Here is a 56,922-nt window from a genome sequence, read left to right as displayed (position 1 = left end):
GGGGCCGCCGCGCCGGACGACGCCGCCCCTCCCCCGGCGGACGGCGCGTCGAAGGGCGGCGCCACCGCGACGGAGCCCACCGCGGCCCCGGCGGGTGCCGCGCCGCTGGCGCGACTGGTCGGGGTGGACCTCGCCCGCGCCCTCGCCGTGTTCGGCATGTTCGCCGTGCACGTCGGCCCCTTCCCCGACCCCGACGGCGGCATCGGGGACTGGTTCCTGGGGCTGGCGAGCGGCCGGGCGTCGGCCCTGTTCGCCACCCTCGCCGGGTTCTCACTGATGCTGATCGCCGGCCGCCTGGAGCCCAAGACCGGCCTGGCGGGCCGCCAGGCGAGGGCCCGCATCGTCATCCGGGCGGTGATCCTGCTGGTGGTGGGCACCGCGCTGGCGATGACCAACTTCGGCGGCGCCGGCATCCTCAACTTCTACGCCGTGTACTTCCTGCTGGCCCTGCCGCTGCTGCGGCTGCGGGCCAGGACCCTCGCGATCACCGCGGTCACCCTCGCGTTCGTCACACCGCAGCTCGCGTACGCCCTCCGCGCGCTGCTCACCGAGTCGATGGTGACCACCATCGACGCGTACGACCCGATCGCCCGGCTCTCCGGGGTGGGTGTGCTCGACTTCTTCCTCACCGGCCTCTACCCGGCGATCACCTGGATGACGTTCGTCGTCACCGGTATGGCGCTGGGCCGGCTGGACCTGTCCTCCGGCACGGTGCGGCGGCGGCTGGCCGTGGTCGGTCCCGCCCTGATCGCGTTCGGCTACGGCGTCTCCTGGCTGGTGCTCCGGCTGACCGGCGGCGACAAGGAGATCGCGGCCACGATGCCCGACATGAAGGACTTCGAGGCCCTGAAGGACGCCGGCGCCTCGGCGAGCGCCTTCGACATGCCGGTCGGCAGCGGGCTGTGGGGCCCCGACGCCTGGGGGCTGCTGGCGGCCGAGCCGCACACCGGGTCCACGTTCGACCTCATCGGCAGCCTGGGCATCGCGATCACGGTGCTGCTGTGCCTGACGGTGGCGCTGGACCGGCTGCCGGTGCTGCGCCGGCTGGCGGCGCCGGTCATCGCCGTCGGGACCATGTCCCTGACCCTCTACGTGGGCCACATCCTGGTGATCCTCGCCCTGCCCGGAGAGTCGGCCACCCCGCCGCAGTCCGCCTCGGCCGGACTGCTGCTCGCGTTCGTCCTCGGCGCCACCCTGTTCGCGGCGGCCTGGTCACGCTTCTTCCGCCGCGGCCCGCTGGAGCACCTGCTCAACAACGCCACCCGACTGGCGAACCGGGTCCGTTGACCCACGGGCGCGTCCCGGCGGGCCCGGGGCGGGGCCGCGGACCGTGGTGGCCGCGGCCCCGCTCGGGCGTCGGGAACGGGGTGGAATCAGGACGGGTCGCCGTACTGCAGACCGCGTCCGTTGGTGCCGACGTAGACCCGGCCGAAGGTGTCGGGGTCACCGGTGACGACACCGACGCCGCCGATCGCGCCCCACTGGTGGGCGTCGTCGTTGACGCGCAGCCACGTGGCGCCCTTGTCGGTGGAGCGGAAGACCCCGCTGACGTCCTTGACCGTGCCGATCAGGTACAGCGCCTGGTAGCCGGTGCCCGACTTGGCCTTGCCGAAGCCGAGGGCGGACGCGGACTGCACCGACTTGAGCGTGGTGAAGGTGCGGCCGCCGTCGGTGGAGTGCAGCAGCCCCTTGCCGCCGCCGGCGATCCAGAGGTCCCCCGCGAGGCCGGGCACGGCCATGAGCCGGCCCGAGGGCAGGCCGCCCGCGCGGGCGGTGAAGGTGGCGCCGCCGTCGGTGCTGGCGTGGAGGGTGCCGCCGGACAGCGAGTAGAACGTCCTGGCCGAGGAGCGGTCGGCGACGACCACGGCGCCGCTGCCCAGGCCGCCGACCCGCGACCAGCTCGCCCCGTTGTCGGTCGAGCGGTACGGGGCCTCACCGGCCTCGGTCCAGACGATGGTGGAGCCGTCCGCCGAGAGCGCGATGTGACCGTCCTGGGCGGAGGGCACCGGCTCCGCCTTGAAGCCGTTCCAGCTGACGCCGCCGTCGGTGGAGTACGCGCCGTCCTGCGCGCCGCCACGGCCGACGCGGACCATCATCGAGGGCTTCGACTGGGCGAAGTCGATGTCGGTGCTGTTGGTCATCATCGGGTTGTTCAGCCGCCCGGAGGGCACCTTGGTCAGGGAGTCGTGCCGGAAGCCGCCCTGGTCGCCCATGGCGGTGATGACGGCGGCGCCGCCCGGAGGGGCGATCGCGTCCATCAGCGCGGTCTCCTCCAGCCCTCGGGCACCCATGGCCCAGTGGCTGGTGCCGCCGCTGTCGGAGGCGTCGGCGTCCTTGCTGCGCAGGATGCCGTTGCCGGTGCCGTACAGCACGTGCCCGGAGTCGAAGGGGTCGATGGCCAGGGCGGTCATCCAGTGCCCGGTGTGGGTGCCGACGTAAGGGGCGGCGGAGGCGCTGCGCTTCGACTTGTCGGCCAGGGCCTTCCAGTTCGCGCCGCCGTCGGTGCTCCGGTAGATCTCGTCCTCGGGCCACCAGCGGCCGAGGGTGGTGACCATCACCGTGGACGGCTTGCGCGGGTCGACGGCCAGACCGGAGAACCCGTAGCTGCCCTGGGAGGGGGAGACGTTCTTCCACGCCCCGGTGGCGGGCGTGTACTTCCACACCGAGCCGCCGGTCACGCCGTTGGGACCGAGGGCGTTGGTGTAGGTCAGGTACAGCGAGCCGTCACCGGAGAGCACGCCGTGCTGCGGCAGCTGGCCCGTGGGCTGCCCGGACACGGCCTGCCAGGTGGCGCCGCCGTCGGTGGAGCGGTAGAGGGAGGTGGACTTGTCGTTGACGCCGACGTAGATCGTCCTGCTGCCGGCCTTGCCGTACGTCACGAAGGAGATGCCGGCGCCGCTGCCCGCCCCGTCCTTGACCGGGAACGAGGAGATCTGCTTCCAGGTCGCGCCGTGGTCGGTGCTGCGCCACAGGCCGTTCTTCCTGGTGCCCAGCAGCAGGGTGCCGTTGTCCGCGGGGTCGACCACCAGCCGTTCGCCCGCGCCGCGGCCGTCCTCGTTGCCGCCCAGCTTGAAGAGCAGCTCGGTGCGCTTGAAGGTGCGGCCCCGGTCGGTGGAGCGCAGGATCGCGCCGTTGCCCGCCCAGTCGTTGGTGTAGGTGCCCGCCCCGAGGTAGAGGCGGTCGGGGTCGACGGGGTCGGTGGCCAGCGAGTCGATGCCCAGCAGGTTCCAGTCCTTCTCGCCGATCCAGTCGGTCAGCGGGATCCACTGCTCGGCCCCGGTGTCCCAGCGGTAGGCGCCCCCCATGTCGGTGCGAGCGTACAGCAGGCCCTTCTCCTTCTGGTTGAACACCAGACCGGTGACGTAACCGCCGCCCACCACCTGGGCGTTCTTCCACACATACGGTCCGGTCTTGGCCGTGACCTGTGTGTCACCGGTCCCGGACGTCCCGGTCCCGCCGACCTTCACCAGCTTCCACTGCTGGTTGGTGCCGCCCTTGCCGGGATACTGGATGACCGCCGCGCCCTGCGCCGTGGAGCCCCCGGAGACGTCGAGGACGTGGCCGCTCCTGCGGGAGGTGAGGGTGACGGCGCCGGACGACCCGCTCACGTCGTCGATCCGCCACTCCTGGGACGTCGCGGAGCTGTCGGTCTGCTGCTCGGTGGCGGCGGACTTCGCGGTCGAGTTGCCGGCGACCCCCAGGACCTTGCCGCTGTTGCGGTTCACCAGCTCGTAGTAGCCGCCCCCGGCGGGCTTCAGCCGCCACTGCTGGTTGGCGGTGTTCTGGTCGGTCCACTGCTGGACGCGGGTGCCGGCGGCGGTGGAGAAGCCGTTGACGTCGAGCACCTTGCCACTGCGCACGGACACGAGCTTGTAGAAGGCGTCGCCGTCGATCGTCGCGGCCTGCGAGTCCTCCTGGGTGAACAGGAGGTACGGCACGACGGCGAGGGGCGCGCCGAGCAGTACGGCGGTGGCGGTCCAGCGACGGCGGTGGCGCCCGCGGCGCCCGCCGTGCGTGGGGTTCTTCATGGGGAGGCGTTCTCCTTGCGAGCCGTTCACGTAAGAAGGCGGATCCGGGCACCGGAACCGACCGGATCCGCTCCCTTGTGGTCACCGGCCTCGCGAAGGGTTGCCATGATCCACAAACTTTTTTCGAATTCATCCCATGGCTGGTGGGGTCCCCGCTCCCGGGGGAGCTGACGTCTACCGGCCGGTCGCGCCGCTCGGGGTGTGGGCGGCCGTCCCGGTCGCCGTCGCCGTCCGGCCGCGCGAGGCGGAGGACGCGGACGACTGCGGCGGCGCCCGCGTCGCCGTGGGGCCCGCGTGCCTCAACCCGGCGGCGTGGCAATGGTGTTGACGCCTCTCGCGACTGCGACGAGACCCCGCAGATGTCTTGTCGCTGCCTGTCCGTGTCCTCGACACTGTCGTGATGATCGTCTGGGTGGCATGGGCCGGTTCCGCCGCGGGGTACGCGCTCCTCGTGCTGGGGGCCCTCTCGCTCGACCAGCGCATCCACACCCGGGCGGTCGCGGAGGCCCTGGCCCGGCACCGGGTAGGGCGGCCGGAGCCCGCCGACGCCGTACCGGACGAGGACCTCCGGCTCGGGGTCGCCGCCGTCGCCGTCCTCGCCCAGGGGGACGGCAGCATCCATCGCGCGTTCTTCACGGTGATCACCGACATGGTGGCGCGCGGGGTCCTGAAGCCGGACACGGAGTACGACGGCACCCCGACCCTGGCGCTCGCGAACAGCGACCCGTGCCGGCCCGGCGCGTCCGAGGCGGAGGCGAGGCTCTGGAGCAGCGCGTTCCACCAGAACCCCGCCTCCGAGGACCCGCACAGCCTCATGCATCCCACCGCCGACCACCTCATGAACGAGGGGTACCTACGGGGCCGAGGGGTGTACATCGACTTCGAACGGCCCTGCCTCTTCTGGTCCCGGACGGTCGCCGCGCTCACTCTGCCGCTCGCCGCGCTGGAGACGTACGCGTTCCTGGACTGGCGGTACGCGCTGGTGGCGGGGTGGACGTCGATGGCGATGATCGTGGTGGCCTGGGGGCTCGCCCTGCCGGGACGCGAGAGGCCCCAGGCACTCCGGCTGCCGGTCCTCACGGAACGCGGTGAACAAGTGGTCCGTCAGGCGCGGGCCCGCCACGCGCACCTGGACCCGGCGAAGCGGCCCGCGTCGCAGGCGTACGCCCCCGACGAGGCCGCGGCCGCCTGCGCCGTCTTCGGAAGGGCGGCGTACAGCCGTTTCGCCGCGCACACCCCCGGCTTCGCCGACGCGTTCACCGCGGGCGTCGAGCGGCGCCTGGCGAGCAGGGCCGCCGAGCACCGCATGCGCCACCGGAACGACTTCATCGGGTGAGGGCGGGTCGTCACGCCGTGGTCGGGTCGGCCTTCCGGACGTGCAGCACATGCCCGTCCAGGGGCAGCGGGGAGCGGTCGACCAGCGTCAGGCCCGCGTCGGCGAACAGCCTGGCGTAGTGCTCGGCGTGCCGTTCGCGGCCACCGACGTTGCACATCATGTGGAGGTCCCAGGCGGTGGCCAGCGACACCGAGCCGTCGGAGGGCAGGACCCGTTCGACGACGAGCAGATCGGCGTGGTCGGGCATCGCACGGGCGCAGTGGCGCAGGATCTCGCGGCAGCGCTCGTCGTCCCAGTCGTGCAGGACGCGGGACAGCACATACACGTCACCGCCCGCGGGAAGGTCCGCGAAGTCGCCGGCCAGGAAGGCGCACCGCGCGCCGAGGCCCGCCCCGTCGAGCCGGGCGCGGGCGGCCTCGACGGCGTGCGGACGCTCCAGCAGGACTCCTTGGAGCCGGGGGTGCGCGGTGAGGATCCGGCCGAGCAACTCCCCGTTGCCGCCCGCGACATCGACCACCGTGGCCCCGGCGGGCGCCTCGGCGGCGGCGGTGAGCACCGGATGCGCGGGGACCGGGTCGAACATCGCGGCCCCGGCGGCCATCGACCGGTCGAAGAGTTCCGCGAGGCGGGGGTCGCGGGCGAAATGGTCGAAGTGGTTCTCGCCGAAGAGGTGCTCGAAGGCGACCTGCCCCGTGCGCACGGTGTGCCCGAGCCCGGCGAAGGAGTCGTAGAACGGGCCGCCGTACATCAGCGCCAGCGCCCGCATCGATCCCGGGGCGCCGTCGCGCAGCAGCGCGCCCGTCCCGGTGAGCCGGAAGCCGTCCCGCACCTCCGTCACCGCGCCCAGCATCGCCAGATAGCGCAGCAGTGTGGTCAGGTTCCTCGGCCGGGCGCCGATCTCCCGCGCCAGTTCCTCCACCCCGACCGCGCGGTCGCCGTCCATGGCGTCGGCCACCCTGAGCTGGGCGAACGTGCTCAGAGCCTGGGTCGTCCAGGCCCCGGTCAGCAGGCGCAGGAGCGTTTCAGCGGGCTGCCGGGCGCGATGCTCGTCGAGGTGCGCGGCGAGCAGGTCGCGGTGGTCGCCGGGCACATACAGCTCCACGCGCCGGTGGTCGGCCTTCGCCTCGGCGGGCGCGCCGAAGTAGAAGACGGTGCCGTCCTCGTGCGGGTTGTAGCCGCCGCCGTCCGGGGTGGCCCCGTAGCGCGCGAAGGTCGCGCACAGGCCGCGCAGCACCAGCGGGTCGGGGGCCACGACGTCGAAGCCGACGTGGGTCTCGTGCTGCCGCTCCCGCTCGTGCGCGGCGACGGTGCCCAGGTCCGAGCCGGGCGGCACCGTCAGCGCGAACACCTCGACCATGCGGTGCGCCCCGTCCGCGCCGACCACGGCCCGGCGCACGATGCCGACGTCCAGCTCGGCCGCCCGCCGCCGGTGCCGCGTGGCCAGCCGCTCGCGGACGACCACACTCGGCTGCCGCGGCGCGACCCCGACGAGCCCGCAGTCGGTCAGCATGGCCCCCAACTCCGCCTCGTCCGACGGGAAGACGAGCAGCGCGGCATGGGAGAAGCGGCAGTGCTCCACGAGAGCCCGCAGCTCAGGGCCGTCGAGCCCGGGCAGCAGGAGCGGCAGCAGGGTGGCGGTGTCCTGCTCCTTGACGAAGTCGACCGTCGCGAGCAGGCGGGACGTGTCGCCCGACAACGTCGTGATCATGTGCGGAGTTCCTCATTCAGATACGCGGAAGGGGAGGCGAAAGCGGTGGGAGACGGCGCAACGACCTCGTCCTCACACGCCGACGTAGTGCTCGGCGAACCAGTCCTGGTGACTGCGTGAGGTGCGCAGCGAGGCGAGGCGGGAGCGCCGCAGGGAGTTGTGGAACAGGGCGGCGCCGTCCGAGCCGGACGGGCCGTGCAACAGGCCGATCATCCAGTGGGAGAACTCCTGCGCCCGCCAGATGTACGTCAGGCACCGCGCGGAGTACGCGTCGAGCCCCTCGGTATCGCCGTGGAGGAGGTCGTCGGCGAGGGCGCGGGCGAGGAGCGAGGCCTCCAGGACGGCGAGGTTGGCGCCCTTCGCCGCGGACGGGCTGATGAGGCCGGCGGCGTCGCCCACCAGGAACAGCGCCCCGTGACGCAGCGGTTCGAGCACGTCGGACTCCAGGTCGACGACGGCCCGCCGTGTGACACGGCCCCGGTGCAGCGGCCCGTACTCCGCCGCCCGCATCCGCAGTTCCAGCTCCTCCCAGATCCGGTCCTCGGACCAGGCGTCGGCCGGGGTGCCGCGCTCGCACTGGAGGTAGTAGCGGGTGATCCCGCTCGTGCGGGCCATGTGCCCGGCGAAGCCCCGCTCGTGCACCGCGTACCCGACGGCGTCCAGGCTGGGCGGCGCCTCGGCGAGCAGACCGAGCCAGGTCACGCCGTGGTCGTGGTGGTGGCGGCGTACCGAACCCGCCGGCAGCGACCGCCGTGCGGCGCCGTGCCGTCCGTCGCACCCGGCCACGTACCGTGCTCGCCAGGTGGCGGGCCGCCCGTCCGCCTCGCGTACGGTCACCGAGGGGCGGCCGGTGTCGGCGTCGCGCACGGCCATGGCCTCGGTGGCGAACTCGACGCGCCCGCCGGAGGCCGTGAACCGCTCCAACAGATCGGTGACCAGCAGCTGTTGGGGGTAGACGGTGTGCCGCTCGCCCCGCCCGAGCCGGCCGTAGTCCAGCCGGAACCGGCCGTCCATGGTGCGGAACTCGCAGGTGCTGTGGGCCTGTCCGTGCCGGTGCAGCCCCTCGGCCAGTCCGTGCCGCTCCAGGATCCCCACGGTGCCGGCGGCCAGGAACCCGGCGCGTGCCCGTGTCCGCAGGTGCGCGGGCTCGGCACGTTCCAGGACGACGCAGTCGATGCCGCTGTCCTGGAGGAGATTGCCGAGCACGAGCCCGGCCGGACCGGCACCGAGGATGAGCACATCGGTCGCTTTCCGGATCTTCCTGTCTGTCACGAGACGGGATAGTAGATGCCGTGAAGTGCCCTACTGAACGAAAATCACCTGAATGAGGAGGGCTCCGGCAGTGACGTATGAGGGAGGACCGCTGATCCGTGCCGGAAGTGGCTGAAGTGGCTGAAGTGGCTGAAGTGATCGAAGTGGCTTGTGAAGTGGCGTGAGAAGTGATCGATCACCGCTCGGCACGGTCCGCTCCGTGGGCGGGCCCGTGACTATAGGGGTGAGGGATGTTACAAAGGCCGGATGAAGGACCGTTTTGTCCGAGTCGGCCGCATATCGCCACTGTGGTCTCTGGCGCGCAGAAACACGCGGAGTGTCGCGGGGCAGATCTTCCTCCTCCAGGTGGCGTTGGTGGTGCTGCTCGTGGCATTCGCCGTCTTCGCGCTCGTCATGCAGTCACAGCGGCACACCAGTGCCGAGGCCAAACGGAGATCCATAGCCGTGGCGCAGACGTTCGCGCACTCCCCGGGCGTGCTGTCCGCGCTCCGGTCCCCCGACCCCTCGAAGATCCTCCAGCCGCTGACCGAGGAGGGCCGCAAGTCGGCGGGCGTCGACTTCGTCGTCGTGATGGACACCGAGGGCATCCGGTACACCCACCCCATGCCGGACCGCATCGGGAAACGGTTCGTGGGAGAGATCGCACCGTCACTGGCGGGCAAGGTCTACACCGAGAGCGTGCACGGCCCCCTCGGCCACGAGGTCCAGGCGACCGTGCCCATCAAGGACGGCGGCGGCAAGGTGGTGGCCCTCGCCTCCGCCGGGCTGAAGGTGAAGAACGTGACCAGCCTGGTTGACCAGCAGGTACCGGTCATCCTGACCGCCGGGGCCGGTGCCCTCGGAGTCGCCACGGCCGCCACCGCGCTCGTCGGCAGGCGGCTGCGCCGGCAGACCCACAGCCTGGCCCCCAACGAGATGTCCCGGATGTACGAGCACCACGACACGGTGCTGCACTCCGTGCGCGAAGGGGTGCTCATCGTCAGCGAGGAGGGCCGGCTGCTGCTCGTCAACGACGAGGCCAGGCGGCTGCTGGAACTGCCCCCGGACGCGGAGGGCAGGCAGGTCGCCGACCTGCCGTCCCTCGAACCCGAGATGGCGTCGCTGCTCGGCTCCGGCCGCGAGGCCACCGACGAGGTGCACCTCGCCGGGCCACGGCTGCTGGTGGTCAACCAGCGGCCCACCGACCGCGGCGGAGGCCCCCGCGGCACTGTGGTGACGCTGCGCGACTCCACCGAACTGCGCGCCGTCTCCGGCCGGGCCGAGATCACCGGCGAGCGGCTGAAGCTGCTCTACGACGCCGGGCTGGGCATCGGCACCTCCCTGGACGTGATCCAGACCGCCGACGAACTCGCCCGGATCGCCGTGCCCCGCTTCGCCGACTTCGTCACCGTGGACCTGGCCGACGCCGTCCTGCACGGCGAGGAACCGGCGGCCACCGCGAAGGGCATGCGCCGCGTCGCCGTGTGCGGCATCCGCGACGACCAGCCCCTCTACGAGAAGGGCCGGCTGATCGACTTCCTGCCCTCCACACCGCAGGCACGCGGCTACGGCTCCGGCCGCTCCGAACTCGTCGCCGACCTGTCGACCGCGACGGGCTGGCATCTGCAGGACCCCGAGCGCACCGAGCAGATCGTGGACTACGGCATCCACTCGCTCATCGCGGCCCCCATCCAGGCCCGCGGTGTCGTCCTCGGCATGGTCAACTTCTGGCGTTCCACGGAGCACGAGCCCTTCGACCAGGAGGAGCTGTCGCTGGCGGAGGAGCTGGTGGCCCGCGCCGCCGTCAGCATCGACAACGCCCGCCGGTACACGCGCGAGCACGCCCTGGCGGTCACCCTCCAGCGCAGCCTGCTGCCGCGGGGCCTGCCCGAGCAGAGCGCCGTCGACGTCGGCTACCGGTACCTGCCGGCCCAGTCGGGTGTGAGCGGCGACTGGTTCGACGTGATCCCGCTGCCGGGCAGCCGGGTGGCGATGGTCGTCGGCGACGTCGTCGGCCACGGTCTGCACGCCGCCGCGACCATGGGACGGCTGCGGACCGCGGTGCACAACTTCTCCACGCTCGACCTGCCGCCCGACGAACTGCTGAGCCACCTCGACGACCTGGTCGGGCGCATCGACCAGGACGAGGCGTGCACGGAGAGCCCCGCCGCCGTCGTGGGCGCCACCTGCCTCTACGCCATCTACGACCCGACGACGCGCCGCTGCACCCTGGCCCGCGCCGGGCACCTGGCCCCCGCGCTGGTGCACCCCGACGGCGACGTCACCTTCCCCGACCTGCCGGCGGGTCCGCCGCTGGGCCTGGGCGGCATGCCCTTCCAGACCGCGGAGCTGGAGATCGCCGAGGGCTCCCAGCTCGTCCTCTACACCGACGGCCTCGTCGAGGACCGCAGCCGCGACCTCGACGAAGGGATGGAGCTGCTGCGCAAGGCCCTGACGGGCCACCCCGACCGCGAGCCGGAGGACAGCTGCCGGGCGGTCCTGGAGTCCCTGCTGCCCGAGCGCCCCGCCGACGACGTGGCCCTGCTCATCGCCCGCACGCACGCGCTGCCGCCGGACCGGATCGCCGAGTGGGACGTACCACCGGACCCGGCCGCCGTCGCCGGGGTGCGCGCCGCGGTGACCGCCCAGCTCGACGCGTGGGGGCTGGAGGAACTCGGCTTCAGCATGGAACTGGTGCTGAGCGAACTCGTCACCAACGCGGTCCGCTACGGCTCCGAGCCGATCCATCTGAGACTGATCCACGACCGCACCCTGATCTGCGAGGTCGCCGACGGCAGCAGCACCTCGCCCCACCTGCGGTACGCGGCGACGACCGACGAGGGCGGCCGGGGCCTGTTCCTGGTGTCGCAGCTGACGGAACGCTGGGGAACGAGATACACCCCGCAGGGCAAGGTGATCTGGGCGGAACAGAACCTGCCTGGCCGCTGAGACACCATGCGCCGCCCTCGGCCGCCGCGCGTCTCCGCCCGCACGCCCTGCACGACGTACTCCTCGGCGCCCCGGGAGCCCCGGCGCCCGCTCCCGCAGTCCCGCAGGACGGCGACCGCCGCGACACCGACACGTCCCCACGTCGCACGTCGACGTCGCCACGTCGCATGTCGCCACGTCGCATGTCGCCACGTCGCATGTCGCCATGGCGCATGTCGCCACGGCGTCCCGGTCGTCCGCCGCACGGACGACGGGGCTGTCCGGGCCGCTGACCGCCCTCACCCGGCCCGGCGGCCGTCACCGGTGGGACCCGGTCGCCTCGGGGTCGCCCCGGCCCGGCCGCGAGCCGGGATGGCAGAGGCAGGAGACCACGACCATGAAAGGCCACAGCGACTGGAAGGACGTCACGAAACGTTCGGCGACACCGGCGGCCCCGTGACCGTTCGTCTCGATCACGAACCAGACCGCTCCGGCGCCCATCACGGCGGTCGCCGCGAGCGAGGGCAGCGGACGCAGTCCCCACGGTGCCGCCCCGCTGCGATCGGCGGCCAGGACGGGCCAGACCGCCAGGAGCGCGAAGCCGACCACGGCGGCCGAACCGTGGCGCAGGGAGCCCCCACTGCTCGGCGCCGGGAGCAGAGCCACCACGAACGCCGCCACCCCGCCGCCGCCCAGCGCCACCCGTCCGGCGAGCGCGGCCGGACGCAGCCCCCAGGCGGTCAGCAGATGGCACAGCCCCAGAGCGAGCAGCGCCCCGGTCATCACCCAGAATCCCGGCGCCCCGTAGGCGGCCAGGACACTGATCGTCTGCTTGACAGGGTCGTATGCGGGCCCCTCCAGGAATGCCGCGATCGTCCAGCCGCCGATCAGCAGGACGGGTGCGCTCACCGACGGGAGCAGGGCCCACCTGGGCACAAGTCGCACCGGCTCACCGTAGGACGCTCCGGCACGCCACGCGGTGGCGCCGCGCCCACCGGGTCGGCTCGGCTCGACTTCAGGCGCTGCGACTCGGCATCAAAGACGCGTAAAGATTGCCGGAACACGGCAATGAAACCGCGTGCCCCCGCATGTGAGGATCCGGTCAGCCGGAGATCAGCGGCGGGTGAGAGGGGGACGGCACGCATGGCCTGGTTTCTCGGACTCGGCATCACGGGGGTTGTGCTGCTCGCCCTGTCGCTGGTCTTCGACGGCGTTCTCGAGGGTGTTCTTGACGGCGCGCTGGACGGTGCGTTGGACGGCGTTCTCAACGGGCTGTCGTTGCCGACCGTCGCCGGTTTCCTGGCGATGACCGGCTTCGCGGGGGCCATCGCGATGGGTGCGGCGGGCGCCGGCCCCGTGGCCGCCACGGCCGCGGGTGCCGTGTCGGGGGCGGGCACGGGCTGGCTGACGTATCGCTTCAGCCGTGTCCTGATGGACGACCGGACGGCCCTTGCCCCGACCGGGGACGACCTGGTGGGAACCTCGGGCCACGTGGTCACGGGCATCCCGGCGGACGGCTACGGCGAGGTACTGGTACGGCTCGCCGGACAGCCGGTGAAGTTCGCCGCGCGCAGCGCGGTACCCGTGGCTCTGGGCGCCGAGGTCTGGGTGGAGGCGGCGCCGTCCGCCACGTCGGTAGTGGTCCGCCAGATCGACCACTGAACTCACCTCACCTCACCTTTCCTCACCTCTCCTCTCCTCTCCTCCCTCTTTCTCCTCTTCCCTTTCTTTCTCCTTCTCCCAAGTGATTCGGGGGCACTGTGATGAGTCCTGTCGTCGTAGCCGTGGTGGGGGTCGTGGTCCTCCTCGTCCTCCTGGCACTCGTGGTGATCACCCGCTACAAGGTGGCCGGGCCGAGCGAGGCGTTCATCGTCACCGGGCGGCGGGGGAAGAAGGCCACCGATCCGGAGACCGGGCGGGTGTTCACCGACAACAGCGGGCAGAAGGTCGTGGTCGGCGGCGGTGTGTTCGTCGTGCCGTTCGTGCAGCAGAAGTTCACGCTCGACCTGTCCTCCCGGCACATCCCGGTGGCGGTGCGCGGCGCGGTCACCCTGCGCGGCGTGAAGGCGAACCTCGACGGCGTCGCCATCGTCAAGGTCGGCGGCACCGAGGACTCCATCCGGGCCGCGGCCCAGCGGTTCCTGATGCAGCAGGACGGCATCGTCGGCTTCACCCAGGAAGTGCTGTCGGGTGCGCTGCGGGCGATCGTCGGCCGGATGTCCGTGGAGGACGTCATCCGTGACCGGGCCGCCTTCGCGGGCCAGGTGGCGGAGGAGGCGGAGGCCAGCCTGTCCGGGCAGGGTCTGGTGCTGGACGCCTTCCAGATCCAGGACATCACCACCGAGGGGTCCTATCTGGAGGACCTCGGCCGGCCGGAGGCGGCGCGGGCGAGGCAGGAGGCCGACATCGCGGAGGCCGTCGCCCGGCGGGCCGCCGAGCAGGCCCGGCTGAAGGCCGAGGAGGAGATCGCGGTCGCGCAGCGGACGTTCGCGCTGAAGCAGGCCGAGATCAAGGCCGAGACCGACGAGGCCGCGGCCCGAGCGGCGGCGGCCGGCCCGCTGGCCGAGGCGGCCCGGCAGCAGGAGATCCTCACCGAGCAGGAGAAGGTCGCCGAACGGCAGGCCGCGCTGACCGACCGGCAGCTCGACACCCAGGTCCGCAAGCCCGCCGACGCCCAGCGCTACGCGGCGGAGCAGGAGGCGGAGGCCAGGCGGGTGGCTCGGGTCAAGCAGGCCGAGGCGGAGAAGTCGGCGGGCATCGCGGCCGCTCAGGCGGAGGCCGAGCGGGCCCGGCTGACCGGTGAGGGCGAGAAGCAGCGCCGTGGCGCGCTGGCCGAGGCGGAGGCGATCGAGGGTCTGAAGCAGGGTGAGGCCGAGCGGTCCCGGCGTGGGGCGATCGCGGAGGCGGTACGGCTGGAGGGCGAGGCCGACGCGGCGGCGATCGGCGCGAAGGGCGCCGCCGAGGCCGAGGCGATGCGGAAGAAGGCGGACGCGTTCGGGCAGTACGGCGACGCGGCCATCCTCCAGATGCTCGTCGAGGTGCTGCCGCAGGTCGTGGCCAAGGCGTCCGAGCCGATCGGGGCCATCGAGAAGATGACCGTCATCTCCACCGACGGCGCCGGCCGCATCCCGCGCGTGGTCGCCGACAACGTCGCCCAGGGCATGGAACTCCTCGGCGCCACCACGGGCGTGGATCTCGCCGGGCTGCTGAAGGACGTCACGCAGCGGACCCCGGCGAACGCGGACGAGCCGGCGCGGTCGAATGGGAAGGTCGAGATCACCGGCTGAGGTGACGCCGTATCGGGAAGGCCCGCTCAGATCTCCTGGGCGGGCCAGTCCAGCAGTTGCGCCCCGATGACCGCGGTCTGGAGCGTGTACCGGTGCGTCGGGTCGGCCGGGTTCGCGCCGGTCAGCTGGTGGATGCGCTCCAGCCGGTAGGTCAGGGCCCGCACACTGAGCGCGAGCCGTCGGGCCGCCTCGGCCGCGGTGCAGCCGGCCTCGAAGTACACCTGGAGCGTGCGCAACAGCGGCTCGGCACCGCCGCGGGCGCTCCGCAGCGGCCCGAGCACGCTGAGCACGAGGTCGACCATGGCCTGCCGGTCGCGGGCGAGCACGGGGTAGACGAGCAGGTCGGCGGCGCGCACCATGGGCTCGTCGAGGCCCAGCCGGGCGGCGAGTTCGAGCGTGCTGAGTGCTTCCTCGTAGGAGTGCACCACTCCGCCGGCGCCGGGCCGGGGCCGGCCGACGGCCACGCGGCCGCCGTCCGTGGCGGCGTGCGCCTGCTTGGCGAAAGAGGTGAGGACGTCGTCCTCGTCGCCGGGTGCGATGCAGACCAACTGCCCGTTCTTGGTGGCGAGCAGGATGCGCCGGTCGCCGAACCTCGCTATCAGCGCGGCCTCCACATGGCGGGTGACCGGCGCGGTGTCGTCGTACGCCTCAGGGCCCTCGGCCACGGCGACGGCGTGCGCACGGGAGAGGACGAGGCCGAACCGTTCGGCGCGTTCGGCGAGGCGCCCCAGGTCGCTGCGGCCGTAGAGCAGGTCGTCGATGAACTCCCGCCGCGCGGCCTCCTCCTCGCGAACGGCCAGCCGTTGGGCCCGCTCGTACCCTTCGGCGAAGGCGTCGACGGCCTGCTCCACGGCGGCCAGCACGCAGTCCGCCCCGTCCGGCGTGCGTGGCCAGGAGTCACGGGTGGCGGCGAGGTGTTCGCGTACGAGGCTGCGAAGGCTGTGCCCCTCCTCCGCGGCCCGCTCACCCAGGGCACGGCGTCTGTCGAGCTCGTCCCGGGTCAGCCGACGCCCCGTGGCGGCGACCTCGGCGAGGACCTGCGCGTACCCGTCGAGATAGGTCCCTGTCACTGTGCCCCGCCCCCCGTAGCCCCTTGAGCCCTTGACGACTTCGACAACTTCGACGACTTCTATGACCTCGACGACTCCGACGACCTCTTGACGTACGTACACCGGCATCCAGACCCTAATGAACTCTGCCGGAAACCGGCAATGCGCGAATCGCCTCCGACCCCGCATCATCGGTCGTGGGGAGCACGACGGAGGGTTCGGGGGCAGGGCCGACGAGGCAGGGGGACGGGGACATGAAGACCCTGCTCGTGGCCGCGGTGGCCCCGCCCACGATCCTCCTCACCACGGCCCTCGTCGTGACCGTCGGATTCTGGCTGCTGGTCGCCGTGGGTGTCACCACGGCCGACAGCTTCGACGACGACGTGGATCTCAGCCCCTGGGGGCTGGGCGGAGTCCCCGTGGCCGTGGCCCTCTCACTGCTGACGGCGACCTCCTGGGCCCTCGCCGTGGGAGCGACGAGCGCACTCGCCGCCTCCCTGCCCGCGGGGCCCGCTGCGTGGCTGCTGCGCGTGACCGCCCCGGCCGGAGGGCTGCTCGCCGCCTGGTGGCTGGTCCGTCTGTCCGTACGAGGAGTGCGCCGCCGCCGCTCCCTGCGTGAACCACCGGGGCCGGCCGGAGCTGTGCCACGCGGAGGCGGCCAGGGAAGCGGCCAGGGAAGCGGTCAGTCCGCGGGGCGGCCGTGCCCCCTTGCCGCCAGTACGGCGCACACCGCCGCCAGCGGCAGCTCCGCGCCGAGCGCCATCGCCGCCGCCGAGACCTGATCCGCGCCCGGTGCCGCCGTCATCGTGTCGAACCAGGCGTCGACCACCAGCAGCGTGGCGGCGACCGTGGCCGTGAGCGTGTGCAGGCGGTGGCCTCGTACGGACAGCAGCCCCGTGGTGATCAGAGCCACGGCCTCCGCGGCGTCCAGACCGATCCACACCGTACGCCAGTTCGAGGCGAGGGTCGCTGTGGGCAGCCAGGACGCCGCGCTGGACGAGGGGGTGCGCGCCGCGCTGGTCATCAGGCAGCAGTGGCCCGGCACGGCGGTCCTGCTGCTCTCGCAGTACGTGGAGGAGCGGTACGCGGCCGATCTGCTGTCCGCCCACACGGCGGGGATCGGCTACCTGCTCAAGCAACGCGTCGCGGACGTCGAGGAGTTCGCCGACACACTGCGGCAGGTGGCCGAGGGCGGCACCGTACTGGACCCGCAGGTCGTCTCCCAGCTGCTGGTACGCCGCCACAGCGACCCGCTGGACCGGCTCACCCCACGGGAACGCGAGGTCCTGGAGCTGATGGCGGGCGGACGGTCCAACGCCGGAATCGCCGCGCGGCTCGTGGTCAGTGAGAGCGCGGTGGCCAAGCACATCAACAGCATCCTGGCCAAGCTCGACCTGCCGAAGGCCGCCGCGGACCACCGCCGGGTACTGGCCGTCCTCCGCTTCCTCGGCGTGACCTGAGACGGACCGACCGGACCCGGACCCACGTCGACGACACGGCACAGGCGTTTCCCGGTGCCCGCCGGGCACCGGAGTCGTTCTCGCCGATGGCCGATCGGCTCGGCGTCCTCCGCCATTCGGCCAGGGCGGTCCGGAAGCTCGGCAGAGGCGTCCGGGTGCCCGGCGCGGCGACGTTGGGAGCATGACCCGGACAGAGATCTCACACGAAGCGTCACCTCCGCCGCGGACGGCACCGGTTGGGCCCGTGGACGGGGGCGAGCAGCCGTCGTCGGTGGGGCGGTTGGTCGGGGTGGACCTGGCCCGCGCGCTGGCGGTGTTCGGCATGTTCGCCGTACACGTCGCCCCACCTGCCGAGGACGTGGGTGGCTTCGCCGGCCGGCTGCTGGAACTGACCGAGGGCCGGTCGTCGATCCTGTTCGCCACCCTCGCCGGGTTCTCGCTGATGCTGATCGCCGGCCGTCGGGAGCCGAAGACCGGCCTGGCCGGCCGGCGGGCGAGGGCCCGGATCGTGATCCGTGCCCTGGTCCTGCTGGTACTGGGCACCGTGCTGACGATGCTCAAGACCGGCATCCTGGTGATTCTCGCCTTCTACGGGGTGTACTTCCTGCTGGCACTGCCCCTGATACGACTGCGGGCCAGGACCCTCGCGATCATCGCGGCCGTGCTCGCGGTCGTCGGGCCGCAGGCGGCGTTCGGCCTGAAGTGGCTGCTGGGGGAGTCGACGGCGAAGAGCATCGACGCGTACGACCCGATCGCCCGGCTCGGCGGCGACGGACTGCTGGGCCTGCTGCTCGACGGTTACTACCCCGCGATCACCTGGATGCCGTTCGTGATCGCCGGCATGGCTCTGGCCCGGCTCGACCTGGCCGCCGGCGTGGTGCAACGGCGGCTGGCCGCGCTCGGCCCCGCGCTGATGGCGCTCGGATACGGCACCGCCTGGCTGACGGCAAGGCTGTACCCGCCCATTCAGGCGGACAGGGCCGCTCTGAAGGAAGCCTTCGCGAACCTGGATCCGAACTCCATCGAGTCCCTGCGACCGGGATCGCCGGCCTTCGACTACATCAACAGCAAGGTGACGGACAGCGCGAACATGGTCGTGTCGCTGCTGGGAGCCGAGCCGCACAGCGGTACGACCTTCGAGATCATCGGCGGCCTCGGCGTGGCGATCACCGTGCTCGTCTGCGCGACCGTGGCCATGGCCCGGCTGACCTGGCTGCGCCGGCTGGCGAGCCCGCTCATCGCCGTGGGCACCATGTCCCTGACGCTCTACGTCGCCCACGTCGCCGCCTACGCCATGCTGCCCGACGGAACCGCCGGCACCACCTTTGTGCCGCTGCTCGGGTTCATCGCCGGGTCCATCCTGTTCGCCACCGTCTGGTCGCGCTTCTTCCGCCGCGGACCGCTGGAGTACCTGCTCAACAGCACCACCAGACTGGCGAAGTTCGTCCGGTGAGACCCGGCGTGCCAGGGCAGGCCCACCCTTCGCCCGAACGAGGCCGGCTCCCGGCCGGGACCGGACACGGTGACCACGGATCCTGTGCTCGGGTACGCTCGGCGCCGGCCACGGGCGACCGGTCGTCACCGCCGCACCGCTGTGGCCGGTACCCCGGTCCGGGTGGCCCGGGTACGGCCGCGCTCACGGGGCGGGCGGCAGCCCGGCCCGCCGGCCACCACCACCGTCGTCGTGGAGGCGCCGTGGCCCGTTGGGCGAGACTCGCCGAGGTCGTCACCGCCGAGGCGACGACGGCCTGGCGGTACCAGGCACGACAGGGCAGGTTGCTGCTGGCGTGGTGGTTGTGCGCGCCCGTCACGGCGATCGTCACCGGCGTCATCAATGTGGCCGGGCAGCCCGCCATGGCGATCTGTCTGCTGGCCGCCGCGGTCGCCCTGCTCTGCCGGTTCACCCGGCCGATCGCCTCGCTGCTGGTGGGGACCGGCATCGCGACAGCGCCGTTGATCTGGCCGAGCACGTCCCTGGCGGCCTTCCTCTGGCCGGTGACCGTGATGCTCGCCTACGCGGTGGGCCGCCAGGTGCCGGAAACCCGCCGCGCCGTGGCCGCCCTGACGCTCTGCGCCGCCGTGCAGTCCGCGGCCGACTTCGTCGAGCGGGGCGTCGGGTGGAAGGCCGCCCCGGCGGATGTCGCCCTCACCCTGGCCCCCGCCGTGCTGGTGGTGGTGCTGCCGGGCGCCATCGGCATGCTCCAGGGTGAGCGGATCCGGGCCATGGACGCCCTTCGGGAACGCAACGCCCTGCTGGAACGCGCCAACCTGCTCGGCGAGTCGCAGGCACGCATGCAGGAGAGGGCGCGCATCGCCGGCGAGATGCACGATCTGCTCGGGCACCGGCTCAGCCTGATCGTCCTGTACGCCGGGGCCCTGGAGCTGCGCACCCGCACCACGGCCCCGGAGATCAACGAGCAGGCCGACCTGCTGCGCACCACCTCCCGGACCGCACTCGACGAACTCCGCACCGTGCTGGGCATCCTGCGCCTCGACGGAGCCGAACGCCTCGACGGCACCGAACGGGTGGTCGGCACGCGCGAGGATGTCGGCGACCTGGTCACCGAGGCCCGGCACGCGGGCCTGCCCCTCACCCTGTCCTGGAGCGGCGACGACCTCACCGACGCCGACGCCGGCGTCCGCCGAGCGGTGAACCGCATCGTGCGCGAATCCCTCACCAACGTCCACAAGCACGCCCCCGGCGCGCCCACGCGGCTGACCGTCACCGTCGACGCCGACAAACTCACCATCCACGTACGCAACGCCGCACGCCCGCCCACCGTCCCGCCGCCCAGCAGCGGCCTGGGACTGGCCGGCCTGCGCGAGCGAGCCCACCTGGCGGGCGGCGACTTCACCGCCGGCACGGACCCGCGGACCGGCGACCACGTCGTCACCGCCGAGCTGCCCCTGCGCCGGGGAAGCCCGGGCCCGACGAGCCCGACCACGGATCCATCCACCCGCCCCGACCGGCAGACGCCCGCCTCCCGGACCGGCTCCGAAGACCGGTGACACAGGGGCAGGGCGCGCGAGAGGATCGGCTCGGGCAGCTCGGATCAGGGACGGCTGCCCGGCGGAAGGACCCCGGCGTCGTGCGCCAGGATCGCCGCCTGGACCCGGTTGGTGCAGCCGAGGGCGGAGAGGATGCGGCTGACGTGAGCCTTGGCGGTGCCCTCGCTGATCAGCAGTTCCTTGGCGATCTCGGCGTTGGACGAGCCCTCATGGAGCAGGGACAGCACGTCGCGCTCGCGGTCGGTGAGGGCCGAGACACGGCGCCGCGCCTCGTCGACCTGGCTCAGGTCACGGTTGACGTGACGTTCGATCAGCTGCCTGGTGACCCGGGGGGAGAGGATGGGCTCGCCGGCGGCCGCCACCCGGACGGCCCGGATCAGGTCGTCGGGCGGGGTGTCCTTCAGCAGGAACCCCGCGGCGCCGCAGCGCAGCGCCCGGGTGACGTAGTCCTCCTCGCCGAAGGTGGTCAACATGACCACGTGCGTCCGCGGTGCCACCCGTCTCATCTCGGCGGCCGCGGCCAGCCCGTCGACGCCGGGCATACGAATGTCCAGCAGGGCGACGTCGACGAGGTGGGTGCGAGCGAGCTCGACGGCGCCGGCACCGTTGTCCGCCTCGGCCACGATCTCGATGTCCCCGGCGGCTTCGAGCACGAACCGGATCCCGGCGCGGATCAACGCCTCGTCATCGGCCAAGAGCACTCGAATCACCCTGCCACCCCCCTCAGTCGGCCGCGAAGCCCTCGACGACCGACACACGAGCCGACCCCGGCCAGGACACGGCGAGCGCCGCAGGCATGGGCACCCCCATTATCGACAGCCGCCGCACAGGCACACACCGAACGCTGATGTACACCGTTTCAGGCCGGTCCGCCGGTCCGCCGGTCCGCCGGTCCGCCGGTCCGCCGGTCCGCCGGTCCGCTCCCGGCGCGGCAGCGCTCGGTGATCATGCGTGTCGGTCCGCGGGCCCGGCCGCGTCAGCGCCGTCTGATCGTGTGCCCCGGGGCATCCGCACCCGGGGCACACGTTCGCGTCAGGTCCAGCAGCTGTTATGCCCAGCAGCCGTTCACGGTCGCGGCGAGGCCGTCCATCGCGTCCTTGATGGCGCTGCCACTGGCCGTGGAGTCGTTCTCCACGAAGGAGAACACCTTCCACCGGCCGTCCTTGCCCTGCGTCAGGCCGCTCAGGGCGATGGCGCCGGTGAGGGTGCCGGTCTTCGCGTACACCTTGCCGACGGCGCACTTGGAGTTCGCGTCGTCGAAGCGGCCCCACTCCGGGCCGAGCGTGCTGCCGGCCTCGCCCGCGACGGGGAGGCCGTCGCGGATCGAGCTCAGGCGGTGCTCGTAGCGCTTCTCCGTCAGCAGGTCGAGGATCTCCGCCAGGGTCCGGGCCGGGATGCGGTTGGCACGGGAGAGGCCGCTCCCGTCGTACATCTGGAAGTTCTCCAGCGACACTCCGTACCGCCGGCTCAGCACGTCGCGCACGACCGTCGTGCCGCCCTCGAACGTGGCGGGCTGCCCGGCGCCCAGCGCGGTCATCCGCAGCAGGGTCTCGGCGATGTTGTTGTCGCTGACCTTGATCATGCGGTGGACGATGTCCGACAGCTTGGCGGACCTGTGCCGCGACACGGGAACGTCGGTGATGTCCGCCGTCCGGCGGGTGACGTCGCCGTCCACGGTGATGCCGTCGGCGGCGAGTTGCCTGGCGAAGACCTGTCCGGCGTCGATCGAGGTGTCGTCGACGGCGTGTCCGTCCACGACGAGGGCGCGGACCGGGGCGACGTCCCCGGGGAAGTAGTCGGCCTTCCAGCCGTTGGCCAGGGTCGGTTCGGGGAAGAGGCTGTCGTCCACCGCGACCTTCACGGTGGTCAGGCCCGCCGCCTTCAGCCCGGCCACCGCGTCCTTGGCCATGTCGCCGAGGTCCGCGCTGGTCAGGGTGCGGTCACCGCCACCGACGAGGGTGAGGGTGCCGTCGCCGTAGACGACCTTCGTCTTGAACTGGTGGTTCGGGCCGAGGACGGTCAGGGCGGCGGTCGCGGTGGCGAGCTTGGTGTTGGACGCCGGCATCAGCGCGGTCGCGGCGTTGTGGCCCCAGATGACGTCGTTCGACTCGGCGTCCAGCACCACGCCGCTGACGTTGCTGCCCAGGCGCGGGTCGTTGACGCGGGTCTCGAGGTTGGCGGCGATCGCCTGGTCGGCGGGGCTCAGGTCGTCCTTACCGTCCGGGGCCCTGTCGGGAGCCGTCGCGGTGGTGTTCCCGTTGGCGGCGAAGGCCGAGGGCCCGGCGAGCGCCGCCGACGCGACGGGCACGGCCATGGCGAGGACCAGGGCTCGGCGGGCACCCGCGCCGAGCTGCTTCGGCTTGCGGTGCCGGTGGTGACCACCCGGGGTGAAGGCGGGCGGGGGCACGGCCTCGGTTCTGTCAGTCATGGGGGGACTTTCCGTGATGTACGCCGACGGAAGGACAAGTCGACGTGGTGGGGAGGGGTTTGGCCCTGAGGCACGAAAACGATCAGGGTCGCACAAGTGGTCACATGAACCCCACGGTTCACGGAAGACGACTCACAAGTAAGAGACAGAGATCACAGGTTCACGCACGCCACTCGACCCGGATTCCCGAGGGCGTCGCCGACTGTTCACCGTGAACCCTCCTGGCCGCTTCGGACAACAGGGGGTGGAATGCACTCACTCCTACTGCAAGAAGAAGCGAGGCCTCGTGGGGGAGCCACCCACCGACGACGCGCTGGTCATCCAGGAATCCCTGGAGCGGCCGGAGATATTCGCCAGGCTCTACGACAGACACGCCGCCGAGATCCACCGGTATGTGATGCGCCGTCTCGGCGACAGTCACGCCGACGACATCACGGCGCAGACCTTCCTCATCGCCTTCCGCACGCGCGCCCGCTACGACGTCGCGCGCGCCAGTGCCCGGCCGTGGCTCTACGGCATCGCCGGCAACCTCATCGGCAGTCACCGCCGCTCCGAAGTACGGGCGTTGCGGGCGCTGGCCCGTACCGGCGTCGACCCGGTGGCCGAGTCCTGGTCGGAACGGGCCGATGAGCGGGTGACGGCCGAGGCCTCGCAGCAGGCGCTGGCCGGGGCGATCGCGGCCCTGCCCGGGAAGGACCGGCATGTGCTGCTGCTGGTCGCCTGGGCGGATTTCACCTACCAGGAGTGTGCCGACGCCCTCGGGGTGCCGGTCGGCACGGTCCGCTCCCGGCTGAACCGGGCGCGGCGCAAGATGCGTAAGGCGCTCGGCGCCGATCCCACCCTCGTCAGCGACCACCACGGGGCGGTAACCCATGGATGACATGACCAAGATGCACGAGTTCCGCGCCGATGCGCCGACCCCGGACCGGGCGCGGCTGGTACCCGGCCGCCAGAGGCTGCTGGGAGCAGCGCAACAGGGCTCTGCCCGCAGGATGCGGCTGGACTGGCGCGTGACGACCGCGGGGGTCGCCGCGACGGTGGTCACCATCGCGGTGCTGGCGGCCCTGCTCGTCGGTGGCGATGGCCCCGAGCGAAGCGTGCAGCCGGCAAGCCCCAACCTGGCGTCCGCGACGGCACTGCTGGAGCAGGCGGCGGAAGTGGTGTCGCGGCAGCCGGATCCGCATCCGCGCGACGGCCAGTGGGTCTACCTGAAGACCGCGCAGTGCCGATACGGAGCGTCGGACGCGGCGCCCGACGCCAAGCCCGAGGTGAGCGAGGAGTGGGTCCAGTACGACAGCCCCGTGAGGGAGGACGACGAGGACGGCGACACCGAGCCCTCGCAGCGGCGGCTGTATCGCCTGCTCGCCTCGCTGCCGGACGACCCCGCCGAGATCCGGAAGCAGGCGGCGGACCTGTTCCCCATGGGCAAGGACACCGGCTTGACGCGTGAGCAGGCCGAGACCTTCGCGCTCCTGACCACCCTCAACGAGGCCTATCCCGTGCATCCGCAGGGGATGGCCAGGCTGTACCGGGCCCTGGCCGCGGACCCCGGGATCGAGGTGGTCCCGCACCTGGTGAAGGACCCCACGGGGCACGACGCCATCGCCATCTACCCGGACCTGGGCAGCGAGGCCGTCCAGCGCAGGGAGTACCTCCTCGACCCCGACACCTTCCAGTACCGGGGGACCCAGTCGGTAGCGGTGCGCGACTACGAGGAGAAGTACGAGGACGGCTCGTCGGCCGGGCGCTCGCACAAGAAGGGCGACGTCACGTTCTGCGAGATGAAGACGACCCAGTCCCTCGTCGACCGGGACGGCGAGAAGCCCTGAACCGTCCGGGCGGAAGGGGCCCGGTGCTCGCGAGCCGTTCGGCGGGCCGCCCCGGCGGCCCGCTCCGCCACGGCGAACTCACCGCTCCGGGCGTCCTCGTGGACGGCGTTGCCGACGGCGCCGCCGTCCACGACGCCCGAGCCCCGCACCGCGTGCTCGTGGGCTGCCGTCGAGGTCCGGGGAGCCGAGGCACCCGGTCATCGGCCTTCTACGAGGACGGTGTGTGCGTGCGACGCCGCAGCTGCTCCGTAGGCACCCGGCCCGACCCGGCGTCGGCGGGCGCGAACCGCCAGGATCGACAGGAGCATGCCCACCCCGGCCGCGATCGCGAGCAGCAGACACGCGCCGGACAGGCCCGCGGCCAGAGCGTCTGCCGCCCCGTCCCCTTCCGAGCGCCGTGACTCCCCCACCGTCGCGTTGACCGTTGCCACAGCGGCCGTGAACGCTGCCGCGCCGATGTACCGGGCCATGTTCGAGATACCTGACGCCGCTCCGACCTCGTCGGCGGACACCGACGACGTGGATGCCGAACTCGCCGGACCGTTGACGAGCCCCAGACCTGCGGCCAGGAGCACGAGCGGCAGGACGAACGCCACGTACCGCCAGTCGCCCTGGACGAACGACAGCAGTACGCAACTGGCCGTCGCCGCCGCGAAACCGGCGGCGATCACAGGCCCGATGCCCAGCCGCTGAACCATCCGGGGCACAAGGGGCGTGACCGCGATCAGCCCCACCGTCGCGGGCAGCGTGGCCAGGCCCGCCTGGAACGGGCTCAACGCCAGCGTGGCGGGGTCCTGGAAGTAGAGGCTGACCAGATACATCAGCGCGTTGATCACACCCGCGCTCAGCAGGATTCCGACCGTCGCCCCGATCAGTACGCGATTCTTCAGCAGGCGCAGCTCGACCAGAGGTGCTTCGACCCGCCGCTCCACCGCGACGAACGCCACGCCCGACACCAACGCCAGCGCGAAGCACCCCAGCACCGCGCCCGAGGTCCACCCCCATGTGGCCCCCTCGCTGAGTGCGAGCAGCGCCGGGGCGAGCACGGCGGCGATCAGCACGGTCCCCGCGAAGTCGATCGAGCGGCTGCGATCCGGATCGCGGGATTCGGCGACGCCTTTCAGCGTGAGCGGTACGCAGGCGAGCGCGATCGCCGCATCGATCCAGAACAGGCCCTGCCATCCTGTGCCGTCCACCAGGACACCGCCGAGCAGCGGCCCGGCAGCGGCACCCACCGCCGACGCGCCACCCCACAGCGTCACCGCCCGTACCTGCCCCTCTCCCGACGTGGACACGGACAACAGGCTCATCCCGCAGGCCAGGATCGTCGCCCCCGCCGCCCCCTGGATCGCCCGGCCCGCGATGACCCCGCCTCCGCTGTCGGAAAGCGCGATGAGCACGCACGAGGCGATGAACAGTGCCAGGCCGCCCAGGAAGACCAGCCGCCGTCCGAACACGTCGCCGAGCGCCCCCGACGTGACGATCACCGCCGCTCCCACCAGCGAATACCCGGTGACGGCCCATTGCAGGACTTCGAGCGACGTACCGGTGTCCGCACTGATCGCCGGAAGCAGGATGCTCACGGCCGAGGTGTTCGCGTTGACGACCAGAGTCGAGAGGCACGTCGCGATCAGCACCGCCGTCGGCGCCGACCGGGCGGCGCCTCCAGGTCCCGCCTCATGTGCCCGGACATCCACACAGGCAGGTTCACACGCGCCGCGTCACCCCGCAGCCCGGGGAGGCCGACCGGCGGCTGGTCGCGTGGCCCGACGCCCTCAGCGGTTCACCACCCCGGGCCGGTCAGCTCCAGCCACTCGGCGGGGGCGGGCGGCGTTCTCCCGCGGAGCCGTCGTCTCCCGCGGAGCCGTCGTCTCCTGTGGCGGCTGTGTCTGTGTCATACGGCAAATCTCGTGTGGCCGTCAGGAGTCGGACCATCCGGCAGGCTTCGGCAACTCCCCCGCCGACCGGCCGGTACCGCCCCGCCGACCGGCGGAACAGCGCCGCGGCGGCCGGTCGGCGGTCCCGGACGGCCAACCGCCTACTTGATGACGGCGTTGGCCACCACGACCGTCAGCCCGAGCAACGAGTCGGCGGTGCCGATCATCAAGGCGGAACTCCACGTGCGACCGGCGGCGCGGGCCGCGAGCAGGCCCCAGGCGAACAGCAGCACCACGTTCACGGCGAAGGCCACGTACTCGATGCCCGCCGAGGGCCACCACCCCCAGCCCGCGCCGAGCAGCAGGACCACCGTCGGCACCGTCGCCACCACCAACGGCCACTCGGACAGCAACAGCCGCATCGCGGCGCGCACACCGTGATGGGTCCGGTCGCCGCGCAGGGCGATCAGATGTGCGTAACCGTGCGCCAAGGCCGATGCGGCGGCCGTGATCAGGAGCCACTGCGCGCTGCTGAACCGGTCGGCGGGCGCCGTCTCACCCTGCTCCGTCAGGGCGGCCACCATGGAGCTGGCCAGAACCGCCCCGTACACGCCCCCGAACAGCACATGGGGCCGCGCCGCACAGCGACGCAGAGCACGGACGGGCTGACGAAGGGACAACTCGGGCATGGCTGGGTGATCCTCGAACGGTTCGGAAATCGACTGCGGCCGGAGGACCCGGTCGGGCCCACGGACCGATCCCACCGGACGAGAACCGCCGACACCATCCGCCGGACCTCGCCCACCCGCCCGCCGACGGGCCGGAACGCTCCCCCCGAACGGCTGGAACCAGCCTGCCGGGTGGCGGGAGTCTCCAGCCGCCGCACCGTCGCTCACCTGGCCGGACGTACTGTCGACGGCGAGCGGTCACCGTACGGGAACGTGAGTGCCCCGACGCGGGGCGTCGGGGCGTACAGGACGTCGAGAAGCCGGACAGAGCAGACGAGTGTGGGGCGGAACGCCGGTGATCCGGGTAGCGGTGGTGGACGACGAGGCGCTGGTGCGGTCCGGGTTCGAGCTGATGTCCCCGAAAGCGGACGTGGCGCGCGTGAACCTGCTCACCGACCGCGAACCTGACGTCCTCGTCCTGATCGCGGAAGGACTGCCCGACGCCGACGCCGACGCCGACACCGACACCGGCACCCGCATCCATCTGAGCGCGGGCGCCGTCGAGGACCACGTCGGCTCGATCCTGACCAGGCTCCGGGTCGCCGGCCGCGTCCAGCGGGCACTGCTCGTCGAGCGCGCCGGACTGCTCGTCGAGCGCGCCGGACTGCTCGGCGACAACGGCGACAACGGCGACAACGGCGACGTCGTTACCGGCACGGCACGGGACAACCGGTGATGAGCGCGGGTGAGGCACTGTGGCGGCGGGTGCCGTCCCAGGCCGTCGACACGGGCCTCGTCCTGCTCGCCGCGCTCGACGCCTGGACCAACCTCCACGACGAGGCGACACCCCTCATGTGGGCCGTCGTCGCCCTCGGCTGCGCCGGACTGATCCTGCGCAGGCGCTTTCCGATGACCGTCTTCCTGCTGACCCTGCCCATGACTCTGCTCATGGACGTGGCAGTCGCCCCGATCGTCGCCCTGTACACACTGGCCACGCGCACCCGGAACCGCTCGCTGCCCGCCGGATGCGCCCTGCTGAACGCGGCGGCGGGCACCCTCGCCTGGCCCCTGTCCGACGCGTTCTCCGGCGACCGGACCTGGACGCTCATCGACTTCGTCTACACGCTGGCCACGGCCTTCGCCCCGATCCTGTTCGGTCAGCTCGTGCAGGCCGGACACGACGTGGCCCGCCAACTCGTCGAGGTCGAAGTGGCCCGCGAACACGAGCGCGCCCTGTACGCCCAGAGCGTCCTCGCCCGTGAACGCGCCCAACTGGCCCGCGAGATGCACGACGTCGTCTCCCACCAGGTCAGCCTCATCGCTGTGCAGGCCGGAGCCCTGCAGATCGCCGCCAGGGACCCGGACGCCCGCGACGCCGCCCGCACCATCCGCACCCTGAGTGTGAACACCCTCGACGAACTCCGCCACATGGTCACCCTGTTGCGCGCCTCCGGCGGCAAGGACACCGCACTCACCCCCCAGCCCACCCTCGCCGACCTCCGGCAGCTGGTCACCAACAGCGGCATCGAGACCACGCTGACCGGGGAGCTCCCGCCCGGCATCAGCACAACCGCCCAACGCACCGTCTACCGCACGGTCCAGGAAGCCCTCACGAACGTCCGCAAGCACGCCCCGGGCGCCCGCGCGGAGGTGCGCCTGTGGCACGACGCGCAGCACTTCGGCGTCACCGTCACCAACACCGCCCCCACCCGCCCGTCCGTCACCCTGCCCAGCGCCCGGCACGGCCTGATCGGCCTGAGAGAACGCGCGGAACTGCTCGACGGCACCCTCACCGCCGGACCCACCCCGCAGGGCGGATACGCGATCGAACTACGGGCCTCCACCCGGCCGGCCTGAGCCCAACCCGCCCAACGCGGATCGTCGCGCCGGGCTGAGACACCTGGGTGGCGGAGTGTGGTCTATTTCAACAACCCCTGCCCCGGTAGCCTCAGCTGTGGCCAGTAGCGCACCATCCCCCCACCCCCCAGGTATGCGTGCCGGCGTGGACGACACCCGCCTGTCTCTGCCCATGACAGCCGGGTGCTCTCGCTCGTTCGCCGCCTCTAGGAGGATCACGGTGAAAGTTCGCACCAGAAGCTCGGCGGTCATCGGCACGCTCTGCCTCGTCGCTTCTCTCGCTCTGACCACGGCGTCCGCCGACGAGCTCAGCGCCCCACGTCAGGCAACGAAGGTCGTGCTCAAGAAAGTGGCCACGGCCCAGAATCCGTCCGCCGGCGCCGCAGGCCCCGGTGGCACGGTCTGGATAGCCGAACGCGCGGGCAGGGTAAGGGTTTTGGGTGCTGAAGGGCTCGGCGCGCCCGTCCTCGACATATCCAGCGAGACCACCACCAACGGCGAACGCGGCCTGCTGGGCATCACGTTCGACAAGGAGTTCGCGCACTTCTACATCTCGTTCACGAACCTCCAGGGGACCAGCACCGTGGACGAGTTCGCGGTGCGGGACGGCAAGATCCAGCCGGGCAGCCGGCGCACCGTCCTCACCCAGACGCAGCCCTACGCGAACCACAACGGCGGCGACATCGCGTTCGGCCCCGACGGCTACCTCTACATCGCGCTCGGCGACGGCGGCTCGGCCGGCGACCCGCACGGCAACGGGCAGAACCTAGGCACGCTACTGGGCAAGCTGCTGCGGATCGACCCGAGCGGCGGCAAGCCCTACGCGATCCCGCCGGGCAACCCGTTCGTGGACGACCCGAACGCGAAGGACGAGATCTGGGCGTACGGGTTGCGCAATCCGCGGCGGTTCTCCTTCGACGCGGGCACGGGCGATCTGCTGATCGGGGACGTCGGCCAGAGCGCCTGGGAGGAGATCGACTGGGCCCCGGCGAGCAGCAAGGGTGGCGAGAACTACGGCTGGTCACAGATGGAGGGCAACCATCCCTTCCGGGGCGGCGCGGAGCCCGCGAACCACGTACCGCCGATCTACGAGTACGACCGCAGCGGGCCTGGCTGCTCGGTGACCGGCGGATACGTCTACCGGGGCGAGGCGATCCCGGACCTCAAGGGTCAGTACGTGTTCAGCGACTACTGCGACGGCACCGTCCGTGCTCTGCGGATGGAGAACGGCGAGGTGACCGGCGTGAGCAACCTCGGAGCCGACGGCGGCCGGGTCGTCTCGTTCGTGCAGGGAGGCAACGGCGAGCTGTACGTACTCGACCTGCGTGGCAGCGTCTCCCGCATCGACCCGGCGTAACGACCGACGGATCGCTTCCCCATGGGTGAGCGTCGGGCGCCGCTCTCGAAGCGCGAAGCCAGCGACTCGTGCCGACCCGGGCTTTGGGCCAGTGCCCGCTTGATGAGTCCGGCTGGGAGAGGTCCGCAGCCCGACGAAGACGACGAAATGCACCTCCATCGAAGAGACGGAGGTGCATTTCATCAACTTCGCCTACTTCAGTGCTGTACCACCCGATGCGCGATACGCGATCGTCTTGCGGATCAGGTTTCCGCCGTCGGTCTCGGGCGTCGTCTGTTCCGTCCACCCCGCACCGAACAGCAGGCCGGCGATGTGGGCGTTCGCCACCTTGTCCATGTGGGCGAAGAACCAGTCCACCTTGTCGTCCTTGAAGTGGCCGGGGGTGTTGTTCTGCGCCATGTTGCCCACGGGGATCTGCCACAGGACCACCGGCTTGCCCACGGACTCGGCCATCGTCTTCCAGAACTTCAGCGAGGCGGCGGCCTTCTTGTCGGTCCAGAAGGTGTCACGGCCGCCGTGGGCCGGCTGTGCGTACCAGCCCGCGTCGCGGTCCGACACATCGGTGACCAGGAAGTCGGCCTTCCGTGCCCCGAGATCGGCGTAGTCCTTGACGCACTTGTGGAGGTTGCTCTCCCAGTCGAAGCAGGAGAGGTGCAGCCCCACGGCGGCGTTCGGCGCGTACTTGTGCGCCATGTGAATCAGGCACTGGGCGAGTCCGGCGGCGCTGTTCTCCTGCTTTCCGCAGTCCGTCGGGTTGGCGCCCGAGACCTGCGCGGGGACCTGGTGCAGATTGCCGAGCGACCGGGCGAAGCCCCAGAAGTCCGGCTCCAGGTCGATCATGTCGTGGGACTTGCCGATCTTCTGGAGGAAGAACCGGTAGTCGTTCAGGTACCGGGTGAGCAGGTCACGCCGGTTGATGGCCTTGACCTCGCCCGGGCCGTCGCCCTCGCCTGCCGCGTCCCCGAGGTCGCGCAACGAGTACCAGGTCCACAGGTACTTCTGCGGTCGCGACTTGCCCCGGTAGGTCGCCTTGGCCGCCTGGGCGTGCGACCAGGTCACCTGGCTGCCGGGCGCGGTGGTGTTGCCGCCCCAGCAGCCCCACCAGCCCGACCACTCATCCTTGCAACGCGATGCCGTATAGGCGGCCGACGAAGGCGCGGGCTGGCTGTGTATATAGGCGTAGCGCACGTCGAACGGCGCGGCGTTCGCCGAGGCGTCCGTCATCGAACCGCCGATGAACACCTTGTCGCTGCCCATGAAACGGGTCGTCGAGCTGCCCTTGGCGGGGGGCGGAGACGGCGTGGGCGTGCTGCCGGAGTTCCCCGCGTCCCCGGTGCTACCGGCCGCGACGAGCTTCCACTGCTGGTTGGCGCGGCCCCGGTCGCGGTTCTGGACGATGTCGCCCCCGTTGGCCTTGGTGGCGTTCTCGACACCCACAGCCATGCCACTGAAGCGATTGACCAAACGCACGTAGCCGTCCGGCGACTTGGCCAGTTTGAACTGCTGGTTGGTGCCGTTCAGGTCCTTCCACTGCACGATGGCGGAGCCGGCGGCCTTCGACCAGCCGAGGTCGTCCAGCACCTTGCCGGAGTTCCGGTTCTGCAGCCGGTAGTACCCGTCACCCGATTCGATGAACCGCCACTGCTGGTTGGCCCCGCCGTGACGGCTCGACTGCACCACCTTCGCGCCGTCCTTCGTGGCGGAGGCGCGGTTGTCCAGCACCTTGCCGCTGTTGCGGTTGACCAGCACGTACCACTTCTTCGGATTCAGGGTTTTCTGCCCCGCCGAAGCCTGGTTGACCACAACGGCCGAGCCGGCCACGACCACCATGGTGAGACCCGCCCAGAGACCCCGCCGCGCGAGCAACCGACGGCCACGATGCTTCGGGCGGCCAGCGCGCGCGCCGTCGGCACGGTGGCCGCCGACGCGGGACGCCACCGCTGGCGTGGGTGCGCCTGGGACATGTCTGTGCTCTCGTTCCAGGGACATGTCTGTGCTCTCGCTTTCAGCCGTTGCATCTGACCGGACCACTTGGCCGGACAACGCCTAGTGGTCCGAGAGGCCGAAAAAGGTTGCCGTGAAGATCCACAGATTTTTTCGCCCCTGCCCGCATCCCGTTCGCCACCTTCCCCGGGTCGGTGGCTGGGAGGGCGACGAGCAGGGTGCCTCGCCGGTGGCATGGCTGATCAGTCGAGCGACCGCTCCCGACGGGATCACCCCAGATCGAACGCGTTCGGCAGGCCGGCCTTGAAGCGGAAGTGGTCGTGGCGCTTGAGGCTCTCGAGCTCCGGCGGCCGGAACAGCGGGGTGACCGTGCAGCGCGGCGCACTCGACCCTGCTTGGTCCAAAAGGGCATTGACCGCCTGACGGGCCGAGGCGTTCGCGCCCTCCATGGTGGCGAGGTCGATGTCCACGGCGACGTAGTCCCCGGACAGGAAGAAGTTCGGGACCGTGGTCCTGGCCGAAGGGCGGTTGTGCAGCGTGCCCACGGGGTGGATCAGCAGCTCGTCCTGGTTGGTCGGGTGCGGGGTGCCGATCCCGTCCACTCCGGGGTCCAGGAACCACGAGTGCAGTGTGCCGTCGCGCAGCACCGTCCTGCCGGTGTCGTTGAGTGCGTCCTTGAGCTGCGCCCACACCTCGCCTGCGACCTCCTCGCGGGTGCACTGTTTGGCCGTTTTGCCGTACAGGACGCCGGGCTTGTCCCACTCGGAGATATCCACCGACAGACACTCCTTGGCCACGCCGTCGCCGTAGTCGGCGGCGAAGTCCCGCCCTGGCCAGTGCCGGGCCTGGGCGATCGCGGTCAGCGACCACGGCGAGTCGATGCAGTTGAAGTGGCCCTGTACCACGGGCGGCGTCTCGGTCAGATAGAACTGAATGCCCGTCATCCAGTCCGTCCGCAGCTTGTCGCAGCGCGCCAACTGCGGGTCGGCAGCCCGTAATCCGGCACTCCAGGTGCGCCGCGCGTGCTCCACCGGCATGGCGGAGACATAGTGATCGGCGGTGATGGAGCGAAGGACGCCGTCCCTGTCCTCGATGACGGCCTCGGAGACCAGTCCGTCTCCGCCCAGCCTCACCTCGTGCACGGTCCAGCCGACACGGAACTGCACGCCCAGGGAGGTGAGATGAGCCACCCAGGGGTCGATCCAGGCCTCATTGGTGGGTGCGTTGAGGATCCGGTCGGGCGGGCCGTCCGCACCCCGGCCGAGCGCGTTGAACACGAAGGCCTCGCCGAGGGTGCCGACCGTACGGGTGCTGGCCACCTCAGCCTTGGTGGCGACGATGTTGCGGGTGATGCCGACCGCGAGGATGCGCTGGTACTCCTTCGACATCTGCCCGGCGCGTACGAAAGTCCACCAAGGGGTGGCTTCCCAGGTGGAGTTGCGGCGCGCGTCGCAACTGGTCAGGAAGACGACGGCGCGGTTCACGAAGTACGCGATCTCATGCAGGGGAAGATTGAACCCCGTCTCCATGAGGCCGGTGAGGGCGCGTCTGATGTCGTCGAGGGTGAGCTCGGCGGGCTCCTTCTCCCCGGGGATGGGTATCCGCAGATCCTCGCGGCCGTTGTTCCGCGCGAACATCATCTCCTTCGGTGCGATCAGGTTGTCCCGGACACCGCCCGCGTTCCCGGGAAAGGGGATGCGCCGCATCGTGTCGGGGAGGTTGTGGTAGATCCCCGGGATGAAGCGGAACCCGTGCTCCGCGGGCAGTGGCTTGCGGTTTCCCTTCGCGCTGTCCGGTACGCCCATGGAGCGGGCCTTGCCGCCGAGTGCCCGACGCTCGTAGACGGTCACCGCGAAGCCCCGCTCGGCGAGTTCATGCGCGGCGGTCAGCCCGGCGACGCCACCGCCGAGCACGGCGACGGCCTGCTGCCGTCCCTGCGCCGGTGCCGCTGAAGCCGCCGTGCCGGTGCCCAGCGCCACCGCCCCGCCTGCGGCCGCGGCCCCCACCACAAAGGTGCGTCGAGTGCTGCCCGTTCGCCCCATGACCGATCTCCCCTACCGTCGGTAACACCTGCGGTCCGGCGGAGGAGCCTAAGGGAGCAATCCCTCGACGCGGAAGGCATGGACATGACTGACGTGGGCGTGCGCGCGAATGTGGCGCGTTTGCGTGGGAGCCGAGAAGCGTCGTCGACGGTGACGGGGCCGGGTGGCCAGGAGCCGGGTAACGCGGGGTGGGGATCGTGCTCGGGTTCGTCCGGACGCCGCGCGATCACGCCGAGGCCGCGTGGGGCGCGGTCCACCTCGGCGTACTGGCCACGCGATTCCTCCGGACGCCCTTGGAGTCCGCGATGCTGTAGCGGGCCTTGTCGACGGATCCGTAGATCGCCGCTGGTCCGCTGTTCGGACCTGGGAGGGCGCACCGCCGGTGCGGGCGGTGCCCCGCCGAGCACGTGGACAGACGTCCGGCACGCTGCCCGCCGCAACCGCAGTGCCGTTGCAACCGCCCGCTCGCGCCGGTAGTGGGGCTGGTCAGCCGCAGGAACACCCGACAGCCGCCGGGGCCTCCTCGGTGGCCTGGCCGGCGCAGCAGGTGTCGCCGGTGGCGTTGGGGTCGGCGCTCTTGCCGAGGGTGTCGGCGTCGGCCTTGACGACGTAGACCTCCCACGGCTCCTTGCCGGGGCCGTGGACCCACACCTTGTCCTGGAGGGCGTAGCAGCAGGAGGTGTCGTTCTCCTCGAAGGTGGCCAGGCCGGCGTCCTTCAGGCGGGTGGTGGCGGCGTTGACCTGGTCACTGGACTCGACCTCGACGCCGAGATGGTCCAGGCGGGTCTCCTCGCCGGGCTCGCCCTCGATGAGTACGAGCTTGAGCGGGGGTTCGGCGATGGCGAAGTTGGCGTAGCCCTCGCGGCGCTTGGCCGGTTCGGTGCCGAAGAGCTTCGAGTAGAAGGTGATCGAGGCTTCGAGGTCGCTGACGCGCAGGGCGAGCTGGGCACGGGACATGACGTGACTCCGATCTGCTTGCATTGATGTCTGTCGATACAAAGCTTGCGCCTTGGATCGAGAAACGTCAACATAGAAGAATGTCGAAGCAAGAGCTTGTGGTGATCGGGCAGGACGACGGGCCCGCCGGTTGCTGCCCGGGGCTGGTGACCGCCCCTCTGGATGACGTCCAGGCGGCCGACCTGGCGAAGGTCTTCAAGGCGCTGGGCGACCCGGTCCGGCTGCGACTGCTGTCGATGATCGCTTCGCGGTCGGGCGGCGAGGTCTGCGTGTGTGACCTGACCCCGGCCTTCGACCTCTCCCAGCCGACGATCTCGCATCACCTGAAGCTGCTCCGGCAGGCGGGACTGATCGACTGCGAGCGTCGCGGGACATGGGTGTACTACTGGGTGCTGCCCACCACCCTGGACCGGCTGTCCGCGTTCCTGGCGACCACGCAGACGGCCGAGGCGACCGCGTGAGCGCATCGCTCGGCCGCCGGGCCCTCGCTGAGGCGGTGGGGTCGGCCGCCCTGGTCGCGGTGGTGGTCGGCTCCGGCATCCAGGCCACCGAACTGACCGATGACGTCGGCGTCCAGTTGCTCGCCAACTCCCTGGCCACCGTGTTCGGCCTGGGCGTGCTCATCGCGCTGTTCGGGCCGGTCTCCGGCGCGCACTTCAATCCCGTGGTGACCCTCGCGGCCTGGTTCACCGGCCGCCGCACCCCCGACGGGCTGACCCTCCGGGACCTGGCCGCGTACCTCCCGGCCCAGACGGCCGGGGCGATCGGTGGCGCCGTCCTGGCCGATGCCATGTTCGCCGAGCCGCTGATCCAGTGGTCCACCCATGACCGCTCCGCCGGTCACCTGTGGCTCGGTGAACTGGTCGCGACCGCCGGGCTCGTCCTGCTCGTCTTCGGCCTCACCCGCACCGGCCGCGCCCAGCTCGCCCCCGTCGCCGTGGCCTCCTACATCGGCGCGGCGTACTGGTTCACGTCCTCCACGTCGTTCGCCAATCCGGCCGTCACCATCGGGCGCGCCTTCACGGACACGTTCGCGGGCATCGCACCCGCCTCGGTCATCCCGTTCATCGTGGCCCAGCTCGCCGGCGCCGTCATCGGCCTCGCCCTGGTCGCCGCGGTCTTCACCCACCCCGCACCGGCACAGACCGGCGCCGTCGTCACCGACGGCGAACCCGAACTCGCCACCCCCTGACCCGCCCTGCTCAGAAAGACCACCGTGATGACCACTCCCGACACGCGCCCCTCCGTGCTGTTCGTCTGCGTCCACAACGCCGGCCGCTCCCAGATGGCCGCCGCCTTCCTCACCCACCTCGCGGGCGACCGCGTCCAGGTGCGCTCCGCCGGTTCCGCCCCCGCCGGCACCGTGAACACCGCCGTGGTGGAGGCGTTGGCGGAGGTGGGCATCGACATCTCGGCCGAGGTCCCCAAGGTGCTCACCGTGGAGGCCGTCCAGGCGTCCGACGTCGTCATCACCATGGGCTGCGGCGACACCTGCCCGGTCTTCCCCGGCAAGCGCTACGTGGACTGGGAGCTCCCCGACCCGGCCGGACAGGGAGTCGAAGAGGTCCGCCCGATCCGCGACGAAATCGAAAAGCGCATCCGCGGCCTGGTCGACGAAATCGCCCCGGCGAGCTGACCATGGGCGCGGCTGACCAGTACCGCATCACCTCGATGTGCGCCGAGCACGCCCACCAGGTCCTGACGATCTACCAACTGGGCATCGACGAAGGCGGAGCCACCTTCGAGACCACCGCCCCCACCTGGGAAGAGTTCGACGAGACAAAGCTTCCGCGACACCGATACGTCGCCCTCGACGACGCGGGCTTGGTCCTGGGCTGGGTCGCGGCCGTGCCGGTCTCCGACCGGTGCGCGTACGCCGGCGTCGTCGAGCACTCGGTGTACGTCCACCCCGACGCACGCGGCCACGGCGTCGGAGCCGCACTGCTCCGCGAATTGATCAGGTCCACCGAGGCCGCCGGGATCTGGACGATCCAATCCGGCATCTTCCCCGAGAACGCCGCCAGCCTCGCCGTCCATCACAAGGTGGGCTTCCGCGTCGTCGGTACGCGCGAGCGCCTCGGTCGACATCAGGGCGTATGGCGCGACGTCGTACTGATCGAGCGCCGGAGCCCGGCGCTCTGACACGTCACACGCCGAGGTCGGTGGAGTGGCAAGGGCAGAGTCAAGCCGCCGCCGATCTTGACGATGAGCAGTGAGAACGGCAGAACGGTCCCTGAGCTGGGTGTTTGGTCGGGCCGTTCACATGTCCGGCTACCGTGAAGGCCCGGTGTTCCCCCTGGTTTCCCGCTCGATCGGGCACGACTGGGGCACGGGCGACAGATCCGGTTCGGTGCTCGACGAGAACGGTGCGTCTGAGTACCTGTGCTCATGTGCAGGCGCGCTGCGACCACCATGCTGACCGCATGCATGTACTGGATAGTGGCCGGCAGACAGGATGGCAGTGGGTATGAGACGCGCGAACGAGCCGTCAACCGGTCAGCAGATCGGGGTCAGCGTGGCGCTACTCGTCATCGACTTCATGCTCATCGCTTGGTCGGTGTACAGCGTTGGGATGGCGGGCTGGGCCGACAGCTACGAAAGCGATGGCGTCGTTCCGTCGAGTGCGTCGCGGGCGGCGTCGCAGGCATTGTGGCTTCTGGGAGGCGGCGCGGTAGTGACAGGCGGTGGCCTCCTCGCCCTTGGATGGCGCATTCCTGGCATCGTGCAGTTGGTCGTCCTCGGATTCGGGGCGGTGCTGGTCTCTTCACTGGCTGCCGGTTGATAGCGGGCGCCTGCCAAGCTGAAGATTCCCACCATTCACCGAGACGTCCACCTCGACAATCTTCGCGTCCACGTCCGCGTCCGCGTCCGTCTCGCCGAGCCCGAGCGGATGAACGGGCGGCGCGTCCAAGGCGACACCACGTCGGAGGCGGGCACTCGGACTGTGATTCTTCCCGTCAGCGTGGGAAGCGACGGCGCTTAGGGAAGCCGGCGCCGCTGACGGGGGCGGCAACCGCGTTCCGGAGTCTTGATCGTCCGCCATCCGCTCACGGTGGCGCAAGCACGGCACTGGCTGCCGGAGTACAGGACAGCTTCGCCGACTCGGATGCACGCACGGCCCGCTTCGAGGACGACTTGGACGACCTGCTCGGGGCGTTGCCCTTCCGGCTGCCCAGCGAGGCGGAGTGGGAGTACGCGGCCCCGGGCAGGGACGACCACTCTGACTTTCCGAGGGGACGGAAAGCCGGACGAGGGATCGACCAGCAGTTCTTGCGTGGCAGGTCCGACAGCAGCCCCCACACCAAGTCCCTCACCCGGCGCCGGGGCTCAACCCGCGCGAACCGGCCCGCTATCCGGCCCATCAGGACCTCGAACGCCTCCTGCCAACAGGCAGGGTCAACGCTGTGGCCCACGGCCACCGCATGATCTTCAGTCTTCACACACCGATGATCAGCGGTGGCCGTACCCATGTCCGCACAAGATCTACCAGCGCGATCGACTCGTCCAGCCCACGCCGGCAAGCGAACCCGAGGGTGCCCCTTGTCAACAGGAACGGGCAGGACCAAGCGATTCGATCCAGGACGCGAAGTCTGGGGACACGACGTCGAAGTCCGCAGGGTCCAGATCACCCAGCCCGGAGGAGAACACGGCGGAGTCCGAGTCATCGGCACGCAGGAGGAATCCGCGGCCACCACTGTCATCGCCGACGAGAAGGAAACCCGGTGCATACTGCGCGACTTCGTACGTGGCGTTGCGTTCACCGATGTCCCCCGCCGCGTACACCGCGACACCGGACTCGGTGAGAAGGCCGTCCCTCACGCTCCACAGTGCCACCAGCGGAGCCGGAAGGTTCACCTCCGTCTCGGCCCGCGCCCGCATCACATCGGCCGACGTTGCCGCCGACGGCCTCGAAACCGACCCCGTCACCCCGCACCCCTCCGAGCAGACTCCGCTGCCCCGACAAGCACCGGCACAGCCACTCCCACCAAGACCGCTCCCAAGCAAACCACTACAACCGAACAGGCGGCGGGCCAACATGATCACGATCTACGGCTGGAGTATGAGGGACAAGATCTGGATGCCAGAAGGGGGCCGCCTCCGAAATTTCGCCAGGCGGCCCCCTTCTGTACTGGTGCCCTCGGCAGCCGCTCACGGCTGCTGTTGTCCACCGTCGTTGATGTCAGGTGTGGATGTCAGAACGGGAGTTGTTCCGGCTCCTCAGAGATCCGCCGGGCGGAGATAGCGCTCGGATGCACAGTCTTGGGCCGGCGTGGATCTCACCTGCGCTGACGGTCTGCTGGCTCTACGCTCGCCCACTGGCACGCGATCGGAAATCGCCAAACATGATCCATTCTTTCCAGCTGGCGACAAATGCGGGCATGGGAGGGTGATTTGCGGGTCGAATGTTTATGAGTTTCCCTCTGCCGGTACTACTCCGGCAGAGGGGGGCGGAATGAGTGAGAATGAAGTGACCACGCTCCCGGAGGTCGAGGGCGAACCTTCGGGTCGGCAGCAGCGGAACGGCGGTCGAGTCTCGGCATGGGTGCAGGGGCATACTCCGCTAGCTATTTCCATTGTCGGCCTTTTTTCGTCCGCCCTGACATTGCTCGCTGCGAATCCGGTGATATTGTCCCAATTTGGAGTGGCGGATCCCGAAGGGGGTCATTCTCTGGACAAAGTGACGGCAGAAATCGCAGAGCCTTCCGGGCGTGACACCTCCCGCAGTGGGATTTTGGAGATTTCGGGCAGCTTTGGCGGCGAGCTTCAAGGGCGATCTCTATGGGCTTTCGTGAAGAACCTCGACAATGGAACACTGTGGCCGTCTTATGAACCTTGCTCAATTGCTGAAAAGAAATGGACCTGCAAAGTAACCCCACTGCCTGGAGGTTCTGAATTGCAAGTGCGCTTGGTGGATTCTCGTAGTGTGAACGAGATTTTGCAGTGGGTGATGAAAGAGAATGACGGGAATGCGTCAGCCTTGAATAAGGTCAGCCATTCGAAAATCTTGGCGCATAGCGCTTTGTCTGGGTAACAGCTGCCGAGCACCCACGCGTGTGCCTCGCAGTACCCCCCCACCGGCCTCAGCCTTGCTGCCCTTGATCAAGTGATGGCTGGGCCGAAGTACGTTGGTTGTCACATAGGCGGGCTTGCTGTCGCTGTGGCCGGGGCTGCATGCGTTGGACTTGACCAGCTGAACACCGTTGTCACCGAAGCTGGTTGAGGCGGCCAGGTTGTCGGTGGTTGGTGACAGGATCACCGGCATGGTTTTCGTACGTACTACTCCGCCGCGGCCCGTGGACGTGGCCGCGGTCTTTCCCGAACTGGCACCGTTGGCGCGTCCTGCGATTCGGCTGCACCCGCGTCCCGGTTCGCCTTCGGTCGGGGAGAGCTCGGTCGGGGGGCCGTTGCTGTGGCCGGCTGAGGAGCCGTGGCCGCACTGTGAAGCCTCGCACCTGCACGTGGACAGCGGGTTCCGCCGGTCGCCGGCCGACGTGCGGCTCAAGAGACGCATACGGGCCCGGCGGCACCGTGATCACAACGTCCGTGGGACAACGCCCGAGGAGGCGGCGGTCAAGGAGCGGAACGCCGCGATGCTCGCGGAGCGATTCGCCGTCGGCCCTCCGCCCGCGGACTGCCCGGTCCCCATGCTGCCCGTGGCCCAGCTGTATCTGCGCGACATACCCCTGCTGCGGCCGCCCGGACAGGCCGATCTGCTCCAGGTCCTCTGGTGCCCCTACGACCATGATCCGGATCACAAACCGTTGATCGCACTGTTCTGGCGGTCCGCCGCCGAGGTGGGCGACATCCTCGCCACACCGCCCGAACCGTACGAGGTGAACGATGACGGATATCTGCCGGAGCCGTGCGTGCTCGCACCGGAAGCGATCACCGAGTACCCCAACAGCCTCGACCTGAGCCCGCAGATGCGGCTGATGGTGGAGGACTGGAGCAGATGGCAGGCAGCTGGCGTCGACGTGGACAGCTCCGAGCACGCGGACTGTCCGCGGGACTTCTATGACGTGCATCTGGCAGACGCGCCCGGCTGGAAGGTCGGCGGCTGGCCTCCGTGGGGCCGCACCGACCCCAACCCCCGATTCTGCACCGTCTGTGAGGTGCGGATGGTCCCGCTGCTGACCATCGCCTCCTACGAATGGGACGGCGGCGAGGGGCGCAGCTGGACGCCCTACGAGGACCAGGCCGCCGCAAACGCCACCGGTCATTGCTGTGGCCAGGACCCCTCGCAGCCGACCAAGGTCGAAGTCGGCAGCACCGACAACATGCAGATCTACCTCTGCCCGGCCTCCTCCGAGCATCCGCACACCGACCTGATCCAATGAGCTACCGGGCCTGTCACACACCCTCCGCAGCCGGAGACAGAAGTGCCGCCGCGCCAGGGTGTGTGACAAGCCGTTCGCCCCACGACGGCAGGCTCCGCGACGCACGAAGCTCCCGTGCCGTTGGGGGAGGTGTTCGAAGCCCAACCCGTCCGCACAGGAGCCTCGTTGGTTCCCGGACGATGCCGACTATCGGGCCATTGCCCGGCATGCATCCGACTTGCTCCAACACAACGTGCACGACGTCGCCTGAGGTGCGTTCCCCCTGACTGCCTGTTCTCTGAACCCGGACTTGCCGGCAGTGTGACCCGGTGCGTGGGCGAAGAACCGCAGGCCACATCCCATGCCGGTCGGAGCTCGATCTCATGCCGGGCCCCGACCGGCATGGGCCCGGAGGTTCCGCTTGCGGGGCGCCGGGCCGCCGGTGGGGCGTTCGTGGTGGCCTTGGGCGGTCGGCTCAGTCGCGGCGGCCCCAGTCCAGTCGGTCGGCCAGGCCGGCGGAGGTGAAGGCGGCTTCCAGGTCGTCGTGGCCCTCGGTGAAGTGGGTCCAGCTGTCGTAGTGGACGGGAACCACGCGGCGAGCGCCGAGTAGGTGGGCGGCCTCGGCGGTCTGGGCGCTGTCCAGGACGACCGGCTGGCCGTCGTAGAGGCCGGGGAAGCGCGGGGCGCCGGCGAAGAGGACGGCGACGTCCACCGGGGCGAACCTCTCGGCGATCTCTTTGACGAGGGTGAGATGGGCGTTGTCGCCGCTGACGTAGACGGTGGGCAGGTCCTCACCGGTGAGGACGAAGCCGACGACCTGGCCGGAGATCGGCTCGGTCTCCTCGCGAGTGCCGGGGCCGTGGATGGCGGGGACGCCCGTCACGGTGATCGCGCCGCCGTCGGGGCGCTTCAGCTCGATGGATTCCCAGTCGGCCAGGCCCTTGGCCTTCTCTCCGAGACGGTGTCCGCCGCCGGGAGTGGTGAGAGTGAGGGGGACGTCGGCGAGCAGGGCACGCCCGGAGTGGTCGAGGTTGTCGGCGTGCTCGTCGTGCGAGAGGAGGACCACGTCGATGGGGCCGAGATCGGCGGGGGCCGCGGTGGCGGGGGCGGTCTTGGTCAAGGTCGGGCCGCCGGGTGCGGGGTAGTCGCCGGGGCCGTCGAAGGTCGGGTCGGTCAGGAAGCGCAGGCCGCCGTACTCGAAGAGGGCGGTCGGGCCGCCGAATACACGGACCGGGAACATGTCGGTCGTCAGGGGGAGGGAAGGCACGGCGAGGCAGCTCCTCACGGATAGATGCGTATGAACCGTGAGGTGAAGGTAGCTGTTATTCACGGATAGATGCAAGCCGTACCATGAGGAGAGTGAAGGAGGCCGCCATGGAAGTCCCCGCTCCGCCGCCCGCACCGGGCGAGGAAAAGCACCTGTCCCTCGCCCTCGCCAACAGCTCCATCGCGCTGCCCGGCGGACACGGGGTTGATTTCCTGGGCACTCCGGCGCAGGCGAACCACTGGCTGGCCGAACGTGGCCTCGCCCCGGCAGACGCCGGCATGCGGGAGATGTGCGCGACGCAGCTGCGCTCACTGCGCGAACAGATCAGATCGCTGTTCGCCTCTCGCACCGAGGGGCACCCCGCCCTCCCAGCCGCACTCGCCGCCATCAACGACGCGATGACCCGCGTCCCCACAGCCCCGCTGCTGCTGTGGGACGAGAAGACCGGCCCCTACCGCGCCAGCCCCCACCCCACCACCGCGATCGTCGACCACTCTCTGGCAACCCTCGCGGCCGACGCCGCCGACCTCCTCACTTCCCCTGACGCGGAGCGCCTCACCGCCTGCGGCTCCCCGCCCTGCACCCGCTACCTGATGCGCCACGGCCGCCGCCACTGGTGCTCCACCCGCTGCGGCGACCGGGCCCGTGCGGCCCGCGCTTACGCCCGCCGCACCCAGCCCGACGCGGAATGACGAGTCGGCCCGGGGCTGGATGCCGAGGCCGTCACCAGCCGCAAAGCAGGGCCGACTGTCCGGGGTCACCATGCGATTGCGCAGGCCCTCCCGTCCGTCCCGCGCCCGCCAGCCCCCTCGCGCCCCGCCACGGCGACGGTCTCCCCCACACCGCCCGCTCACACCCCCGCTCCGAACGGTTCCGCGGCCACGAACGCCGCGCCCACCCCGCCTGATCGCCCGTCCGCCCCGTCGGCGTCGCCTTCCCCCGGACCCCTCGGACCCCTCGGACCCGCCGGACCCCTCGGACCCCTCGGGCCCCCGGACCCCTCGGACCCGTCGGGCCCCCCGGACCCGCCGGACCCCTCGGACCTCCCGGGAACCCCGGGCCCCCCCGGGAACCCCGGGCCCCCCCGGGAACCCCGGGCCCCCCCGGGATCCCCCGGCCTGCCGGACCTGCTGGACCCGCCGGACCCCCCGGACCCGCCCGTCCGGCGGCCCCGAGCCGTCGGGGCCGCTCGACGCGCCCGCGCCCAGCGACTCCGCCTCCCTCGGGGGCGCCGGCGGGGGAGGGCCGGGAGCGGCCCGCCGACCGGCCGACCCCTCCGGCTCGCCGTCCTCCACGAGCCCGGTGAAGCCCGCTCGTACTAAAACGGCAACAGAGGATGAGCCCGCCGAGGAGTCGGACGAGGGGGTCGAGGCGGTACCCAAGACGGACGCCCCGGCCGCCGAGAGCACGCCCGCGGAGCTGTCGGCGGCGGCTCACCGGACCGGCACCGAGGCCCCCCTCGACCTCTCCGACCGGCGGATTCCCGTGTCCACACTGGGCGTGGGGCCGTCGCTGGTGGGCCTCGGCATCGGCTTCCTCGGGGTGCGGACGCGCCGCCGCTGAGCGGCCCGCGACGGCCCGGGTCCCCCTTGAGTCGGACCTCCGGCGTCCGCCTCAGGACGCTTGTCCACGTGGACTTACTCGGTATACATACTCGGTATGTCCATCCGCCACGGGCTTCTCGCCCTCCTCGAACGCGGCCCGCGCTACGGCTCACAGCTCCGTACGGAGTTCGAGTCCCGCACCGGCTCCACCTGGCCGCTCAACGTGGGTCAGGTCTACACGACGCTCAGCCGGCTTGAACGCGACGGCATGGTCGTGCAGGACGGCGAGGACGAGGCCGGCCACCCGCTCTACGCGATCACCGACACCGGTCGCGTCGAACTTCGCAGCTGGTTCGAGCACCCCGTCGACCGCACCAGCCCGGCCCGCGACGAGCTGGCCATCAAGCTGGCCATGGCCGTCGGGACGCCCGGGGTCGACATCCGTGACGTCATCCAGTCCCAGCGCCGGCACACCGTGAAGGCCATGCAGGACTACACCCGGCTGAAGGCGCAGGCCCTCACTGCCGTGGAGGAGAACGGGGCCCAGGAGCGGGACGACCTCGCCTGGCTCCTCGTCCTGGAGCAGCTGATCTTCCAGACCGAGGCCGAGGCGCGCTGGCTCGACCACTGCGAGTCCCGGCTGATCCGTCTCTCGTCGACCGCCCCGGCGGCGGGGCCGGAGCCGGCCTCGCCGGGGTCGGCAGCGGGAGCGGCGGGGATGGGGGCGCGGGCGGGAGCCGGGGCAGAGGGGGCCGCACGCCACCGCCCGTGATGTCCGCCCTTCACGACCGGCCCTGAGCACCCGAACGACCGGATCCACGGGGCCGACCGAGTCCACCGGCTCCACCCGACCCACCCGTAGCACCTGAAGACTCCGAACCACCCGACCAGACCCATACCGTACGCACGGCGCCGCCCACGACCGTCCGTCGCACCGACGTCCGGCCGTTCGCCGGCGTACGCCCGAGGGGGAACCATGTCCACACATCAGCAGCCCGTGCTGCGTCTGCAGAACCTGACCCGCGTCCACGGCTCCGGCGCCACCGAGGTGCACGCCCTGCGCGGCATCGACCTCGATGTCCACCCCGGTGAACTCGTCGCCGTCATGGGCCCGTCGGGCTCCGGCAAGTCCACCCTGCTCACCATTGCCGGCGGCCTCGACACCCCCACCTCCGGGCAGGTCTTCGTCGAGGGCACCGACGTCACCGCCCTCGGCATCAAGGGGCTCGCCGCCCTGCGTCGCCGCAGCATCGGCTACGTCTTCCAGGACTACAACCTCATCCCGGCCCTCACCGCCGCCGAGAACGTGGCCCTTCCCCGCGAACTTGACGGCATATCGGCCCGCAAGGCCCGCACCGAGGCCCTCGCCGCCCTCGCCGAGATGGACCTCGGCCATCTCGCCGACCGGTTCCCCGACGAGATGTCCGGCGGCCAGCAGCAGCGCGTGGCCATCGCCCGCGCCCTCGTCGGCGACCGCCGGCTCGTCCTCGCCGACGAGCCCACCGGCGCCCTCGACTCCGAGACCGGCGAGTCCGTGCTGGCCCTGCTGCGCTCCCGCTGCGACGCCGGAGCCGCCGGTGTCATGGTCACCCACGAGCCGCGGTTCGCCGCCTGGGCCGACCGGGTCGTCTTCCTGCGGGACGGTGCCGTCGTCGACCAGACCGTACGCAGCGACGCCGAGTCGCTCCTGACCGGCCGGGCGGCCCAGCGGTGACGACCTGGTTCCACTCCTGGCGGGCCGCGGTCCGCATCGCACGCCGTGACGCCTGGCGCTCCAAGGGCCGCAGCTTCCTCGTCCTCGCCATGATCGCGCTGCCGATCCTGGGCGTGAGCGCCCTGGACCTGACCGTGCGCAGCGCCGAACTCACCCCCGCGCAGCGGATGGAGCGCACCCTGGGCGCCGCCGACGCTCGCTTCTCCGACGCCCAGACGGGCGGCGCGGCCATCCTGCAGGACCCCAAGGGCGAGAGGAACACCCCGGCCGGGGACTACGACTCGCCGGGCAAGTCCTGGCCCGACGGCCCGACAGATGTCACCAAGACCATCCCGGCCGGTTCGACGGTGCTGACCGACAGCAGCGGCACCGCCAAGCTGACCACCACTCACGGTCTGCTCCAGACCGAGGTCCGCGAGCTGGCCGCCGCCGATCCCGTCGCCCGGGGCATCATGCGGCTGCGGGAGGGCCGCTTCCCCGAGAAGAACGACGAGATCGCCGCGACCACCCGGTTCCTGGAGAGCAGCGGGCTGTCCGTCGGCTCCACCCTCACCGCCCGCGGCTACGACCGCACTTATGTGATCAGCGGCTCGTACGAGTTGCCCAGCGACCTCACGGCCCAGCAGGTCAACGCCCTGCCGGGGGCCTTCCTCGCGCCGTACGCCAAGGCGGTCGAGAAGGCCGGGCTGCCGAAGCCCAACATCTCCACCAGCTACCTGGTGAAGAAGGCCGGTGGTTTCACGTGGAACACGGTCCAGGCGATCAACGCCAAGGGTGTCCTGGTCACCTCGCGCGTCGTGGTCCTCGACCCGCCCGCCGACTCCAACGTGCCGCTCTACCAGAAGGAAGACTGGGCCAACTACGAGAACAGCGGGGGCGCCGACGCCGCCGCGCTCGCCGCCGTGGGCACGGTCGTCGGCCTGGCGATGCTGGAGATCTGCCTGCTCGCCGGTCCCGCCTTCGCCGTCGGTGCCCGTCGTTCCCGCCGCCAGCTCGGCCTGGTCGGCGCCAACGGCGGTGCCCGCAGCCACATCCGGGCCATCGTGCTGAGCGGCGGTCTGGTCATCGGCGTCGCGGCGGCCCTGGTCGGCATCGTCCTCGCCCTGATCCTGACCTTCGCCCTCCGGCCGTTCCTCGAGGACTACATGGGGCAGCGGTTCGGCGGCTTCACCGTCAGGCCGCTGGAACTGCTCGCCATCGCCGCGCTCGCCGTCCTCACCGGCCTGCTCTCCGCGATCATCCCGGCCGTCACCGCCTCCCGGCAGACCGTCCTGGCCTCCCTCACCGGCCGTCGCGGCGTGCGCCGCAGCAACCGGGTGCTGCCGCTGATCGGCTTCGGCGCTGTCCTGCTCGGCGCGGCCATCGCCCTGTACGGCTCGGTCGTCTCCGACCAGTCCGCCCTGGTCGCGGGCGGCTCGGCCGTCGCCGAGCTGGGTGTGGTCGCCATGACACCCGCCCTGGTCGGCCTGTTCGGTCGGGCCGGCCGCTGGCTGCCGCTCTCGCCGCGCCTCGCCCTGCGGGACGCCGTCCGCAACCGGGGCCGCACGGCACCCGCTGTCGCCGCCGTCCTGGCCGCCGTCGCGGGCACCGTCGCCGTCTCGACGTACGCCGCGAGCCGCGACGCCCAGAGTCTGGCCGAGTACCGGGCCAACCTGCCGTACGGGGCCGGCGCCGCGCTCGTCACCGAGGAGGGAGGCCGGGACGTCCCCGCGGTCCGCGACGCCGTGCAGCGGACGCTGCCCGTCGACGTCCGCGCCGACGTGTCCCGGATCGCCGTCGGCAAGCCCGGCTGCGACCCGTACGGCGAGGGCGAGGGCTGTGGCTACTACGAGGTCGTCACCCCGCCGGCCAACGAGTGCCCGCTGTGGGTCAGCACCCCCGACGGCTCCGACCCGGCGGAGAAGTACACCGACGAGCAGCGGCGCGCGCTCTCCAAGGACTGGCGCTGCCAATCGCGCGACGGACACGGCATCCACGTCGACAACGGTCTCCTCGTCGCCGACGCCCCGCTCCTGAAGGTCCTCGGCATCGACGACCCGGGCGCGGCCAAGGCCCTCGCCGACGGAAAGCTCCTCAGCTTCCACAGGCCCCAGGTCGACAGGAACGGCACCGTCGGCATCAAGCTGATCACCGACCCGGAGGCCGCCGACCGCGCCCGCGAGCAGAACAAGCCGATCCCGGGCGAGCTGAAGTCCTTCCCCGCCTACCAGGTGCCAGGCTCGCCCGACTCCTACGGAGTGCAGAGCGTGCTCAGCCCCGCCGCCGCCAAGGCCGCCGGACTGATCACCGTCCCCCTCGGCGCCTACTTCAGCACCGACCGGATGCCCAGCACCGAGGAGCGGCAGAAGCTCGACGCCGAGATCGCCAAGCTCGGCAGCAACGTCGAGCTGACCGTGGAGCAGGGCTGGGTCGACGAGAACGGGCTCGTCCTGCTCGCGCTGACCGTCTTCGCCGGCCTGGTCACCATCGGTGCGGCCGGCATCGCCACCGGTCTCGCCCAGGCCGACGCGGAGGCCGATCTCAAGACGCTCGCAGCGGTCGGCGCCCCGCCCCGGGTGCGCCGCACGCTCAGCGGCTTCCAGTGCGGTGTGGTCGCCGCGATGGGTGTGGTCCTCGGCTCGGCTGCCGGTGTCCTGCCCGCGGTCGGGCTGCGGCTCACCGAGGAGCGCGAGCAGATGCGCTTCTACCAAAAGGCTCTCGACAACGGCTGGGGCGGCGCCGGTGACGCCCCGCCGTACGTGCCGATCGTCGTCCCCTGGGAGACACTCGCCGCCCTCCTGGTGGCCGTGCCCCTCGGCGCCGCCCTGCTGGCCGCGCTGGTGACCCGCTCGCGCGGGGCGCTGGCCCGCCGCGCCGCGCACTGAGCCTCCGTTGCCGGACCGTGCCCCTGGACGAGGGTGATCCACCCTCGTCCAGGGGCACACCGTGTGGGAAGTCGCGCACTCTGCTGCCGCCCTCCTGCGGAGCGCCGGGCTCCACGGGCACAAGTACGCCATCGACGCCATGCTGTGCGCGACCGCGCTACAGCATCCCGGCCGGGTGACGATCTGACCTTCGACGTCGAGGACGTAGGACTGCTCACCGTCGGTCACCCCGGCGTTCAGGCCGAGAAGGTCTGAACGCCGCGTCCCCTGACAACCGGCATCGGCCCTGCCTCTCGAGCACGAGCATCTCGTCGTACCGGCGAGGCAGGGTGGCCCAGGCCGACGCCGCTTCCGCGAACATCTGGCCGGCTTGTCTGAAGCCCGTCACGCCTGCGGCAACGTGGCTCGGGACCCGGACATGGAACCCTCTACGCGCCGCACCATCGCCCGCGAAGCGTTCGGGCCATGCATCGGCTTGAGGTACCAGATGACCATCAGTGCGCCCAGTCGCGTCTTAGAGGCTTCGGAGGATGCTTTCCGCCGTCTGCGCGACCTCCGGGATCGGGTGATGGAGGGAGTCCTGGTCACCGATCCCGTCTACCGGGAGGGGCGCCGAACTTACGACGATGCCCTTGCTGCGCTTCGGGCACGCATGCGAGAGGACTTGGATGTCAGTGAAGACGGCACTGCGCCCTGAACTTGGGAAGCATGGGTTCTCCAAGGGGCCGATGGGCTTGCTGACTTGCTGTGGAGCGGACCTGGCCCGGCAGTGCCCACTGGCCGACGGCAGCGAGCTGAGATGAGCCGCTACTCAAGCCACCGCATCGTCGCCAGAATGACTGATATGACGTCATTGCTGGCCTTACTGGCGGCTCCGGTCGGGGCCGTGCTGACCACACTGATTGGCGTTTTCGTTGGGAGCATCGTCAGTAGAAGAGCTCAAGATCGCCACTGGATCAGGGAACAGCAGGCGGCAGCGTGCGTCCGCGTACTGCGGGAATCATCCTCAGTGCTGGTAGACCTCAGCGACATGGACCGCAACCGGCCTGACGACATCCCTCAAGGCGTGCTGGCCCCGACGACAGTCGACTGGCGCCCCTGGGGCGAGGCCCTCGGCAGCGTCAATCTCGTTGCCAGCAGGGACATTGCAGCAGCCGCGCACGCCATTGACGAGCAGATCTGGCGGTTTCACATTGCTATTCGGCGGGGCCTGACTCCCGAGGAGAACTGGATGGAGCTCAGAGGGAGAGTCGTTGCCGCACAGGGGCACTTCATAGCCGTCGCTCGTCGGCATCTCTCGCTCACGGGAGAACCTCTCCAGCGCCTCGACGGACGCCCCGCACCGGACGACCCGATCTGGCAGACGGGGCGGCTCTAGATGTATTGACCCGCAGCGTTGTTGGCGCGGCTGATGGGTGGCTGGCCGCCGAGTGCGGTGTGGCAGCGGTGGTGGTTGTAGGTGTGCAGGAAGTCTGCCAGGGCTGCGGTGCGTTCGGTGTTGCTGGTGTAGGGCCGTTGGTAGGCCCATGCGTCGAGCAGGGTGCGGTTGAAGCGTTCGACTTTGCCGTTGGTCTGTGGCCGGTAGGGGCGGGTGAGTTGGCCGGTCGCGCCGAGGTCGGCGAGTGCCTGCTGCCAGGCGAAGCTCTTGCGGTAGGGCCAGGCGTTGTCGGTCAGGACCCGCTCGATGCGGTCGATACCGGTGGTCTGGAAGAAGGCTGCGGCCCGGCGGAGGAAGTCTGCGCAGGTGGCGGCCTTCTCGTCCGCGTGGACTTCGCTGTAGGCCAGGCGGGAGTGGTCGTCGACGGCGGAGTGGATGTAGTCGAAGCCCATGCTGCTGCGGCGGGCGCGGCCGGCCTGGCGGCCCAGGACTTTGTGGCCGCCGCCGTCGGGGATGCGGCCGAGTTTCTTGACGTCGACGTGGATGAGTTCGCCGGGCCGGTCGCGTTCGTAGCGGCGGATGACCTGGCCGGTGGGCCGGTCCAGGTGGGCCAGGCGGTTCAGGCCGTGGCGGACCAGGATCCGGTGCACGGTCGAGGCGGGCAGGCCCAGGACCGGTCCGAGCCGTGCGGGACCGAGTTTGCGGGTCTGCCGCAGGTGACACACCCGCGCCTCGACAGTGGCCGGGGTGCGGTGCGGGGTCGTTCCTGGCCTGCTGGAGCGGTCGGCGAGTCCGGCCTCGCCCTCGGACCGCCAGCGTCGGATCCATTTGTGGGCTGTGGGGCGGGAAATGCCCATCTCGGCGGCGACGTGCGCGACAGGACGGCCGGAACGGACACGTTCGGCCAGCGTTAACAACGCTCGTGATCAATACATCTAGAGCCTGGCCTGAGCTAAGTGGCCGTGCGTGCGCCTCGATGCGAACCACTAGCAGCAAGGTCGCTAGGGTCTGACGCACTGATCAGATCGCTTGTCGGAGCCACCGGCGGCGGCTCCGGAGGCCCCTTGAGTCTCAGGCAACGTCACAGGCCAGGACTCACTGGTATGCCAGCCGACTGAGCCCGTCCACACATAGTCCACGCGCCAGGTCCTTGTCCCGATGACCAACAAAGCTTGGTATCGCTACAGAGGTCGCTGCAACTGGATAGCTGCCACTGAGACCGACGGGAATCAGGTTTCACGGTACGGCAGGTCTTTGACCTCGGCGACGAAGGTCAGTCTGACAGGCACTCGATAGGGGACCAGGGCGTCCTGGCCGCGTCGGCCGGTGCTCAAACGGATATCTCCCCGCGCGCAGACCGTCTTCCACTCGACGACGAGTTCGACGGCCGTCCGGGGGGCCACTTCCACGCTGACAGATTCGCGGACGGTGAGGCTGCTACGAGAGGTGAGCGCGTACCGCTGACTGATCTCCTGCTGTAGCTGCGCCATGACAGAACCGAGACCCAGCACCGAGACAGTGGCACCGCCGCCGTGTCGGCTGACGCTGCTCGATTCGATCTGCGCCGTCCGCTCGATGGAGTTCGAGATCTCAAGTTGCCTCGTCGCGGGTGATGTGCGGCTGCTGTTGGTGAACGGGTGTCGCTCGATCTCGATGACCTGCTCTTCCAGTTCCCCACTCTCCTCGATGCCGAGAATCCTGGAACCGGACACGTCGGTGCTCCCGGTACGCCTCTCGCGCCTTCGGCGGGCCATCCCATCGCCGAGGAAGGGCTGGCGGACAGGCCAGTGTTCTCCACAGATCTCGCAGGTCATTCGAGCCCGCCACCGGCTCAACGAGACCGGTGCCCCGAACGGTGCCAGTGAATCGGGGAGGAATTGGTCGTAGCGGAGGGCGTCGATCACCGTGCCGGGTAGGGGCGAGTCCAGAACCTTTCGGCCGCAATGGGGGCAGAGTCCCGTGGCCGCGTAGGCCTTCATGTCGATGGAAGCCCCGGGGTACCTGGGCCGTGGCATGTACCTCACTCCCCTGAGGAAGTGGACGATTCCCTTCTGACGATACGCCTGGCTTCCTGCGGCTTCACGACGAACTCGGGCCGCTCGGGTGAACGGCGAGAGGTAGTGCCTGGGGGGTGATCGACAGTCCCTGACCTGCGACTTTCACCCCGAGGTTGTCCAGCTCATCTGTCACCACCGGTCGTCATCGATCGGCCGCGGGCGCCCTGCACGACCTAGAACACGTGCAGGTGGTCACGCAGAGGACTGCACGGATCTAGTGGGATCTGGGTATGCGCCACGTCATTGAGGTGCAGGATGCCTCCCGTGAACGTGCTAAGCACTCTTGCCGACGTCGGCAAGATCATGGGTGGGGTGGTGGCGGCACTGACCCTCATCGGAACGGTGACCGAGCGGTGGAAAAGGGTCCGGGCAGGCGGCGGACCTGGACCAAGAACTTCAAGCAGCTCGTCCCGGGCGTGCGGTCGGCCTACGTTGAAGCGCTTTTCGGGGAGCCTGCGTTTGAGCTGACGGTGCCGGTGTTGAGCCTCAGCCCTGGCGAGGGGAGTCGCTTGAGTGTGACGGAGCGGGTCTGGCCCTTGGCGAGGGCTACATGACGACGTGGGGCAGTGAGTCAGTCGTTGTGGCCTACTCGCTCACCACTGCTACTGAACTTGAACTCGTGATGTCGGTCGACTCGTGGTGACGGCGTCAGGTCCGAGACCGCCTGCTGTTACCGGCCGGGCTCAGGACGGTGGCTGTAGCCAGCGCCGCGCCGCGGCGAGATTCACCTCGACGTCATCGCTCCAAGAGCAGACCTCCAGCCATGAGAGGTAGCCGCCTTGCGCGAAGACCAGGACCTCGCCAGGGCACTCGCCGGTTTCGGTGAACAGCTGCACGTCGGCAGCCACGACGGTGCCGGGGCCCGTTGGCGCGGGCTCCACCGCGTCGGCGTCAAGGCCGAAGTAGGCAGTGCCGCAACCGCACTCACAGCGGGGTTGCGCCCTGAGTTGAGGCACCTGCCGTCGGAGGGCGACGTGAACGGGCTCGTCCGGATTCAGGACGAGGTCAAGCACATCGGCTACGTCCTCGGGCAGGCTGTCAGTCATGCCGCCACCGTAGCTGACCAGCAGCTTTGGACTTCGAACAATTTCGGGTCCGTCGACCCCACGCTCACAGGTCCAGGGCCAGGTCGGTGCCGGCGAGACAGCCGTCGATGACCTCCGGCCGGTACTGCAGCATCTTCAGTTTGCGCTTCACGGCGCGGGTGATCTGGCCGAGGTCGGCCGCAGCAAGGTTGCCGATGTCACGCTTGACCAGCGACCAGACACCCTCGGTCGGGTTCAGGTCCGGGGCATAGGTGGGCAGCTGGAACACGGTGAGCCACTCGGCGTTCGCGTCGATGAACTCGCGCATGCCGACCGTCAGGTGCAGGCGGACGTTGTCCCAGACCAGCACGATCGGTCCGCCGAGCTGGATGCGAGCGCGGACGATCAGGTCGCGGAAGTCGCGCCAGCCAAAGCCCTTCGGCTCGTCCTTGCGGCCCCGGTACTCGCGGATCGCGTAGATCAGCCGGGACCGCCGGCCCGGCTTGTAGCAGGCCATCGCCGCCATCGACACACGCCCCGAGCCCCGGCCCCTCACCCTCACGACCGGGGTCTGGCCGATCCGGCCCCAGGTCCTGGCGCGCGGCGGAGTCATCGACTGCCCGGCCTCGTCCTCGAAGACGATCCAGGCGTTGCACTCCGCCGCGGTGGTCTTACCCGCGGCCAGGTCTCCTTCTTCCACACCTCGACCGCGTCGTCATCGCGCTCGATCGCGCGCCTGGTGGGCTGCTGCCAGCTCCAGCCGTGGCGCTTCAGCAGCCGCCAGGTGCCCTCGACCGTGTAGGAGACGTGGAAGATCCGGCCGATCAGCGTCTTGATCCGTGCCAGGGTCCACCGTTGGTCCGCCCAGCCGTGAGCCAGTGGACCACGCACCAACTCCTGCTCCGGCCTGGCGATCTGGGCTTCACTGAGTCGAGGTCTTCCCGGCGCCCCCTTCGACAGGACTCCCGTCTCGCCACCCTCGCGCCAGGCCCGGCGCCACCGCTCGACCGACCGCAAGCTGATCCACAGGGCAGCGGCAATCTGTGCGTTCTTCTGCCCGCTCTCAAAACGCTCCACGGCCTGGAGCCGTAACCGTTCCCGCGTGGTCCTCTCGGCGTCGGTCAGCCCGCCGCCCTGCGCATACCTCACACTCAACGGCTATCGGTGCCGACGGCCAGCTGTCAGGCGAACGGCACCGACATCACCCAATCAAGTTCAGTATCAGAACCTGCGGAATGATCCGGTACGGGGGATGCCGCTGCGTGGCCCGGCACCGCACGGTCACCGCCACCGGGCACTAATTGAAATCGAGGACTGGGCCGGTGACGACGAGCGCCGCGAGGGGATTGGAGTGCTCGACGAGACGGTGCTCGCCACCAAGCCGCAACTGGCCGGCGACATGCTCACCGCCGCGCACGCCGCGGGCATCCGCACCGCCTGGGTCGCGGCGGACCAGGTCTACGGCGGCAGTGCCCTGCGCCGCCGGATTCGCACGCTGGGCTACGGCTACGCGATCGCCGTGTCCACCAGCCACCGTGTCACCACGCCAGGCGGCGGAAAGGAGAAGTTCACGCTCCTCCAGCGGGGTGCCGAAGCGGGTCTGGATGTGGATGAGGACCAGGAACGGGACCAAGGGCGCGGCTCTACGACTGGGCGGTGATCGACATGAAGGCCGACGACACCCCGCCGGGACAGGACACCGGGCACAGTCAGGTTCTGATCCGTCGTCACCGCCGTACCGGCACCCTGTCCTTCTATCGCACCTGGCACCCCGACCCACAGCCGGTATCGGTGCTGCTCAGCGCGGTTTGTCGCCGCTGGCGGGTCGAAGAGGACTTTCAAGGAGCCAAGGGCCTCACCGGCCTCGACCAGGGCCCAGGTCGCCTGCTGGACCTCCTGGCACCGTTGGCGCCTGATGTCGGTGATCGCCTACGCTCTCCTCGCCGTCGGAGCCCTCCGCGAGCGGCAACGCACCATCTCCGGCGACCCGTCTCCGGCTCACTCGGAGGCGCGGGCAACCGACGTTGGCCCTCGCCGAAACGATCGGTGTCCTCGAACAGGCAGGAGAGGCACGCTTGCGCAGCGGTCGCATCGACTCGGCGGACGAGGCGTGGACGTTCATGCGCTTTCTCGACGCTCAAGCAACAACGGTGCTGGTATGCACGGTAGTTGGACAGCCGGAGAGCGAACGGCACGCGTAGTTCGAGCTATTCGGAGGTCTCGGCGAGGGGCAGCGTGATCCGGCCTCGCTGTAGATCAACGTCGGGAATCCGGACGGCGACGTCCTGATCTTCTGATTCAGGACAGCTCGATGAGGAAGAGGGGATTCGAGGCCCGCGGCGGCTGACCGCGCAAGGCGCCAGCCGCGAGCACCCGCTGACGCGCCGTCATGCTGAGAGTCAGCGGGTGCTCGGGTCAGACGTGGTCGTACTGCCGGACCGGGGTGGTCGCCGGGGTGTTGGCGGTCGGTGTGGGAGCGGGCAGGCTGGTGCCTTCGATGTCGACGTCGGGCAGTACGCGGTCGAGCCAGCGGGGGAGCCACCAGGCGCGGTGTCCGAGCAGGGCCATGACGGCGGGGACGATGGTCAGGCGGACGACGAAGGCGTCGAAGAGCACGCCGAAGGCGAGGGAGAAGGCGATCGACTTGATGACGGGGTCGTCGGTGAAGATGAAGCCGCCGAAGACAACCATCATGATCAGTGCGGCGGCGACGACCACGCGTCCGCTCCTGGCCACGCCGTGGGCGACGGCTTCGCGTGCGTCGCCGGTGTGCTCGAAGTGTTCGCGCATGCGGCTGACCAGGAAGACCTCGTAGTCCATGGCGAGGCCGAAGAGCACTCCGACGAGCAGGACGGGGAGGAAGGCCACCACCGGTGCCGCGGCGGCGACCCCGAAGGCGTCGGTGAGGTTGCCGTCCTGGAAGACCCAGACGGCGAAGCCGAGGCTGGCCGCGGTGGACAGCAGGAAGCCGAGTACGGCCTTGAGCGGGACCAGCAGTGACCGGAACGAGATGGTCAGCAGGACGACGGCCAGGATGGTGATGATGGCGATGAACAGCGGCAGCGCGTCGGCCAGTTTGGCGGAGACGTCGATGGCGGTGGCGGTGGTGCCGGTGACGTACATGACGCCGCCGGCCTGGGCGACGGCCTGCTTGGCGTTCTCGCGCATCCGGTGCACCAGGTCGGTGGTGGCCTGGTCGTCCGGTCCGGTTGTGGGGACGACGCTGAGGAGGGAGACCGTGGCGGCCTGGTTGGTCACCGGCGGGGCGACGGCGGCGACGCCGGTGTCGCCCCGCAGCGTGTCGGCCAGGTTGTCGAGGAGGGCGGTGCGCTGGGCGTCCGGGACGCGGGCGGTGTCGGCGGCGACGGTGACGGTGGCGTTGTAGCCCGGCCCGAGTCCCTGGCCGAGCAGGTCGTAGCCGCGGTGCTGGGTGCTGGTGACCGGTTGGGTCTCGCTGCCGGGCAGGCCGAGACGCAGGTGGCCGACCGGCAGGGCGATGGTTCCGAGAGCCGCCAGGCAGACGAGCAGCGCGGCGACGGGCCGGCGGGTGATCATGCGTGCCCAGGCCAGGCCCCACGTGCCGGCGGCGCGCCGCCCACCGGCCAAGTGCGTACAACTTTCCAGCCATGACTGTTCCCTGTCGCCGATCCGTCGAGACGTTTGCAGCCTAAGCTAAACTTGCATCAGACTGCAAAATTGCGATGGGCTGTAACTTTGCAGTAATCTTGGCGCCATGGTGAA

Annotated in this window: 47 protein-coding genes and 3 pseudogenes; 30 read left to right on the top strand and 20 right to left on the bottom strand. The window is 70.6% G+C overall.

Annotated features, from left to right (window positions below):
* Positions 1-105 precede the first annotated feature (105 nt).
* Positions 106-1,287 carry a DUF418 domain-containing protein gene (locus tag SMA5143A_RS39690; RefSeq protein WP_107467669.1) on the top strand — a complete coding sequence of 394 codons (1,182 nt, stop codon included), beginning with the start codon at positions 106-108 and terminating at the stop codon, positions 1,285-1,287.
* Positions 1,288-1,373: 86 nt separating this feature from the next.
* Here SMA5143A_RS39690 and SMA5143A_RS39685 read toward each other — a convergent pair whose 3' ends face one another.
* On the bottom strand, positions 1,374-4,028 hold the full coding sequence (locus SMA5143A_RS39685; protein ID WP_107467647.1) for an RICIN domain-containing protein: 2,655 nt from the start codon (positions 4,026-4,028) through the stop codon (positions 1,374-1,376).
* 136 nt (positions 4,029-4,164) lie between these two features.
* Between SMA5143A_RS39685 and SMA5143A_RS42770 the strand changes: the two genes are divergently transcribed.
* Both SMA5143A_RS42770 and SMA5143A_RS39680 read left to right on the top strand, forming a co-directional pair.
* Positions 4,165-4,356: a hypothetical protein gene (locus SMA5143A_RS42770; protein ID WP_146194031.1), complete on the top strand. Its 192-nt coding sequence runs from the start codon at positions 4,165-4,167 to the stop codon at positions 4,354-4,356.
* Positions 4,357-4,428: 72 nt separating this feature from the next.
* Positions 4,429-5,364, top strand: a complete 936-nt coding sequence (locus tag SMA5143A_RS39680; RefSeq protein ID WP_146194030.1) for a hypothetical protein — start codon at positions 4,429-4,431, stop codon at positions 5,362-5,364.
* Positions 5,365-5,374: 10 nt separating this feature from the next.
* On the opposite strand, the gene SMA5143A_RS39675 is transcribed toward SMA5143A_RS39680, so the two are convergent.
* Entirely contained in the window at positions 5,375-7,072 is a 1,698-nt protein-coding gene (locus SMA5143A_RS39675; RefSeq protein ID WP_107467645.1) for a methyltransferase, read from the bottom strand.
* Between the two features lie 72 nt (positions 7,073-7,144).
* Positions 7,145-8,311, bottom strand: a complete 1,167-nt coding sequence (locus SMA5143A_RS39670) for a 4-hydroxybenzoate 3-monooxygenase (protein WP_107467644.1) — start codon at positions 8,309-8,311, stop codon at positions 7,145-7,147.
* 279 nt (positions 8,312-8,590) lie between these two features.
* Here SMA5143A_RS39670 and SMA5143A_RS39665 point away from each other — a divergent pair, with 279 nt between their 5' ends.
* Positions 8,591-11,272, top strand: a complete 2,682-nt coding sequence (locus SMA5143A_RS39665; RefSeq protein WP_258194003.1) for a SpoIIE family protein phosphatase — start codon at positions 8,591-8,593, stop codon at positions 11,270-11,272.
* Between the two features lie 297 nt (positions 11,273-11,569).
* On the opposite strand, the gene SMA5143A_RS39660 is transcribed toward SMA5143A_RS39665, so the two are convergent.
* Positions 11,570-12,196: a DUF998 domain-containing protein gene (locus SMA5143A_RS39660; protein WP_107467642.1), complete on the bottom strand. Its 627-nt coding sequence runs from the start codon at positions 12,194-12,196 to the stop codon at positions 11,570-11,572.
* A 198-nt stretch (positions 12,197-12,394) separates the two neighbouring features.
* On the opposite strand from SMA5143A_RS39660, the gene SMA5143A_RS39655 reads away from it, so the two are divergent.
* Both SMA5143A_RS39655 and SMA5143A_RS39650 read left to right on the top strand, forming a co-directional pair.
* Positions 12,395-12,913: a hypothetical protein gene (locus SMA5143A_RS39655; protein ID WP_107467641.1), complete on the top strand. Its 519-nt coding sequence runs from the start codon at positions 12,395-12,397 to the stop codon at positions 12,911-12,913.
* Positions 12,914-13,014: 101 nt separating this feature from the next.
* On the top strand, positions 13,015-14,538 hold the full coding sequence (locus tag SMA5143A_RS39650) for an SPFH domain-containing protein (RefSeq protein ID WP_107467640.1): 1,524 nt from the start codon (positions 13,015-13,017) through the stop codon (positions 14,536-14,538).
* A 26-nt stretch (positions 14,539-14,564) separates the two neighbouring features.
* On the opposite strand, the gene SMA5143A_RS39645 is transcribed toward SMA5143A_RS39650, so the two are convergent.
* Entirely contained in the window at positions 14,565-15,608 is a 1,044-nt protein-coding gene (locus tag SMA5143A_RS39645; protein ID WP_258194007.1) for a PucR family transcriptional regulator, read from the bottom strand.
* 233 nt (positions 15,609-15,841) lie between these two features.
* Between SMA5143A_RS39645 and SMA5143A_RS39640 the strand changes: the two genes are divergently transcribed.
* Positions 15,842-16,369: a hypothetical protein gene (locus SMA5143A_RS39640; protein WP_107467638.1), complete on the top strand. Its 528-nt coding sequence runs from the start codon at positions 15,842-15,844 to the stop codon at positions 16,367-16,369.
* Here the strand turns inward: SMA5143A_RS39640 and SMA5143A_RS43555 are convergent.
* Positions 16,270-16,611 carry a hypothetical protein gene (locus SMA5143A_RS43555; protein WP_258194002.1) on the bottom strand — a complete coding sequence of 114 codons (342 nt, stop codon included), beginning with the start codon at positions 16,609-16,611 and terminating at the stop codon, positions 16,270-16,272. The two genes, SMA5143A_RS39640 and SMA5143A_RS43555, sit on opposite strands and share 100 nt — an antisense overlap.
* Between SMA5143A_RS43555 and SMA5143A_RS39635 the strand changes: the two are divergent.
* From SMA5143A_RS39635 to SMA5143A_RS39625, 3 genes and pseudogenes are all read left to right on the top strand, one after another.
* A pseudogene (locus SMA5143A_RS39635) lies at positions 16,583-17,047 on the top strand (LuxR C-terminal-related transcriptional regulator); the annotation flags it as partial. The gene SMA5143A_RS43555 and the pseudogene SMA5143A_RS39635 overlap by 29 nt on opposite strands.
* A 181-nt stretch (positions 17,048-17,228) precedes the next feature.
* A complete protein-coding gene (locus tag SMA5143A_RS39630; protein WP_107467637.1) occupies positions 17,229-18,500 on the top strand; it encodes a heparan-alpha-glucosaminide N-acetyltransferase domain-containing protein in 1,272 nt (423 codons plus the stop codon).
* 242 nt (positions 18,501-18,742) lie between these two features.
* Positions 18,743-20,056, top strand: coding sequence for a sensor histidine kinase (locus SMA5143A_RS39625; RefSeq protein ID WP_258194001.1), 1,314 nt, complete (start codon positions 18,743-18,745; stop codon positions 20,054-20,056).
* Between the two features lie 44 nt (positions 20,057-20,100).
* Here SMA5143A_RS39625 and SMA5143A_RS39620 read toward each other — a convergent pair whose 3' ends face one another.
* Positions 20,101-20,766, bottom strand: a complete 666-nt coding sequence (locus SMA5143A_RS39620; protein WP_107467635.1) for a response regulator — start codon at positions 20,764-20,766, stop codon at positions 20,101-20,103.
* Between the two features lie 338 nt (positions 20,767-21,104).
* Positions 21,105-22,484: a D-alanyl-D-alanine carboxypeptidase/D-alanyl-D-alanine endopeptidase gene (gene dacB / locus SMA5143A_RS39615; protein ID WP_107467634.1), complete on the bottom strand. Its 1,380-nt coding sequence runs from the start codon at positions 22,482-22,484 to the stop codon at positions 21,105-21,107.
* 286 nt (positions 22,485-22,770) lie between these two features.
* On the opposite strand from dacB, the gene SMA5143A_RS39610 reads away from it, so the two are divergent.
* On the top strand, positions 22,771-23,364 hold the full coding sequence (locus tag SMA5143A_RS39610) for an RNA polymerase sigma factor (RefSeq protein WP_107467633.1): 594 nt from the start codon (positions 22,771-22,773) through the stop codon (positions 23,362-23,364).
* A gap of 1 nt (position 23,365) precedes the next feature.
* Positions 23,366-24,313 (top strand): CU044_5270 family protein, encoded by a 948-nt coding sequence (locus SMA5143A_RS39605; protein WP_258194000.1) that lies wholly within the window; start codon positions 23,366-23,368, stop codon positions 24,311-24,313.
* A gap of 197 nt (positions 24,314-24,510) precedes the next feature.
* Here the strand turns inward: SMA5143A_RS39605 and SMA5143A_RS39600 are convergent, their stop codons facing one another.
* Positions 24,511-25,950 carry an MFS transporter gene (locus SMA5143A_RS39600; protein ID WP_107467631.1) on the bottom strand — a complete coding sequence of 480 codons (1,440 nt, stop codon included), beginning with the start codon at positions 25,948-25,950 and terminating at the stop codon, positions 24,511-24,513.
* Positions 25,951-26,351: 401 nt separating this feature from the next.
* Complete coding sequence (locus SMA5143A_RS39595) at positions 26,352-26,879, bottom strand: hypothetical protein (protein WP_107467630.1); 528 nt, start codon at positions 26,877-26,879, stop codon at positions 26,352-26,354.
* Positions 26,880-27,282: 403 nt separating this feature from the next.
* Here SMA5143A_RS39595 and SMA5143A_RS39590 point away from each other — a divergent pair.
* The 3 genes and pseudogenes from SMA5143A_RS39590 to SMA5143A_RS39580 form a co-directional block, all read left to right on the top strand.
* A pseudogene (locus tag SMA5143A_RS39590) lies at positions 27,283-27,594 on the top strand (LuxR C-terminal-related transcriptional regulator); the annotation flags it as partial.
* The gene (locus SMA5143A_RS39585) at positions 27,594-28,715 is read left to right on the top strand and encodes a sensor histidine kinase (protein ID WP_107467629.1); all 1,122 of its coding nucleotides are present in this window, start codon (positions 27,594-27,596) and stop codon (positions 28,713-28,715) included. The pseudogene SMA5143A_RS39590 and the gene SMA5143A_RS39585, both read left to right, overlap by 1 nt.
* Before the next feature lie 220 nt (positions 28,716-28,935).
* Positions 28,936-30,072, top strand: coding sequence for a PQQ-dependent sugar dehydrogenase (locus tag SMA5143A_RS39580; protein WP_181362242.1), 1,137 nt, complete (start codon positions 28,936-28,938; stop codon positions 30,070-30,072).
* A 192-nt stretch (positions 30,073-30,264) separates the two neighbouring features.
* Here SMA5143A_RS39580 and SMA5143A_RS39575 read toward each other — a convergent pair whose 3' ends face one another.
* The 3 genes from SMA5143A_RS39575 to SMA5143A_RS39565 all read right to left on the bottom strand — a co-directional run bounded on the left by SMA5143A_RS39575 (position 30,265) and on the right by SMA5143A_RS39565 (position 35,015).
* Positions 30,265-31,902, bottom strand: coding sequence for an RICIN domain-containing protein (locus SMA5143A_RS39575; protein WP_107467666.1), 1,638 nt, complete (start codon positions 31,900-31,902; stop codon positions 30,265-30,267).
* 383 nt (positions 31,903-32,285) lie between these two features.
* The gene (locus SMA5143A_RS39570; protein WP_107467628.1) at positions 32,286-34,058 is read right to left on the bottom strand and encodes a hydroxysqualene dehydroxylase; all 1,773 of its coding nucleotides are present in this window, start codon (positions 34,056-34,058) and stop codon (positions 32,286-32,288) included.
* Positions 34,059-34,544: 486 nt separating this feature from the next.
* The gene (locus SMA5143A_RS39565; protein WP_107467627.1) at positions 34,545-35,015 is read right to left on the bottom strand and encodes an ArsI/CadI family heavy metal resistance metalloenzyme; all 471 of its coding nucleotides are present in this window, start codon (positions 35,013-35,015) and stop codon (positions 34,545-34,547) included.
* Between the two features lie 80 nt (positions 35,016-35,095).
* On the opposite strand from SMA5143A_RS39565, the gene SMA5143A_RS39560 reads away from it, so the two are divergent.
* The 5 genes from SMA5143A_RS39560 (at position 35,096) to SMA5143A_RS39540 (ending at position 37,797) form a co-directional block, all read left to right on the top strand.
* The gene (locus SMA5143A_RS39560; protein ID WP_107467626.1) at positions 35,096-35,476 is read left to right on the top strand and encodes an ArsR/SmtB family transcription factor; all 381 of its coding nucleotides are present in this window, start codon (positions 35,096-35,098) and stop codon (positions 35,474-35,476) included.
* Entirely contained in the window at positions 35,473-36,207 is a 735-nt protein-coding gene (locus SMA5143A_RS39555) for an aquaporin (protein ID WP_107467625.1), read from the top strand. Before SMA5143A_RS39560 ends, SMA5143A_RS39555 begins: the two co-directional genes overlap by 4 nt.
* A gap of 27 nt (positions 36,208-36,234) precedes the next feature.
* On the top strand, positions 36,235-36,651 hold the full coding sequence (locus tag SMA5143A_RS39550; protein WP_107467624.1) for an arsenate reductase ArsC: 417 nt from the start codon (positions 36,235-36,237) through the stop codon (positions 36,649-36,651).
* A 2-nt stretch (positions 36,652-36,653) separates the two neighbouring features.
* Positions 36,654-37,157 (top strand): GNAT family N-acetyltransferase, encoded by a 504-nt coding sequence (locus tag SMA5143A_RS39545; RefSeq protein ID WP_107467623.1) that lies wholly within the window; start codon positions 36,654-36,656, stop codon positions 37,155-37,157.
* 325 nt (positions 37,158-37,482) lie between these two features.
* The gene (locus tag SMA5143A_RS39540; protein WP_258193999.1) at positions 37,483-37,797 is read left to right on the top strand and encodes a hypothetical protein; all 315 of its coding nucleotides are present in this window, start codon (positions 37,483-37,485) and stop codon (positions 37,795-37,797) included.
* A 761-nt stretch (positions 37,798-38,558) separates the two neighbouring features.
* Here the strand turns inward: SMA5143A_RS39540 and SMA5143A_RS39525 are convergent.
* Entirely contained in the window at positions 38,559-38,942 is a 384-nt protein-coding gene (locus SMA5143A_RS39525; RefSeq protein ID WP_258193998.1) for an SMI1/KNR4 family protein, read from the bottom strand.
* A gap of 526 nt (positions 38,943-39,468) precedes the next feature.
* On the opposite strand from SMA5143A_RS39525, the gene SMA5143A_RS42765 reads away from it, so the two are divergent.
* Together SMA5143A_RS42765 and SMA5143A_RS39520 are read left to right on the top strand one after the other, a co-directional pair.
* A complete protein-coding gene (locus tag SMA5143A_RS42765) occupies positions 39,469-40,047 on the top strand; it encodes a hypothetical protein (protein ID WP_146194029.1) in 579 nt (192 codons plus the stop codon).
* 229 nt (positions 40,048-40,276) lie between these two features.
* Positions 40,277-41,353 carry a hypothetical protein gene (locus SMA5143A_RS39520; RefSeq protein WP_107467621.1) on the top strand — a complete coding sequence of 359 codons (1,077 nt, stop codon included), beginning with the start codon at positions 40,277-40,279 and terminating at the stop codon, positions 41,351-41,353.
* A gap of 454 nt (positions 41,354-41,807) precedes the next feature.
* On the opposite strand, the gene SMA5143A_RS39510 is transcribed toward SMA5143A_RS39520, so the two are convergent.
* Positions 41,808-42,572, bottom strand: a complete 765-nt coding sequence (locus SMA5143A_RS39510; RefSeq protein WP_107467664.1) for an MBL fold metallo-hydrolase — start codon at positions 42,570-42,572, stop codon at positions 41,808-41,810.
* 110 nt (positions 42,573-42,682) lie between these two features.
* Here SMA5143A_RS39510 and SMA5143A_RS39505 point away from each other — a divergent pair, with 110 nt between their 5' ends.
* The 7 genes and pseudogenes from SMA5143A_RS39505 (at position 42,683) to SMA5143A_RS39470 (ending at position 50,099) form a co-directional block, all read left to right on the top strand.
* Positions 42,683-43,291: an ABATE domain-containing protein gene (locus tag SMA5143A_RS39505; RefSeq protein ID WP_107467620.1), complete on the top strand. Its 609-nt coding sequence runs from the start codon at positions 42,683-42,685 to the stop codon at positions 43,289-43,291.
* Between the two features lie 610 nt (positions 43,292-43,901).
* Positions 43,902-44,162, top strand: coding sequence for a hypothetical protein (locus tag SMA5143A_RS39500; protein WP_107467619.1), 261 nt, complete (start codon positions 43,902-43,904; stop codon positions 44,160-44,162).
* A gap of 96 nt (positions 44,163-44,258) precedes the next feature.
* Positions 44,259-44,915, top strand: coding sequence for a PadR family transcriptional regulator (locus SMA5143A_RS39495; RefSeq protein WP_107467618.1), 657 nt, complete (start codon positions 44,259-44,261; stop codon positions 44,913-44,915).
* 204 nt (positions 44,916-45,119) lie between these two features.
* Positions 45,120-45,857 (top strand): ABC transporter ATP-binding protein, encoded by a 738-nt coding sequence (locus SMA5143A_RS39490; protein WP_107467617.1) that lies wholly within the window; start codon positions 45,120-45,122, stop codon positions 45,855-45,857.
* Complete coding sequence (locus SMA5143A_RS39485; protein WP_107467616.1) at positions 45,854-48,721, top strand: ABC transporter permease; 2,868 nt, start codon at positions 45,854-45,856, stop codon at positions 48,719-48,721. The genes SMA5143A_RS39490 and SMA5143A_RS39485 overlap by 4 nt, the downstream gene beginning before the upstream one ends.
* Positions 48,722-48,791: 70 nt before the next feature.
* Positions 48,792-48,976: pseudogene (locus SMA5143A_RS39480) on the top strand (DNA-binding protein); the annotation flags it as partial.
* Positions 48,977-49,556: 580 nt separating this feature from the next.
* Positions 49,557-50,099, top strand: coding sequence for a hypothetical protein (locus tag SMA5143A_RS39470; RefSeq protein ID WP_146194028.1), 543 nt, complete (start codon positions 49,557-49,559; stop codon positions 50,097-50,099).
* Here the strand turns inward: SMA5143A_RS39470 and SMA5143A_RS39465 are convergent.
* From SMA5143A_RS39465 to SMA5143A_RS45035, 4 genes are all read right to left on the bottom strand, one after another.
* On the bottom strand, positions 50,096-51,016 hold the full coding sequence (locus SMA5143A_RS39465; protein WP_107467613.1) for an IS481 family transposase: 921 nt from the start codon (positions 51,014-51,016) through the stop codon (positions 50,096-50,098). The two genes, SMA5143A_RS39470 and SMA5143A_RS39465, sit on opposite strands and share 4 nt — an antisense overlap.
* Positions 51,017-51,328: 312 nt before the next feature.
* Positions 51,329-51,811: a hypothetical protein gene (locus SMA5143A_RS42755; RefSeq protein ID WP_146194027.1), complete on the bottom strand. Its 483-nt coding sequence runs from the start codon at positions 51,809-51,811 to the stop codon at positions 51,329-51,331.
* A 1,028-nt stretch (positions 51,812-52,839) separates the two neighbouring features.
* Positions 52,840-53,202 (bottom strand): hypothetical protein, encoded by a 363-nt coding sequence (locus tag SMA5143A_RS39455; protein ID WP_107467611.1) that lies wholly within the window; start codon positions 53,200-53,202, stop codon positions 52,840-52,842.
* 64 nt (positions 53,203-53,266) lie between these two features.
* Positions 53,267-54,330, bottom strand: a protein-coding gene (locus SMA5143A_RS45035; protein WP_441349513.1) for an IS630 family transposase whose coding sequence is annotated in 2 segments (ribosomal slippage) — positions 53,267-53,874 and positions 53,874-54,330 — 1,065 coding nt in all. Because the reading frame shifts where the segments join, the coding sequence is not laid out codon by codon here.
* A gap of 103 nt (positions 54,331-54,433) precedes the next feature.
* Between SMA5143A_RS45035 and SMA5143A_RS39440 the strand changes: the two genes are divergently transcribed.
* Positions 54,434-54,841: a transposase gene (locus SMA5143A_RS39440; protein WP_107467608.1), complete on the top strand. Its 408-nt coding sequence runs from the start codon at positions 54,434-54,436 to the stop codon at positions 54,839-54,841.
* Positions 54,842-55,596: 755 nt separating this feature from the next.
* Here SMA5143A_RS39440 and SMA5143A_RS39435 read toward each other — a convergent pair.
* Positions 55,597-56,736 carry an MMPL family transporter gene (locus SMA5143A_RS39435; protein ID WP_258193996.1) on the bottom strand — a complete coding sequence of 380 codons (1,140 nt, stop codon included), beginning with the start codon at positions 56,734-56,736 and terminating at the stop codon, positions 55,597-55,599.
* Positions 56,737-56,922: the final 186 nt, after the last annotated feature.

Origin of the sequence: Streptomyces sp. MA5143a, from assembly GCF_900290235.1 — a bacterium.
Classification (GTDB): domain Bacteria; phylum Actinomycetota; class Actinomycetes; order Streptomycetales; family Streptomycetaceae; genus Streptomyces.
This window is presented reverse-complemented; position numbering and strand designations above follow the sequence as displayed.

What these genes read in the sequence shown, in the direction of transcription:
- SMA5143A_RS39685 (WP_107467647.1), bottom strand. Translation starts at nt 4,028, where the DNA reads ATGAAGAACCCCACGCACGGCGGGCGCCGCGGGCGCCACCGCCGTCGC.
- SMA5143A_RS42770 (WP_146194031.1), top strand. Translation starts at nt 4,165, where the DNA reads ATGGCTGGTGGGGTCCCCGCTCCCGGGGGAGCTGACGTCTACCGGCCG.
- SMA5143A_RS39680 (WP_146194030.1), top strand. Translation starts at nt 4,429, where the DNA reads ATGATCGTCTGGGTGGCATGGGCCGGTTCCGCCGCGGGGTACGCGCTC.
- SMA5143A_RS39675 (WP_107467645.1), bottom strand. Translation starts at nt 7,072, where the DNA reads ATGATCACGACGTTGTCGGGCGACACGTCCCGCCTGCTCGCGACGGTC.
- SMA5143A_RS39665 (WP_258194003.1), top strand. Translation starts at nt 8,591, where the DNA reads ATGAAGGACCGTTTTGTCCGAGTCGGCCGCATATCGCCACTGTGGTCT.
- SMA5143A_RS39655 (WP_107467641.1), top strand. Translation starts at nt 12,395, where the DNA reads ATGGCCTGGTTTCTCGGACTCGGCATCACGGGGGTTGTGCTGCTCGCC.
- SMA5143A_RS39650 (WP_107467640.1), top strand. Translation starts at nt 13,015, where the DNA reads ATGAGTCCTGTCGTCGTAGCCGTGGTGGGGGTCGTGGTCCTCCTCGTC.
- SMA5143A_RS39640 (WP_107467638.1), top strand. Translation starts at nt 15,842, where the DNA reads ATGAAGACCCTGCTCGTGGCCGCGGTGGCCCCGCCCACGATCCTCCTC.
- SMA5143A_RS43555 (WP_258194002.1), bottom strand. Translation starts at nt 16,611, where the DNA reads ATGACCAGCGCGGCGCGCACCCCCTCGTCCAGCGCGGCGTCCTGGCTG.
- SMA5143A_RS39630 (WP_107467637.1), top strand. Translation starts at nt 17,229, where the DNA reads ATGACCCGGACAGAGATCTCACACGAAGCGTCACCTCCGCCGCGGACG.
- dacB (WP_107467634.1), bottom strand. Translation starts at nt 22,484, where the DNA reads ATGACTGACAGAACCGAGGCCGTGCCCCCGCCCGCCTTCACCCCGGGT.
- SMA5143A_RS39605 (WP_258194000.1), top strand. Translation starts at nt 23,366, where the DNA reads ATGACCAAGATGCACGAGTTCCGCGCCGATGCGCCGACCCCGGACCGG.
- SMA5143A_RS39595 (WP_107467630.1), bottom strand. Translation starts at nt 26,879, where the DNA reads ATGCCCGAGTTGTCCCTTCGTCAGCCCGTCCGTGCTCTGCGTCGCTGT.
- SMA5143A_RS39585 (WP_107467629.1), top strand. Translation starts at nt 27,594, where the DNA reads ATGAGCGCGGGTGAGGCACTGTGGCGGCGGGTGCCGTCCCAGGCCGTC.
- SMA5143A_RS39575 (WP_107467666.1), bottom strand. Translation starts at nt 31,902, where the DNA reads ATGGTGGTCGTGGCCGGCTCGGCCGTTGTGGTCAACCAGGCTTCGGCG.
- SMA5143A_RS39570 (WP_107467628.1), bottom strand. Translation starts at nt 34,058, where the DNA reads ATGGGGCGAACGGGCAGCACTCGACGCACCTTTGTGGTGGGGGCCGCG.
- SMA5143A_RS39565 (WP_107467627.1), bottom strand. Translation starts at nt 35,015, where the DNA reads ATGTCCCGTGCCCAGCTCGCCCTGCGCGTCAGCGACCTCGAAGCCTCG.
- SMA5143A_RS39560 (WP_107467626.1), top strand. Translation starts at nt 35,096, where the DNA reads ATGTCGAAGCAAGAGCTTGTGGTGATCGGGCAGGACGACGGGCCCGCC.
- SMA5143A_RS39550 (WP_107467624.1), top strand. Translation starts at nt 36,235, where the DNA reads ATGACCACTCCCGACACGCGCCCCTCCGTGCTGTTCGTCTGCGTCCAC.
- SMA5143A_RS39545 (WP_107467623.1), top strand. Translation starts at nt 36,654, where the DNA reads ATGGGCGCGGCTGACCAGTACCGCATCACCTCGATGTGCGCCGAGCAC.
- SMA5143A_RS39540 (WP_258193999.1), top strand. Translation starts at nt 37,483, where the DNA reads ATGAGACGCGCGAACGAGCCGTCAACCGGTCAGCAGATCGGGGTCAGC.
- SMA5143A_RS42765 (WP_146194029.1), top strand. Translation starts at nt 39,469, where the DNA reads ATGAGTGAGAATGAAGTGACCACGCTCCCGGAGGTCGAGGGCGAACCT.
- SMA5143A_RS39520 (WP_107467621.1), top strand. Translation starts at nt 40,277, where the DNA reads ATGGTTTTCGTACGTACTACTCCGCCGCGGCCCGTGGACGTGGCCGCG.
- SMA5143A_RS39510 (WP_107467664.1), bottom strand. Translation starts at nt 42,572, where the DNA reads ATGTTCCCGGTCCGTGTATTCGGCGGCCCGACCGCCCTCTTCGAGTAC.
- SMA5143A_RS39505 (WP_107467620.1), top strand. Translation starts at nt 42,683, where the DNA reads ATGAGGAGAGTGAAGGAGGCCGCCATGGAAGTCCCCGCTCCGCCGCCC.
- SMA5143A_RS39495 (WP_107467618.1), top strand. Translation starts at nt 44,259, where the DNA reads ATGTCCATCCGCCACGGGCTTCTCGCCCTCCTCGAACGCGGCCCGCGC.
- SMA5143A_RS39490 (WP_107467617.1), top strand. Translation starts at nt 45,120, where the DNA reads ATGTCCACACATCAGCAGCCCGTGCTGCGTCTGCAGAACCTGACCCGC.
- SMA5143A_RS39470 (WP_146194028.1), top strand. Translation starts at nt 49,557, where the DNA reads ATGACTGATATGACGTCATTGCTGGCCTTACTGGCGGCTCCGGTCGGG.
- SMA5143A_RS39455 (WP_107467611.1), bottom strand. Translation starts at nt 53,202, where the DNA reads ATGACTGACAGCCTGCCCGAGGACGTAGCCGATGTGCTTGACCTCGTC.
- SMA5143A_RS39440 (WP_107467608.1), top strand. Translation starts at nt 54,434, where the DNA reads ATGCCGCTGCGTGGCCCGGCACCGCACGGTCACCGCCACCGGGCACTA.
- SMA5143A_RS39435 (WP_258193996.1), bottom strand. Translation starts at nt 56,736, where the DNA reads ATGATCACCCGCCGGCCCGTCGCCGCGCTGCTCGTCTGCCTGGCGGCT.